Raw genomic sequence first — 56,871 nt, forward strand, 5'->3', positions numbered from 1 at the left:
CGGCGCAACCGAAACCTTGAACGAGGTAACCATGGCCATCGAATGGATGTGCATGCACCACAGCGAGCTGGATGTGCACCAGCTGTACGAAATCCTGCGCCTGCGCAGCGAAGTCTTCGTGGTCGAGCAGCAATGCCCCTATCAGGATGTCGATGGGCAGGACCTGCACGCCGACACCTGTCACCTGCTGGCTTGGGACGAGGGCCGCCTGGTGGCCTACCTGCGCCTGCTAGACCCTTCCACCCAGGACGGTGACGTGGTGATCGGCCGGGTGATCACCGCCCCATCTGCCCGCGGTACCGGCCTGGGCCACGCGCTGCTGGCCAACGCTCTGGAGCACGCCGCGCGACGCTGGCCGCAGGTGCCGATAAAGCTATCGGCCCAGGCTCATCTGCAAGGCTATTACGGCCGCTACGGCTTCATTGCCCACGGCCAGGAATACCTGGAAGACAACATTGCGCACATCGCGATGTACCGGCGTGTCGAGGCTCAGGGGTAACCGAGTACCTGACGGATCTGCCCCAGGTTCTGACCGATCCATTCACGGTCGATCGCGCCCCACTGCCTGATCACGTAGCGACCGATGTGGTTGCGCTCGCCATCCTGCTGCTCGAACTCGCAGGCGATGTCCAGGTCGGCCAGCGCCGCAATGGTGTCCTGGGCCGTGCGCCGGGGCATCCCGGTGGCCTCGATGAGGGCAGGCACGGTGGCCGCCTGGCCACTGTCGATCAGCCAAGCCACGTAGAGCCGGCGATAGAAACTGCTGCGGGTCTTGCTGACTTGCATGGGAATATCCTTCACGGCGGCGGGGGCAGATCACGGTAGGTCAGGTAGACGCGCAGGTCGAATTCCAACTGCTGATAACCGGGCAGCATGTGTTCGCACAGCTGGTAGAACGCCTTGTTGTGGTCGCTCTCGCGGAAATGCGCCAGCTCATGCACCACGATCATCTGCAGAAACTGCGGCGCCGCGTCCTTGAACAGCGAAGCGATGCGGATCTCTTTCTTGGCCTTGAGCTTGCCGCCCTGAACCCGCGAAACCGCGGTGTGCAGGCCCAGTGCGCGATGCGTCAGGTCCAGGCGGTTGTCGAACAGCACCTTGTCGATGGCCGGCGCATTGCGCAGGTACTCCTGCTTCAGGGCCATGGCATAGTTGTACAGCGCCTTGTCGCTCTGCACGGCGTGGCGATCCGGATAGCGCTGGCTCAGGTAGTCCGCCAGCTGTCCGCGCGCGATCAGTTGCCGGACCTGCTCCTGCAGTGCGGGTGGGTAGGCTTGCAGGTACTTCAGCGCGGTCATGGTGCCTGTTTCGACTTGAGAAAGGTGTCCAGTGTAACGCCTGCGCGGCGCTGGCGTCACACCGCTGCCGGCTGCACGCCGGCGCTGACCAGCGGGAAGTCGCTGGCGGCCTGCGCCGTCAATGGCCGGGCAATCACGAAGCCCTGGATCCACTCGCAACCGGCGGCGCGCAGCCACTGGCATTGCTCGGCGGTTTCCACCCCCTCGGCGATCACTGTGATGTCGAACGCGTTGCAGGCCTGGATCACGCTGCGCGCGAACACACCATCGGGCTTGGAGTCGGGCAATCGAGCGATCAGGTGACGGTCCAGCTTGAGGGTGTCGATGGGCAGGTCGCGCAGCAATTTCAGCGAGCACGGGCCGGTGCCGAAATCATCCAGGGCGATGCGCACCCCCAGGTTGCGCAACTGCTGCAACTGCGCGGTGGCCTGGGCCAGGTTGTGCATCAACGAGCACTCCACCACCTCCACTTCGAGCTGATGCGGGCGCAACCCATGCAAGGCAATCGCGCGTTGCAGTTCGGCCACCAGGTTGGGCATGGCGAACTGGGCATTGCTCAGGCTGATACTCAGCACCAGCTCGGCAGGAAAACGGCTGGACCAGGCGCGGCGCTGGGCGGCGCCTTCAGTGTAGATCCAGCTCGACAGGCGACTGATCAATCGCGCCTGTTCGAGCAAGGGAATGAACAGCCCCGGCTGCACGTCGCCAACGCTGGGATGGCACCAGCGCAACAGCGCCTCGAAACCGCGCAGACGACCGTCGAGCAGGGACACCTGCGGCTGGTAGACCAAACTGAAATCACGGTTCTCGATGGCTTCGCCGACGCTGGTTTCGAGCAGCAGACGCGAGCGCGCGCGACCGTTCAAGTCCTGATCGTAATAGCGGTATTGCTGGCGACCGGCCTGCTTGGCGGCATACATGGCGATATCGGCAGCGCGCAGCAGGCTGTCCAGGTTGGCGCCACACTCGGGGTAGGTGGCAATGCCGATGCTGACGCCCAGGCTGATGTCCACGCCATCCACGGTCTGCTCCATGGCGATGCGCTCCATGAGCTTTTCGGCCACCTTGGCGGCTTGCTCGGGGTAATCGAGGTTGTCCAGCAGCGCGGTGAACTCGTCCCCGCCCATGCGCGCCACCACATCGAAGGGGCGCAACACTGCTTTGAGCTGCTCGGCCACCCAGCGCAAAGCCCGGTCCCCGGCATCGTGACCATGGCTGTCGTTGATGCGTTTGAAGCCGTCCAGATCCAGATACAGCAGCGCCTGGGCCTTTTCCGCACGCTCGTTGCGCACCAGCGCGCTCTCCACGGCCTGATAGAAACCGCGGCGGTTGAGCAGCCCGGTGAGGGGGTCGGTCACTGCCTGGTACTCCAGCTGCTGGTGCAGGCTGCGTACCACCGACATGTCGAGGATCGTCACCACCATTGCGCGCTGCTCGCCGGGCAACGGCGCGCACGACAGAGCCACCGGCAGCTGCTGGCCGTTGGCCGTGCGCAGCAGTGCATCGTGTACGCGGTAGGTACTGCGCGTGCTGTAGGCGCGGTAGAAGTCGGACTCGGACCATTCGGTAATCTGCGGCTTGTGCAGGTAATCCGCCAGCGCGCTGCGCTGCAGTTGCTCGACACTGGCGCCCAGCAGGCGCGAGATGGCCGGGTTGGCAAAGGTGATCAGACCGTGTTCGTTGACAACCAGAATGCCCTCACCGGCATTTTCCAGCACCGAGGCGTTGAAGGCCCGCGCGGCTTCCAGATCACGGCTCAAACGCTGCAGGTCACGCCGGTTGCGCTGCTGTTCGAGCAGCGCCTGGACCTTGGGCCGCAGGATCTGCGGGTCGAACGGTTTGAACAGATAGTCCACCGCCCCTGTGGCGTAGCCTTTGAGCACGGAGGCCTGCGACTGCTCGTTGGCAGTCAGGAAAATGATCGGGGTAAGACGGGTGCGCTGGCTGCCTCGCATCAGCCGAGCCACCTCGAAACCGTCCATGCCTGGCATCTGCACGTCGAGCAGAACCAGATCGACCTCATGTTCGAGCAGTTTGCCCAGCGCTTCGACGCCGGAAGCTGCGGTCACCACCTGCCAGTCCTGGCGCTCGAGCAGCGCTCTCATGCTCAGCAGGTTTTCCGGATAATCGTCGACCACCAACAACGTGGAACCACCGTCAATGGACGGATCAGGGGCGCATTCCATGCTAATACTCGTTCAGACATGCTGAATCCGGATTCGCCCGGAAACTTCTTGCGTTACTTTAGACGGGCTCGACGCAAAGCTGTAGGACAATTTCCCATGGTTTGCGTCACGAACGAGCACTCGCCGATGGACGGCGCGCCCTGCTCAAAAGGCAGTGTCATGTACCGAACACCGCGCCAGAACGAAAAAACCCGCCAACAGGCGGGTTTTTCGACAACGGTGAGGCTTAGTTGACCTTGGCGTTCAACTCGCCGCTGGCGTAGCGCTGGAACATGCCTTCCAGGGAGATCGGCTTGATCTTCGAGGCGTTGCCGGCAGTGCCGAACGCTTCGTAGCGCGCGATGCAGACGTCACGCATGGCTTTCACGGTTTCGGCGAAATACTTGCGTGGGTCGAACTCGGCCGGGTTCTGCGCCATGAAACGGCGGATCGCACCGGTGGAGGCCAGGCGCAGGTCAGTGTCGATGTTGACCTTGCGCACGCCGTACTTGATACCTTCGACGATTTCCTCGACCGGTACGCCGTAGGTTTCCTTGATGGCGCCGCCGTACTCGTTGATGATCGCCAGCCACTCCTGCGGTACCGAAGAAGAGCCGTGCATCACCAGGTGAGTGTTGGGAATGCGCGCATGGATCGCCTTGATGCGGTCGATCGCCAGAATGTCGCCGGTAGGCGGCTTGGTGAACTTGTAGGCGCCGTGGCTGGTGCCGATGGCGATGGCCAGGGCATCGACCTGGGTCTTGGCAACGAAATCGGCCGCCTCTTCCGGATCGGTGAGCATCTGGCTGTGATCCAGGATGCCTTCGGCGCCCACGCCGTCTTCTTCACCGGCCTGACCGGTTTCCAGCGAACCCAGGCAGCCCAGCTCACCCTCTACCGACACACCGCAGGCGTGGGCGAAGGAAACGGTCTGCGAAGTCACGCGCACGTTGTAGTCGTAGTCGGTCGGGGTCTTGCCGTCGACGCCCAGCGAGCCGTCCATCATCACCGAGCTGAAGCCCAGCTGGATCGAACGCTGGCAGATGTCGGGGCTGGTGCCGTGATCCTGGTGCATGCACACCGGGATGTGCGGAAATTCTTCGATCGCCGCCAGGATCAGGTGACGCAGGAACGGGGCACCGGCGTATTTGCGGGCGCCGGCCGAAGCCTGGACGATGACCGGGGAGTCGGTCTTGTCGGCCGCTTCCATGATGGCGCGCATCTGCTCGAGGTTGTTGACGTTGAAAGCTGGAACGCCGTAGCCGAATTCGGCGGCGTGGTCCAGCATCTGGCGCATGCTGATAAGTGCCATTGTAGTTGTATCTCCCGGTTCAGGGTCGTTGATCGTTGCGGCTCACCGCAGGCGGCCGCTATTGAAGTAATGCCTATCATCGGGCTGGCGCAATGGGCCCAGCCGTCACGGAGCCTTGCAGCCCCGGCCAATCAAATCGTCGGTGGCGACCCAGTACACCAGGCCTTCGTCACCTTTCTTGTGGAACGCCAGCACACCATCGCTGAACAGCTCGCCCTCGGCACCCGCCTGGGGCGTCAAGGCGTATTGCTTGTCGCTGCCGGCCAGGCGCACTTGCATCGCGCTTTTGTCGGCGGCACTGTAACGCCATTGCACCTCGACCTGGCTATCGCACTGCCAGCGTGTCCAGTCGGGCGACACCGGCATCGGTTTGTCCAGATAAGCGCAGCCGGAGAGCAGCGCCATTGCCATTATTGCCATACCGCCTTTCATTCATATACCTCTGAGCACGGGGCACTGCTGCCGCCATCAAGCATTGGCTTACGACCCGCAATCCTGCGCCGTGTTCTGGGCACCGGCCGGCGCACCCGTGGAGTTGGTCTGCACCCGTTGATCGTCCTGAGTCGTGGGCGTCACCACCGACACCGGGCTGAACACCTCACAGGCGCTGCCGGCGCCTGAACTCATGCAGCCGCTGGACAGCACCGCTGCCAGCAGGGTAGCCAAACCGAATGTCGCGGAACTGATCTTCATGGTGAACTCCTTTTGCGCGAAGCAATGATAAACGTGAGACTCACCACAGGAGACCCTTGGCGAGCACCATTGGTTGCCCTCACGGACAACCCGGTGCCTGCGCCTGCTGTTCCGGCTCGTAGCGTTCCAGTGCCTCAGGCCCCATGCGCTTGCCGACCACCGGGATGCTTTCAGCCTGCCACTGCGACTGTGAACAGCCGCCAGGGATAGCCGTCGGGCCGTCGTCGACCGAGGTTGCCGGCGCACCGGAACAACCGGCCAGCAGGCCGATCAGCAACGCCAGGGCAGGTGCCTTGAGCATCCGTTTCTCCTCCAGACTCACAGGGCGTCAGGCCTTGGCCCGCTGTTCCAGCATTTCAACGGCCGGCAGCACCTTGCCCTCGACGAACTCGAGAAACGCACCGCCACCGGTCGAGATGTAGGAGATGTCGCCAGCGACGCCGTACTTGTCGATGGCCGCCAGGGTATCGCCGCCACCGGCGATGGAAAAGGCCGGGCTCTGCGCAATCGCCTTGGCCAGCACTTGGGTGCCGTTGCTGAACTGATCGAACTCGAACACGCCGACCGGGCCATTCCACAGAATGGTCTTGGACGACTTGAGCAACTCGGCGAAGTGCTCGGCGGTCTGTGGACCGATGTCGAGGATCATGTCGTCATCGGCCACATCGGCAATCAGCTTGACCGTGGCTTCGGCGCTTTCGGCGAACTCCTTGGCCACCACCACATCGACCGGCAGCGGCACGCTGACCTTGGCCGCGATGGCGCGGGCGGTGTCCAGCAAGTCAGGCTCGTACAGCGATTTGCCGACCTTGTGCCCGGCAGCGGCCAGGAAGGTGTTGGCAATGCCACCGCCCACGATCAGCTGGTCGCAGATGCCGCTGAGGCTATTGAGCACGTCCAGCTTGGTCGAGACCTTGGAACCGGCAACGATGGCGGCCATCGGCTTGGCCGGGGCGCCCAGCGCCTTGCCCAGAGCTTCAAGCTCTGCGGACAGCAGCGGGCCGGCAGCGGCGACCTTGGCGAACTTGGCCACGCCGTGGGTCGAGCCTTCGGCGCGGTGCGCCGTGCCGAACGCGTCCATCACGAACACGTCGCACAGCGCCGCGTAGCGTTGGGCCAGCTCGTCGGCGTTCTTTTTCTCGCCCTTGTTGAAGCGCACGTTCTCGAACAGCACCACGTCACCGGCATTGACCTGGACGCCGTCCAGGTAGTCGGCCACCAGCGGCACGTCGCGGCCCAAGGCCTTGCTCAGGTACTCGGCCACTGGCTTGAGGCTGTTCTCGGCGGAGAATTCGCCTTCGGTGGGCCGGCCAAGGTGCGAGCAGACCATCACCGCCGCACCCTTCTCCAGGGCCAGCTTGATGGTGGGCAACGAGGCGAGGATGCGCGCGTCGCTGGTTACCTTGCCATCCTTGACGGGTACGTTGAGGTCTTCGCGAATCAATACGCGCTTACCTTGCAGGTCGAGGTCGGTCATCTTCAACACGGTCATTGCGTTCAGTCCTTTCAAGCTCGTTTGGAATTGTTCATGACGCGCAGGTAGTGCCCCGCGACGTCGAGCATTCGATTGGCAAAACCCCATTCGTTGTCGAACCAGGCCAGCAGGTTCACCAGTCGCGGGCCGGAAACGCGGGTCTGGCTGGCATCGACGATGGCCGAATGAGGGTCGTGGTTGAAATCACAACTGGCGTGCGGCAACTCAGTGTAGGCCAGCAGCCCCTGCAACGGGCCACTGCGCGCCGCGTCATGCAGGATTCGATTGACCTCCACCGCGCAGGTGTCGCGCGCCATCTGCAGGGTAATGTCCAGGCATGACACGTTGACGGTCGGCACGCGCACAGCTTTGGCCTGGATTCGACCGGCAAGTTCCGGCAACAGCCGTTCGATGCCACGGGCCAGGCCGGTGGAAACCGGAATGACCGACTGGAACGCCGAGCGCGTACGGCGCAGGTCTTCGTGATGGTAGGCGTCGATCACCGGCTGGTCGTTCATGGCCGAGTGAATGGTGGTGATGGACACGTATTCCAGGCCGATGGCCTGATCCAGCAGGCGCAACAGCGGCACGCCGCAATTGGTGGTGCAGGACGCGTTGGAAACCAGCCGTTCGCGTCCGGTGAGGCAATTCTGATTGATACCGAACACGATGGTGGCATCGACGTCGGCTTCGCTGGCCATGGGCTGGGAAAACAGCACGGCCGGTGCGCCGGCGGCCAGGAAACGCTGGCCGTCGCCGCGGGTGTTGTAGGCACCGGAGCATTCGAGCACCAGGTCGATGTCGAGCGCGGCCCAGTCGATCGCTTCGGGAGTGGCACTGCGGATGACGCGTATGCGTTGCCCGTTGATCAACAGGTGGTCGGCATCCACCGTGACTTCACCGGGAAAGCGGCCGTGGGTCGAATCGAAGCGCGTGAGGTATTCGATGCTGGCCATGTCGGCCAGGTCGTTGATCGCCACCACCTCGAACTCGGCCTGCGTACCGCGCTCGCACAATGCACGCAGTACGCAGCGACCGATGCGGCCGTAACCGTTGAGAGCGACTCTGTAGGGGCGTGAAGAAGACATGAGCAAGTACGCCTGGAATTGTTATGAGCATCCGAGGACCACCCGTAGGAGCGGCCCGTGGCCGCGAAAGCCGCACCGCGGTACATCTGACACACCGCAGCGCACCCTTCGCGGCCGATGACCGCTCCCACAGACTGTCCGCAATCCCCGTAGGAGCGGCCCGTGGCCGCGAAAGCCGCACCGCGGTGCACCTGACACACCGCAGCGCGCCCTTCGCGGCCGATGACCGCTCCCACAGACTGTCCGCAATCCCCGTAGGAGCGGTCAATGGCCGCGAAAGCCGCACCGCGGTGCACCTGACACACAGCAGCGCGCCCTTCGCGGCCGATGACCGCTCCTACAGACTGTCCGCAATCCCCGTAGGAGCGGTCCATGGCCGCGAAAGCCGCACCGCCGTACACCTGACACACCGCAGCGAGCCCTTCGCGGCCGATGACCGCTCCTACGAGAGTGTGGATCAGTCTTCCAGCAGCTCTTCGGCGGTGGCCAGGATGTTCTCCAGGGTGAAGCCGAACTCTTCGAACAAGGCCGGCGCCGGTGCCGACTCGCCAAAGCTGGTCATGCCGATCACGCGGCCTTCCAGGCCCACGTACTTGTACCAGTAGTCGGCATGCGCCGCCTCGATGGCGATGCGCGCGCTGACCTGCAGCGGCAACACCGACTGCTTGTAGCCTGCGTCCTGCGCGTCGAACACGCTGGTGCAGGGCATCGACACGACACGCACGTTGCGGCCCTGCTCGGTCAGCTTGTCGAAGGCTTTGACGGCCAAGCCAACTTCCGAACCTGTGGCAATCAGGATCAGGTCAGGCTCGCCGGTACAATCCTTGAGCACATAACCGCCACGGGTGATGTCGGCCAACTGGGCCTGGTCGCGGGTCTGGTGATCTAGGTTCTGACGGGAGAAGATCAGCGCCGATGGACCGTCGTTGCGCTCCAGGGCGAATTTCCATGCTACCGCCGACTCGACCGCATCGGCAGGACGCCAGGTGTCGAGGTTCGGGGTGCAGCGCAGGCTCGCCAGCTGTTCGATCGGCTGGTGGGTCGGGCCATCTTCGCCCAGACCGATGGAGTCGTGGGTAAATACGTAGATCACGCGCTTCTTCATCAGCGCCGACATGCGTACCGCGTTGCGGGCGTATTCCATGAAGATCAGAAAGGTCGCGCCGTACGGCACGAAGCCGCCATGCAGGGCGATGCCGTTCATGATCGCGCTCATGCCGAATTCGCGTACGCCATAATAGATGTAGTTGCCGGCGGCGTCATCTGCTTCGACACCCTTGCAGCCTTTCCACAGGGTGAGGTTGGAGCCGGCCAGGTCGGCCGAGCCACCGAGAATTTCCGGCAGCAACGGGCCGAAGGCGTTCAACGCGTTCTGGCTGGCCTTGCGGCTGGCGATGGTCTCGCCCTTGGCGGCCACTTCGGCGATGTAGGCGCTGGCTTTTTCGGAGAAATCGGCTGGCAGCTCACCGCTCATGCGTCGCACGAATTCGTTGGCCAGCTCCGGATAGGCAGCGGAATAGGCAGCGAAGCGCTGGTTCCACTCGGCTTCCACGGCAACGCCGGCTTCCTTGGCGTCCCATTCCTTGTAGATGTCGGCCGGGATTTCGAACGGGCCGTGGTTCCACTTCAGCGCGGCGCGGGTCAGGGCGATTTCTTCGGCACCCAGTGGCGCGCCGTGGCAGTCTTCCTTGCCCTGCTTGTTCGGCGAGCCAAAGCCGATGGTGGTCTTGCAGCAGATCAGGGTCGGCTGCTCGCTCTTGCGCGCGGTCTCGATGGCGGTCTTGATTTCGTCCGCATCGTGGCCGTCGACGTTGCGAATCACCTGCCAGCCGTAGGCTTCGAAGCGTTTCGGCGTGTCGTCGGTGAACCAGCCCTCGACTTCGCCGTCGATGGAGATGCCGTTGTCATCGTAGAAAGCGATCAGCTTGCCCAGACCCAGGGTGCCGGCCAGGGCACTGACCTCGTGGGAGATGCCTTCCATCATGCAGCCGTCGCCGAGGAACACGTAGGTGTTGTGATCGACGATCTTGTGGCCGTCGCGGTTGAACTGCGCTGCCAGCACCTTTTCCGCGAGCGCGAAGCCCACCGCGTTGGCCAGGCCCTGGCCCAGTGGGCCGGTGGTGGTTTCCACGCCTGGGGTGTAGCCGTACTCGGGGTGGCCCGGGGTGCGGCTGTGCAGCTGGCGGAAGTTCTTCAGGTCCTCGATGCCCAGGTCGTAGCCGGTGAGGTGCAACAGCGAATAGACCAGCATCGAGCCATGGCCGTTGGACATGACGAAACGGTCGCGGTTGGCGAACGCCGGGTTGGCCGGGTTGTGCTTGAGGAAGTCACGCCACAGCACTTCGGCGATATCCGCCATGCCCATAGGGGCACCCGGGTGGCCGCTGTTGGCTTTTTGCACGGCATCCATGCTCAGTGCACGAATGGCATTGGCGCGCTCACGACGGCTGGGCATCGCTTATCTCCTGGGGTCTGTGTAGGCAGGGATACAACAAAGAACGGCATTTTCCCCCACCGGCAGGGGGTTGGGCAATCGGACATTTGCCCCCGCTGGCAAATCCAAGGCCGCACCAGGCCCGAACCAATATCAAAACTTTTTGATATTGGTCTTGCGAGGCTGCGCATCGCTCACTAGACTGCCGAACCTATGAACCTGCGCGCCCCTGCTTTCGACCATCAGGCAAGTGACGATCTGGCGGCCCTGTGCAAGGCCGGCGGCGACCCACTGCGCCTCAACGTGCTGCGCGCGCTGGCCAGCGATTCGTTCGGCGTGCTCGAGCTGGCGCAGATCTTTGCAGTGGGTCAGTCGGGCATGAGCCATCACCTCAAGGTGCTTGCCCAGGCCGACCTGGTGGCTACCCGCCGCGAGGGCAACGCGATTTTCTACCGCCGCGCCCTGCCCAACGGTCGTGCGCTGGGCGGGCGCCTGCACAGCGCCTTGCTCGAAGAAGTCGACGCCTTGAGCCTGCCGGCCGAGGCCCAGGTGCGCATGGCCGTGGTGCAGCGCCAGCGCGCGGCGGCCAGCGAAGATTTCTTCTCGCGCACGGAAGAGAAATTCCGCGCCCAGCAGGACCTCATCGCCGGCTTGCCGCAGTACCGCGAAAGCCTGCTGGCCCTGCTCGACAAACTCAGCTTCGCCAGCCAGGCCAGCGCCCTGGAAGTGGGCCCTGGCGATGGCGGCTTCTTGCCCGAGCTGGCGCGGCGCTTTGCCCAGGTCACGGCGCAGGACAACAGCCCGGCCATGCTTGAGCTGGCCCGTCAGGTCTGCGCCCGCGAGCAGTTGGGCAACGTGCGCCTGGAGCTGGCCGATGCCTTGGCACCCACCAGCCTGCGCGCCGACTGCGTGGTGCTGAACATGGTCCTGCACCACTTCAGCGACCCGCAGCAGGCGCTCGGCCATCTGGCCCAGCGCGTGCAACCGGGTGGCAGTCTTTTGGTCACAGAATTGTGCAGCCACAACCAGAGTTGGGCCAAGGAGGCCTGCGGTGATCTCTGGTTGGGTTTCGAACAGGAAGATCTGGCCCGTTGGGCCACCGCTGCGGGGCTTGTACCCGGAGAGAGCCTCTACGTGGGCTTACGTAATGGTTTCCAGATTCAGGTCCGACATTTCTCGCGGCCGGCTGGCGACACTCACCATCGGTCAATTTAGGAAACCGTCGAGATGAGCGAATACTCCCTTTTTACCTCCGAGTCCGTCTCTGAAGGACACCCGGACAAGATCGCCGACCAGATTTCCGACGCAGTGCTGGACGCCATCATCACCCAGGACAAGTTCGCCCGCGTGGCCTGCGAAACCCTGGTCAAGACCGGCGTGGCGATCATCGCCGGCGAAGTCAGTACGTCGGCCTGGGTCGACCTGGAAGACATCGTGCGCAAGGTCATCGTCGACATCGGCTACAACAGCTCCGATGTCGGCTTCGACGGCGCCACCTGTGCGGTCATGAACATCATCGGCAAGCAGTCGGTGGACATCGCCCAGGGCGTGGACCGCAGCAGGCCGGAAGATCAGGGCGCGGGCGACCAGGGCCTGATGTTCGGCTATGCCAGCAACGAAACCGACGTGCTGATGCCGGCGCCGATATGCTTTTCGCATCGCCTGGTCGAGCGCCAGGCCGAAGCGCGCAAGTCCGGTCTGCTGCCGTGGCTGCGTCCCGATGCCAAGTCGCAGGTGACCTGCCAATACGAAGGCGGCAAGGTCGTGGGTATCGACGCGGTGGTGCTGTCGACCCAGCACAACCCGGACGTGTCCTACAGCGACCTGCGCGAAGGCGTGATGGAACTGATCGTCAAGCACGTGCTGCCGGCCGAACTGCTGCACAAGGACACCCAGTTCCACATCAACCCGACCGGCAACTTCATCATCGGTGGCCCGGTGGGTGACTGCGGCCTGACCGGACGCAAGATCATCGTCGACAGCTACGGCGGCATGGCCCGCCACGGCGGCGGTGCGTTCTCCGGCAAGGACCCGTCCAAGGTGGACCGCTCTGCGGCCTACGCCGGTCGCTACGTGGCCAAGAACATCGTCGCCGCCGGCCTGGCCGAGCGCTGCGAGATCCAGGTGTCCTACGCCATCGGCGTGGCCCAGCCCACGTCGATCTCGATCAACACCTTCGGCACCGGCAAGATCAGCGACGAGCAGATCGTCAAGCTGGTGCGTGCGCACTTCGACCTGCGCCCGTATGCCATCACCACCATGCTCGACCTGCTGCACCCGATGTACCAGGCCACCGCTGCCTACGGCCACTTCGGCCGGGCGCCGGTGGAAATGACCGTAGGCGACGACACCTTCACTGCGTTCACCTGGGAGCGCACTGACCGTGCCGCCGCCCTGCGCGACGCCGCCGGCCTCAAGTAAGCGCCTGGCAGCAGCGCACGAAAAGCCCCGGCCGGGTGACTGGCCGGGGCTTTTTTTTCGTGTCGTCGCCAACAGCGCTGGCCTGCCTGAGACGAGACAGCTTTGACCTGGCCGGCAAAAGGTCCTTCAATGGAGGGATCATGTCGTGGGCCACTGCAGCATCTCGATACGCGGTGCCACGAATAGGACGCGTCCTACAGACAGTTACTTCAATTCATCGTCAACTATTCAGAATCATATTCACGGAGTCACCATGAACAAGCTTTCTTCCCTGTGTGCATTGCTGGTCACCGGTATGCTGGCCGCCCCGGCAATGGCTGCTGCTCCTGCCCCCGCCGTGGCGGCAGTGGCCACCGGTTGCGCCGCCAAGCAGCAGAACGTGCAGGCCCAGATCGCCGTTGCCAAGGCCAACGGCAACCAGAATCAGGTCGATGGGCTGAGCACCGCACTGCGCGAGATCCAGACCAATTGCACCGATAACTCGCTACGCAAGGAGCGTGAAGGCAAAGTGCTGGATGCCAAGCGCGAAGTCAGCAAGCGTCAAAGCGACCTGGACAAAGCCATGAAGAAAGGCGATTCGGAGAAGATCAACAAGCGCAAGGACAAACTCGCAGAGTCGCGAAAGGAACTGCAGGAAGCGATGGATGAGCTGGACAAGTAACGAGTATTGCGCGGCGAGTCATCTCGATGATCCGCCGCCTGCACGCAAAGTGCCGCTACATGGAGACGAAGAAGTAACTGACGATGATCGCGAATCCGGTGAACCACACCAACGAGCGCAACGCAGCCCAATCGGCCAGATAGCAGATGATGTACAGCAGACGTGAAGTGACGAACACCACTGCCAGTACATCCAGGGTCACTTGTTGCGCATTGCCGACGATATCGGAAATGACCACTGCAGCGATGAAGCCGGGAAGAATCTCGAAACTGTTCAACTGCGCGGCGTGGGCCCGCTTGGGCAAGCCCTCCAACGAGTCGAGGTAGGCACGCGGATCATGGTTGTGGCGCAAGCCGAAGTTGCCGCCCGTGAACTTGGCGATATAGGCGCATGCGTAGGGCAATACCAAAGCGATCAAGACACACCAGAAGGCGACGGTCATACAGAGTTCCTTGTCCAAGTAGTCAACAGCGATGTGCCCATGCACGCCCCGCATAGAGTAAGAGGACGGGCACCGTGAAAGGTTCGCCACCCCAGAGTTCCATTGCAATTATCAATTTGGCCGCTTTTCCGGCATTCCCTATAATACGCGCCGCTGTATCGCTGCATCCTTTTGCGCTCCTATTCCAATAAATCGTGTTCTCTGCAGTTCATGCGGAGGCTGGCGCATGCCTTATCGGGCAACTCACCCTCCTACTCGAGAACATTCGCATGCCACTTGCATTGTTTGCATTGGCCGTCGCCGCATTCGGCATCGGCACTACCGAATTCGTCATCATGGGCCTGCTCACCGATGTCGCGCAGGACCTGTCCGTGAGCATCCCGGATGCGGGCCTGCTGATCACCGGCTATGCCCTGGGCGTGGTCTTCGGCGCGCCGGTGCTGGCGGTGCTCACCGCCAACCTGCCGCGCAAGGCTACCCTGCTGGGCATGACCTTGATGTTCATCCTTGGCAACGTGCTGTGCGCGCTGGCGCCCAATTACGCCACGCTGATGGGCGCCCGAATCATCACGGCCCTGTGCCATGGAGCGTTCTTCGGAATCGGCTCGGTAGTGGCCGCAGGCCTGGTGGCGCCGAACAAGCGCGCCCAGGCCATCGCCCTGATGTTCACCGGACTGACCCTGGCCAACGTGCTGGGGGTACCGCTGGGCACGGCGTTGGGCCAGTTCGCCGGCTGGCGCTCCACGTTCTGGGCCGTCTCGGTGATCGGCATCATTGCCCTGCTGGCGCAGATCGTCTGGCTGCCCAAGGCCATTCCCATGGAACGCGGCAACCTGGCCCGCGAGTTCCGCGTGCTGCGCAAGCCCAACGTTTTGCTGCCCCTGGCCATGAGCGCGATGGCCTCCTGCAGCCTGTTCAGTGTGTTCACTTACATTGCACCGATCCTGCAGGACGTTACCGGCGTCAGCGCCCACGGCATCACCGTGATGCTGCTGCTCTTCGGCGTCGGCCTGACCATCGGCAGCATGCTCGGTGGCCGTCTGGCCGACTCGCGCCTGCTGCCCTCGCTGGTGGGCATGGCCATTGCCGTGGTGTTGATCCTGGCCCTGTTCACTCAAACCAGCAGCTCGCTGATCCCGGCCGCGCTGACATTGCTGGCATGGGGCGTGTTCGCCTTCGCGCTGTGTCCGATCCTGCAATTGCTGATCATCGACCAGGCACATGAGGCACCGAATCTGGGCTCGACCCTCAACCAGAGCGCCTTCAACCTGGGCAACGCCGCGGGCGCCTGGGTCGGCGGCCTGGTGGTGGCCAGTGGTGCACCGCTGGTGGACTTGCCGTGGACCGGCGCCATCACCGGCATCGGTACCTTGGTGCTCGCCGCGGTGTTCATCCATTGGCAGCGCCGGCCGACAGCGGCAGTCAACGCCGCGGGATGAGTGATTGTGCCGTTCGGGCACATGGCAACATCCAACAACACTGCAGCGTTTGATAGACCTGATCTATCGAGAAATTTTCATCATTTGATCAAAGGAGCCCGGATGCTCGAGCTAGTTGCCACATTCATCTGCCTCACCACATTGCTGACCTATGTGAATTTCCGCTTCATCGGCCTGCCTCCGACCATCGGCGTGATGGTGACTGCCCTGCTGTTCTCGCTGATCCTGCAGGGCTTGAGCTTCATCGGCTACCCCGGCCTGGAGGAGCGAGTCGAAGCACTGATGAACCAGATCGACTTCGGCGATCTGCTGATGAACTGGATGCTGTCCTTCCTGCTGTTCGCCGGCGCCCTGCACGTTAACCTCGCCGACCTGCGTAACTACCGCTGGCCGATCGGGCTGCTGGCCACTTTCGGCGTGCTGATCGCCACCTTCGTCATCGGCGCTCTGGCCTTCTGGATCTTCGGCCTGTTCGGCTGGCACGTCAGCTTCCTGTATTGCCTGCTGTTCGGCGCCTTGATTTCACCCACCGACCCGATCGCGGTGCTGGGCGTGTTGCGCACGGCCAATGCTTCCAAACCGCTCAAGACCACCATCGTCGGCGAATCGCTGTTCAACGACGGCACGGCGGTGGTGGTGTTCACCGTGCTGCTGGGCATCGCCCAGCTGGGCGAGACACCGACGGCGGGCGCGACGGCCATGCTGTTCCTGCATGAAGCCGTGGGCGGCGCGCTGTTCGGCGGCCTGATCGGCTACATCGTTTATCGCATGATCAAGAGCATCGAGCAGTACCAGGTCGAGGTGATGCTGACCCTGGCACTGGTGATCGGCGGCTCGGCCATGGCCTACGAGCTGCATGTGTCGGCGCCGATCGCGATGGTGGTGGCCGGGCTGATCATCGGCAACCTGGGGCGCAACCTGGCGATGAACGACATGACCCGGCGCTATATGGACGGCTTCTGGGAGTTGCTCGACGACATCCTCAATGCGCTGCTGTTCGCCTTGATCGGCCTGGAGCTGTTGCTGCTGCCGTTCTCCTGGCTGCACCTGTTCGCAGCCTCCCTGCTGGCCGTGGCGATCCTGCTCTCGCGGTTGCTCACGGTGGCCCCGGCGATTCTGCTGCTGCGGCGCTTTCGCAGCGTCCCGCGCGGCACCATTCGCGTGCTTACCTGGGGTGGCCTGCGCGGCGGCGTCTCGGTCGCCCTGGCCCTGGCCCTGCCAATCGGCCCGGAACGCGACCTGCTGCTGAGCATCACCTACATCGTCGTGCTGTCCTCGATCCTGCTGCAGGGCCTGAGCATCGGCAAACTGGTCAAGGCCGTGACCCGCGAGCCGGATACACAGGCCGTGCGCGAGCATTGATCGTCGTGAGATAGAGAAGCGGACAGCCGTGTTAGCACGTGGCGTATCCCGAAGCTGCTGTCACGACCCGCAGATTCATGGCGTGAAGGTGGGAGCGGTGATTACCTTCAGGCTGCAACACCGATGAGTAGCCTGATACCAGAGGCATCAGGTGTCTTGCCGAGATGACACCCTTGTCAGCCAGGATGCACTGTGTAAAACGCCTTACGCTTCCCGTAGATAGCCACTTGCATCACAACGTCACGAGTGCTGGCTACCTGAGCGACCTTGATGAGCTTTGGCATGCTGTTGACCGTTATCGTTTTCGACTGGTATTTGAACCTTTCGATTTCACCCAGTGAACAGGCTCGGTAAGCGCTTTTGATAGCACCACACTTTTCCAACAGATCAATTTTCTCAGGTGAAACCCAGGCAATCAGTTGGGTAATCCTGTGAATTTTTTCATGGAGGTGAGTCACCGCTTGCTGTTCGTTGGTGACTCCAGAACGCTTCCATGCAGGCTCGTGATGAAAGACCCGATTCCTGAAGTTACGAACCAGCGAAACACGCTCCCGGCATTGCTTCAGCATGCTTGCAGCGGAAGTAGTGGGCCAAATCCCCTTGAATACCGTGCCCAGATGCTTGGGCCAAATCAAATTGTTACCCATGTATTCGCTGTCGAGAATGAATTCCCACGTTGAGAACTCTGTCTTCGAGACGACTTCCTGATGCTCTGGAGCGCCTTTGAACGTTCTGCCCATTCGCCTTGAACGCTCCTTTTGTGCCGCGTTGTAGGCTGATGAAAAGTTTCCAGCCAAATGACTTACCGGATAGGGCTGCGTCGCAGCCCCTGACGCATGACTTCTGTATTGCAATGTGCCTCGCTTCCACCAGAACTTCCCAAGATCCGCTGCAAGGGCCGCATCAATGGCATTTCTAAGCGTAATTTCCGTTGCATTCAGCAACGGATATAGCGCCGCGCAAGCGTGCGAGTTCCATAAGTATGCACCCACCAGCTCTGCATCTGTCCTCGTGGAAAACACCTTGCTGTAGCTGGCGATTCTGTGTGTGCTGATCAATTCATCAATCAGCACAGGTCGGTACTGGACGGTATGCGGCATGCTCAGCTTCCTTCTGGCGGCGCGTTTTTTCCTTGTATAGCGATGGGTTGACACGCGTGTCAACCGACCGTAGCATCGGCACACAGGTTGGCAATGAGTTCCAATTGGCGAAAGCCTACGACTCATTGCAAAGACCACGAAACACCCGCCCCGGCCTCGAGCCGGGGTTTTCGTTTCTGGCGCGTGCGTACTCACAAAACAAGAAACCCCGCGAATGCGGGGTTCTTTTTCAGTGCCGTATCGACATCAGAAGATGTTGATCGGGTACTCGACGAAAGCGCGTACTTCGTTGCCGTCATCGTTGTAGCCCGAAGCACGGACGTTGTCCGAGGTGCGCAACCACGAGCCGCGCAAGCGCAGGGTCAGGTCCTTGGCCGGGCCGTTCTGCACCACGTACTGGACCTGGTTGAAGATCTCGCGTTCCTGGCCATCGCCCGTCGGGGTACGGATGTTGTCGCCACGCACGTAGGCCACCTTGTAGGTCAGGCCCGGCACGCCGAATGTGCGGAAGTCGATGCCGTAGCCCAGTTGCCAGGAGACTTCGTCTTCGGCGTTGAAGTCCGACCAGTACGAGTTGGCCAGGAAAATGGTCGAGCCACCGTCGCCCACGCCACCGGCGTTCTGATAGAAACCGTAGTTGTAGCCGGTATCGCCCGTGCTGCGCTGGTGTGCCAGGGTCAGCGAGTGCGGACCGAAGGCCCAGGTCGCGGCCAGGCTCCAGATCTTGTTGTCCTGGCCGGTACCCAGCGTGCTGGCGTAGTCCTTGTCCAGGTGCGAGCGGTAGCCGTTGAAATCAAACGTCAGCGACTGTTCGCTCGGCAGGGCCAGCACGTAGTTGAGGTTGACGTACTGCCTCTTCAGCCGGTCTTCGACATCCGAGGCATACAAGGCACCGGTCAGGCTGTCGCTGAACTGATAGCTGCCGCCGTACACGTCGATCTTCTTCAGGCCACCGCTGTCGCGGGCTTCGGCGCTCTTGCGCGCTTCCTGGGTGAAGCGGCCGGCGTTGAGCACCAGGCCATCGATTTCCTTGGAGGTGATCAGGGTGCCGGTGAAGCTTTCCGGCAACAGGCGCGAATCGTCGAAGTTGAGCACAGGCAGCGCCGGCATCTGGTCGCCGTACTTGATCACCGTATTGGAGATGCGCACCTTCACCGCTGCGCCGGCGCGGGCCAGGTCGTGGGGCGCACTGCTCGGATCGTCCGAAGTACCGCCACGCTTGAAGAAGTCGATACCGCCGGCACCGGCGCGACCGGTGCCGCCGTCCAGGCGCAGGGCGTACAGGCCAAAGGCGTCGACGCCAACGCCGACCGTACCCTGGGTGAAACCGGAATTGAACTTGGCGATCACACCCTGGCCCCACTCGGCCTTGTCCTGCCCGCCATGCTTGTAGTCACGACTGATATAGGCGTTGCGCAGCAGTACGTCGAGGTGGCTGTCTTCGACGAAGCCCTTGGCATCGGCCTGCTCGCTGGCCATGGCCTGGGTCGCCGCCATCACGCCCAGCGCGAGGACAGCCAGTTTCTTGTTCAACATCTTGTTTTCCCTAATCACCAGTGAGGACGCAACACGGCCACCCGCTCGTTTCCCGCCGTCCGCATCGCCAGCGCAGGGCTCTGCAACAGGCGTTCGGAGGTCGGGGCAGGGTCTATGCGGACCAGTGCGCGGGGTCGGATCCTAGCGATGGGAGGATGCGAAAGTCAAAATTTCGTGAAACTTTGTCGCTATAAGCAGGTCGCTTTGCGGCATAACGCCCACAAAAAAGCCCGACATCACGTCGGGCTTCAAAGGCTGGTCAGCCTACCTCAGCCGCGCATCGGCGCCGGCTGCTGCTGGGTCAGGCAATGGATGTTGCCGCCACCGAGCAGCAATTCACGGCCCGGCACCATCACCACTTCGTGCTCGGGAAACAGCTGCTGCAACAAGGCCTGCGCCTGGCTGTCGAGCGGATCGTCGAAGCTGGGCGCGATGATGCCACCGTTGACGATCAGGAAGTTCACGTAGGAACCGGCCAGGCGCACGGACGGGTGACGCTCCTGGCTGCCGGCGACCAGATCGACGCCATCGCACTCCTCCTGAGTGGCATACAGAGGCCCGGGAATCGGCATCTTGTGCACCACCAGCGCCCGGCCCTTGGCATCGACGCTGTTTTCCAGCACCTGCAAGGCAGCCTGGCAACGGGCATAGTTCGGGTCACTTGCGTCGTCGGTCCAGGCCAGCAGCACTTCCCCAGGGCGCACGTAGCAGCAGAAGTTGTCGACGTGCCCGTCGGTCTCGTCGTTGAACAGGCCGTCGGGAAGCCAGATGATCTTGTCCACTGCCAGATGATCAGCCAGGATCCGTTCGATCTGCTCGCGGTCCAGGTGCGGGTTGCGATTGCGGTTGAGCAGGCATTCCTCGGTGGTGATCAGCGTACCTTCGCCGTCCACGTGGATCGAGCCGCCTTCAAGCACGAAACCTTGCGTGTGGTAACCCTGGCAGCGCTCCATGTCCAGCACCTTGCTCGCCACCTGCTCGTCACGGTTCCAGGGCGCGTAGAGGCCGCCGGCAAAACCGCCCCACGCATTGAACGCCCAGTCCACACCGCGCACCTGGCCGCTCTGGTCGATCACGAAGGTCGGCCCGGTATCACGCATCCAGGCATCGTCGCTGCTCATTTCGACCACGCGAATGTTCGGCACGTCCAGGCGCGCGCGCGCGTTGTCGTACTGCCCGGCAGACACCCCGACGGTGACCGGCTCGAAACGCGCGATGGCCTTGGCCAGGGCGACATGCGCCGCCTGCACCGGCTTGCCGCCCAGGCGCCAGTTGTCCGGGCGCTCGGGCCACAGCATCCAGGTCTGGGTATGGGGCGCCCATTCGGCCGGCATGTGGAAACCGTCGGCGCGAGGGGTACTGTCGAGCGTGGTCATGGGTCAGGGCTCCGGTGGTCCATGAAAAGGTATGGGCGCACTCTACAGGTTGTCGAGGGGATCGTGAAACACGCCCGGCGCAGGGCTCGCCAAGGGGACTTCAACAGGCCAGTTCGTCCAGCACCTGCGCCACGCAGTCGACGAAGAAATCCACGCTCTGCCGGGTGGTCACCATCGGCGGCTTGATCTTGAGGATGTTCAGGTGGTCACCGGTGGGCTGCATGAAGATGCCCAGTTCCCGCAACCGCTCGCACAGCAGCGCCGTCTCCTGCGTCGCCGGCGCCAGGCTATGGCGATCGCGCACCAGCTCCAGGCCCAGATAGAACCCGGACCCGTGCACGGCGCCCACCAGCGGATGCTGGTCGAGCAACCCTTGCAAGCGCGCCTTGAAGTGCCCGCCGACCACCTTTGCGTTCTCCCACAGCCCTTCTTCGGCCATCACATCGAGCACTGCCAGGCCGATGCGGCAACTGACCGGGCTGCCACCGGACGATGAGAAGAAATACCCCTCGGCCTCCAGCGCCTCGGCAATTTCGCGACGGGTAATCACCGCGCCCAGCGGGTGACCATTGCCCATGCCCTTGGCCATGGTGATGATGTCCGGCACCACGCCTTGCTGTTCGAACCCCCAGAAGTACTCGCCCAGACGCCCGTAGCCGACCTGCACTTCGTCGGCGATGCACAGCCCGCCCCGCGCGCGAACACGGTCATAGACCTGTTGCAGGTAGCCCTCGGGCAACGCTATGCCGCCGGCGTTGCCGTACACCGGCTCGCAGATGAAACCGGCCAGCCGGCGGTCCTGCGCATCCAGCTGACGCAAGGTGTCGTCGACACTGCAGACGTAGCCTGCAGTGCATTCGGCGCCACGGAAGGTACCGCGGTAGCTGTTGGCCGCCATGACCGGATGGACCCAGTCCGGTCGCGTGCTCAACGCCTGCGGGTTGTCGGCGATGGAGGTGGAAATGGCATCGGTGGCCACCGACCAGCCATGGTAGGCCTCGAGCATGCTGAGCATGTCGCGCCCGCCGCTGGCTGCCCAGGCCAGGCGGATCGCCAGATCGTTGGCCTCGGTGCCGCTGTTGACCAGGAACACGCGATCGAAACCTGGCGGCGCGAGTGCCAGCAGGCGCTCGGAAAACTCGGCGATCGCTGCATAGTGAAAGCGTGAGTTGGTATTGAGCAGTGACCATTGCCGCGCCGCCACCTGGGCCATGCGCGGGTGCCCATGGCCGAGCACCGCGACGTTGTTGAGCATGTCCAGGTACGACTGGCCGTGCATGTCGATCAGATGGTTGCGCCAGCCGCGCTCGATCTGCGGCGGCGCCTGGTAATAATGCTTCTGCGAGCGGGCGAAACTGGCGTCGCGCCGCTGCAGCAGCAGACCCGCGTCGGGCGGTAGCGGCGCGTTGCAATCCATGCCCAGTACATCTGCCGGCGACGGGCACAGAAACTGCCAGGCCGCCGCCCGCGCCGGCGTGCAGAACAGTGGCGGGCTCACGTCGGGGCTGCGGCACAACTGCACCAGCAGCGCACCGTCGACCTTGCCCAACGGTGCGCCCGCAGCCAGCACGGTCCCCGCCGGGCTTGGGCAGTCGAGCCCCCATAGGTGCAGGCTCAAGGAAGGACCTTCGAGCACCACGCTGGCATCTGCCAACCGCTTCAGCGTGCCAGCCCAGGGCGCCTGCAGGTTGGTGCCAGGCGGCGCCTGAACCTGCACGTGCAGCGCGCAGGTCGCCGACGCCGCGCTGGTATCGATGCGAGTGCGCGAGAGGCGATACTCACCATACCCCGTGCAGGCCCAGCCGCTGCCCGCTGCGGCATCGCTCAGCAGCCGTTCGTCGATATTCGCTTGCTCCCAATTGCCGTCCGCGAAATGCTCGCCCAGCACGCTCAAGTCCACTCGACAAACTGTCGAATGCGTCACGCCGGCAAACAAAGGCAATATGCCATCTCCGGCTGATTCGGGTATGCTCTGCCCCACACTGCTGAAAATTGCCGCTTCCATCAATTCGAATGGTTCTGCGGTAGCTATGTCGAAGATTTCCCACTCATGCTCGACATTGGCCCGGATATAGTCGTTGTCCGGCGCCACGCTCAGCTGCCGGGCGCTGCTCGACACCAGCACCGCTGCCCGCAGCACCACCAATGGCCATAAGGCACGCAGCTCCGCTTGCTCGAGCGGATTGACCCGATGATAGGCTGCCACTGCCGGCAACACCGCGAACGGATCGCCATGGCCATGATGCAGCAGCGCAGCGCAGGTCGCCGCCAGGTCCGCCACCCGCCAGGTGTGCACCAGATCACCGAAGTCGATCAGGCCCGCAAGCTGCCAGCGCAGGTCGGCATCACGCTGCCAGACACTGTTGTCATCGGTGATGTCCAGATGCACCGCCTGCAGCGGCAGATCGGCACTGACCGCACCCAGTCGACGCTGCGCCTGGAACGCCATGTCGACCACCCGGCCGCGCTGCCCCGGATCGCCAAGCGCCGGCAACAGATGATCAAGCAACTTATGCGCATGTCGCGGGTCCCATTGCAGCGTGCGCGCAAGGCCAGGGTGTTGAAAGTCGAGCAAGGCACGGTCTACCTCGCCGCACAGCTGACCGATGCGCGCGATCGCCACCGGCCCCAGATGCTTGAGGCGAGTCAGCGGCTGACCGTCCAGATAGCTCAACACGCGCATCTGCAGGCGCTGCTGGCCCAGGTGTACGGCAAGGGTATCGCGACCGTCGAGGGCAGCCAGTGCCTGTGGTACTGCAAGGCCGTGGCCAGCCAGATGCCGCATCGCCTCATGCTGGGCCGCGATCGCCTGAGGGGCCGCGTCGTCGTGACAGAACTTCAGCACCCAGCGATGCTGGGCGCTTTCCACGCGAAAGTTGAGGTCTTGCTGGCTGCCCAGGCTGTGCAGCTGACCTTGCAGGCCGTAATGCTCGAACAACAATGCCTGCGCCTGTTCGATACTCACCACGGGGTTGGGACGACTGGCGCGATGCACGAGCGTGTCGAGCAGCATGAATGAAACCTCGATGGGCTGATTTGCAAGTACTGTAGCGGTTCGCCGCGCAGGATTTCCACCGTCGGCAACGCTACCGCTCGCGACACCATCGCGCAGCCAGGCTGCCGTTGAACCACGTCGCGCCAGGCCTGTATCGTCCATGAACAGGCCTGGCGCGGAACACCGTTGCACATTCGTTTGACAAACCGGGCTTGCACCGCCGCGCCCATCCACACAAGCTAGGCTGCAACGAATCATTGTCAGCTCAGGAAGAAGGCTTTCGACATGCGCATTCTCATCACCGGCGGCGCCGGTTTCATTGGCTCGGCACTGGTGCGTCACCTGATCGCCAACACCGAGCACGAAGTACTCAACCTCGACAAGCTGACCTACGCCGGCAACCTCGAGTCACTGGCTGAAATCGCCAGCGACAGCCGCTACGAATTCGTCCAGGCCGACATTGCCGACCAGGCCGCGGTCAGCGCCGTGCTGGCGCGCTTCCAGCCCCACGCGATCATGCACCTGGCGGCCGAATCCCACGTCGACCGCTCCATCGACGGGCCGGGCGAGTTCATCCAGACCAACGTGGTCGGCACCTACGCCTTGCTCGAAGCCACCCGTGGCTACTGGCAGCACCTGCCGGCGGCCGAACGCGAAGCCTTTCGCTTCCACCATATTTCCACCGACGAGGTCTATGGCGACCTGCATGGCGTGGACGACCTGTTCACCGAAACCACACCGTACGCGCCAAGCTCGCCGTACTCGGCCAGCAAGGCGGCCTCCGACCACCTGGTACGCGCCTGGCAGCGCACCTACGGCCTGCCTGTGCTGATCACCAACTGCTCGAACAACTACGGCCCGTATCACTTCCCGGAGAAACTCATTCCGCTGGTGATTCTCAACGCCTTGGCCGGCAAGCCACTGCCGGTGTATGGCAACGGCATGCAAGTGCGTGACTGGCTGTACGTCGAAGACCATGCCCGCGCCCTGTTCAAGGTCGTCACCGAAGGCGTGGTCGGCGAGACCTACAACATCGGCGGCCACAACGAACAGAAGAACATCGACGTGGTGCGCAGCATCTGCGGCCTGCTCGACGAACTGGCGCCACAGCGTCCGGACGGCGTGGCGCACTATGCCGACCTGATCACCTTCGTCAAGGACCGCCCGGGGCACGATGTGCGCTATGCCATCGACGCCAGCAAGATCGAGCGCGAACTGGGCTGGGTGCCGCAGGAAACCTTCCAGACCGGCCTGCGCAAGACCGTGCAGTGGTACCTGGACAATCTTCAATGGTGCCGTCGCGTACAGGACGGCAGTTATCAAGGTGAACGCCTGGGCTTCACCGAACCTAAGGATTTGATCGCATGATGAAAGGTATCGTTCTGGCCGGGGGCTCCGGCACCCGCCTGCACCCCATTACCCTGGGTGTTTCCAAGCAACTGCTGCCCATCTACGACAAGCCGATGATCTACTACCCGATCTCGGTACTGATGCTGGCCGGCATTCGCGAGATCCTGCTGATCTCCACCCCCCAGGACCTGCCGCAATACCGCCAGTTGCTGGGCGACGGCAGCCAGTTCGGGATCAACATCCAGTTCGCCGAACAGCCCGCGCCGGACGGCCTGGCGCAGGCGTTCCTGATCGGTGAGGAATTCATCGGCGAAGACCCGGTGTGCCTGATCCTGGGCGACAACATCTTCCACGGCCAGCACTTCAGCGACCAGCTCAAGCGTGCTTCGGCGCACCCGACCGGCGCCACCGTGTTCGGCTACTGGGTCAAGGATCCGGAACGTTTCGGCGTGGTCGAGTTCGACCAGGACGGGCGCGCACTGTCCATCGAAGAGAAGCCGACCGAGCCCAAGTCCAGCTATGCGGTCACCGGCCTGTACTTCTACGACAACGACGTGGTGCGCATCGCCAAGGATGTCCAGCCATCGCCCCGTGGCGAACTGGAAATCACCGACGTCAACAACGCCTACCTGGAACGCGGCGACCTGCGCGTGGAACGCTTCGGTCGCGGCTTTGCCTGGCTCGACACCGGTACCCACGACAGCCTGCTCGATGCTTCGCAATACGTGCAGACCATCGAACACCGTCAGGGCCTGAAAGTGGCTTGCCTGGAAGAGATCGCCTACCAGAACCACTGGATCGACCGCGAGCAGCTGCTGGTACGTGCCAAGTACTTCGGCAAGACCGGCTATGGTCAGTACCTGTACTCGCTGGCCGGAGAAACCCGATGAAAGTGATCGCTACCGACCTGCCCGATGTGTTGATCATCGAGCCGAAGGTTTTCGGTGACGAGCGCGGCTTCTTCTACGAAAGCTTCAACGCCAAGGCCTTCCAGGAGGCCACCGGCGTGACGCTGCCGTTCGTCCAGGACAACCATTCGCGCTCCGCTCGCGGCGTGCTGCGCGGGCTGCACTATCAGGTGCAGCATGCCCAGGGCAAGCTGGTTCGCGTGGTCACCGGGCAAGTGCTCGACGTGGCGGTGGACATCCGCCGCAGCTCGCCCAACTTCGGCAAGTGGGTGGCCGTCGAGCTGTCCGCGCAGAACAGCCGCCAGTTGTGGATTCCGCCGGGCTTCGCCCACGGTTTCGTGGTGCAGAGCGAGTACGCCGAGTTCCTCTACAAGACCACCGACTACTACGACCCGTCGTCCGAGCGCAGCATTGCCTGGGATGACGAGCAGTTGGCGATCGACTGGCAACTGGACACAGCGCCGTCGCTGTCGGCCAAGGACTTGGCCGGCAAGCGCCTGGAAGAGGCCGACGTGTTCCCGTGATCGGCCTGCGGTAACGTCGCGATGCATGTCGACCGTGCTTCGCGGCGTTTACGTGGCGCATAATACGCCGGTCAATCCCGGCGTGTTGTCCTATGACCTCCAGACCTTCCATCACTCGCAGACCCCGCTGGCGCAGCCTGGCGATCCTGGCCCTGTGCCTGGCGCCGCTGTTGTGGCCACTGGAGCATCTGGCCGAGCGCTATTACAAAAGCGAACTGGTCAGCCAGAATCGGCAGACGCTGGACCTCTACGTCGCCAACCTGCTGGGCACCCTGCACCGCTACGAAACCCTGCCGCAGATCCTCGGTGACCTGCCGGCGCTGCGCGCCTTGCTGGCCGCTCCCCGCGACGCCCAGGCGATCCTCGACGCCAACCACCTGCTCAAGGACATCCGCGAACAGACCGGCGCCGAAGTCATGTACCTGCTGGACGCCGACGGCAATACCCTGGCCGCCTCCAACTGGGAACAGCGCGACAGCTTCGTCGGCCGCAACTTCGCTTTCCGCCCCTATTACAGCGATGCCGTGGCCGGGCGCCTGGGGCGCTTCTTCGGGCTCGGCACCACCTCGGCCAAGCGCGGCTACTTCTTTGCCGCCGCCGTGCATGACCAGGACAAGGTCATTGGCGTTCTGGTGGTGAAGGTCGACCTTGACCACACCGAAACCCTGTGGGGCAAGACGCCTGAACAGCTGCTGCTCACCGACCACAACGGCGTGGTCATCCTGACCTCGCGCCCTGAATGGCGCTTTCGTGCCACGCGTCCGCTCAGCGACAGCGAGCGCCAGGCCATCGTCTCGATCCTGCCCTACCCCACCCGCGACCCACAGCCGCTGAACCTGGACCCCGACGCCTGGCTCACGCAAACGCGCACCATCGCCGAAACCGGCTGGAACGTCAGCATCCTCGCTCCCAAGACCTTGCTGGATCGGCCGGTGCGCACCGTCGTCGCCGTGGGCGGAGCCTTGCTCCTGGCCTTGATGCTGCTGCTCGGCCTGATGATGCAGCGCCGCCGCCACTACCTCGAGCGCATCGAGTTCGAAGGGCGTACCCGCCACGAACTGGAAACCCGGGTGGTGGAACGCACCAGCGCGCTCGAAGGGCTCAACAGCAAGCTGCGCCAGGAAGTGCTCGAACGCGAACAGGCCCAGCAGGAACTGGTGCGTGCCCAGGACGAGCTGGTGCAGGCGGGCAAGCTGTCGGCGCTGGGCACCATGTCGGCCAGCATCAGCCACGAGCTCAACCAGCCCCTGGCGGCCATTCGCAGCTACGCCGAGAACACCGAGGTGCTGCTCAATCACGAGCGCATCGAGGATGCACGAGGCAACCTCAAGCTGATCAGCGAACTTACCGGGCGCATGGCCTCGATCATCGCCCACCTGCGCGCCTTTGCCCGGCGCGACCGTCACGCCCTGGAAAGTGTCGCTTTGCAGCCGGCACTCGACGATGCCCTGGCGCTGCTCGCCAAACGCCGCCGGGCCATGGCCGTCGAGCTTATCCGCGACCTGCCCGATGCGCCGCTCTGGGTGCAGGCCGGCGAAACCCGACTGCGCCAGGTGCTGGGCAACCTGCTGGCCAATGCCCTCGATGCCCTGACCGAAAAGGCCAACCCACGCTGCCTGTGGCTGAGCGCCGAACAAACGGCCGATGGCGTCGAACTGCGCATCCGCGACAACGGCCCGGGCTTCACCAGCGAAGCCATGGCCCGCGCCCGTGAACCCTTCTTCACCACCAAGACGCGCACGCAGGGACTTGGCCTGGGCCTGGCGATCTGCGATACGCTGATGCGCGCGCTGGGCGGCGAACTGCTGCTGTCCAACCATCCCCAAGGCGGTGCCCTGCTGATCCTGCGTTTGCGCGCCGGAGAGCCCGGCGTCAGCCTGCAAGCTCCCGAGGACCCATCGGCATGACCAGCGACAGCGCCATCGACAGCAAGATCCAGGTCGTGCTGATCGACGACGATCCCCATCTGCGCCAGGCCTTGAGCCAGACCCTGGACCTGGCTGGGCTGAAAGTGCTGGCCCTGGCCGATGCCCAGGGCCTGTCCGCGCGCATCGAGCGCGACTGGCCGGGTGTAGTGGTCAGCGACATCCGCATGCCGGGTATCGATGGCCTGCAATTGCTCGAACAACTACACGCCCGCGACACCGAACTGCCGGTTCTGCTCATCACCGGACATGGCGACGTGCCGCTGGCCGTGCAGGCCATGCGCGCCGGTGCCTACGATTTCCTCGAAAAACCCTTCGCCAGCGATGCACTGCTCGACAGCGTGCGTCGCGGCCTGGCCGTGCGCCGACTGGTGCTGGACAACCGCAGCCTGCGCATGGCCCTCAGCGATCGCCAGCAGCTGAGCACGCGCCTGGTGGGCCAGTCGGCGCCCATGGCGCGTTTGCGCGAGCAGATCGGCGCCCTGGCCGGCACCAAGGCCGACGTGCTGATCCTGGGCGAAACCGGCGCCGGCAAGGAAGTGGTGGCGCGCGCCCTGCACGACCTGTCCAGCCGCCGCAGCGGTCCCTTCGTGGCGATCAACGCCGGCGCCCTCGCCGAATCAGTGGTGGAAAGCGAGTTGTTCGGCCATGAACCCGGCGCCTTCACCGGCGCGCAGAAACGCCGTATCGGCAAGTTCGAGTTCGCCAACGGCGGCACCTTGTTTCTCGACGAAATCGAAAGCATGAGCCTGGATGTCCAGGTCAAGCTGCTGCGTCTGCTGCAGGAGCGCGTCGTCGTACGCCTGGGTGGCAACCAGCAGATCCGCCTGGACATCCGGGTGATTGCCGCCACCAAGGAAGATCTGCGCCAGGCCGCCGATCAGGGACGCTTCCGCGCCGACCTGTATTACCGCCTCAATGTCGCCTCGCTGCGCATTCCGCCGTTGCGCGAGCGCGGCGAAGACGTGCTGGCGCTGTTCCAGTACTACGCCGACGCCGCCGCCGAGCGCCACGGGGTACTGGCCAACGAACTGTCTGCCGCCCAGCGTGCGTTGTTGTTGCGGCACAGCTGGCCAGGCAATGTGCGCGAGCTGCAGAACGCCGCCGAGCGCTTCGCCCTGGGGCTCGAGCTGGCACTGGACAACAGCGAGCCGGGCCCGGTGGACATGGCGCGAACGGTCGCCGGCGGGCTCAGCGAACAGGTCGAGCATTTCGAACGCGCCTTGATCGCGGCCGAGATGAGCCGCTCGCACACCTCTGTGCGCAGCCTGGCCGAAGCCCTGGGCATTCCACGCAAGACCTTGCACGACAAGCTGCGCAAGCATGGCCTGAGCTTTGGCGGGGGCGATGAACCTGAGTGAATCCCAGGTTCTGCAGCGACCGTCTAGCGCCCACTCCCGGCCTGCGCCAGCGCCACCAGCGACTGGCGCCATGGCACATCCCTGGGCAGCGCCAGGAACGACGGATTGAGCAACGACTGGCGGGCAGGATAGACGAACGGCTGCCCGTCGATCTGCAGCACCTCGCCGCCAGCACCTTCGAGCACACCCTGGGCGGCAGCCGTGTCCCATTGCGAAGTCGGCGCCAGCCGTGGATAGCAATCGGCGGCGCCTTCGGCCAACAGGCAGAACTTCAGCGAACTGCCGACACTGACCAGATCCAGGGGGCCCGCAACGGCGCCCAACCCGGCAAGCAAGTGCTCCTGCCCAGGGCTGGAATGCCGACGGCTGGCGACTACCCTGAACGCGCTGCCCGGCGCCGGCGCTCGGCGCACGCTGATCGGTTGCGCCGGCCGCTCGCCCACGGCGTGCCAGGCACCGAGCCCCGCACCGCCATAGTAGGCACTGCCCGTGGTTGGCACGGTGACCACGCCGAACACCACCTGGCCACGTTCGATCAAGGCAATGTTGACGGTGAATTCCTCGCTGCCGTTGATGAATTCCTTGGTGCCGTCCAGTGGATCGACCAGCCACCAGCGGGTCCATTGCTCGCGCACGTCGAGCGCGATGTCCGCATCTTCTTCGGAGAGGATCGGGATATCCGGTGCCAACGCCTTCAACCCATCGACGATGACGTGATGCGCGGCGAGATCGGCCGCAGTGACCGGCGACTGGTCGACCTTGGCCATGACCTGCACATCGGCCCGCCAGAACGGCAGGATCGCCGCGCCAGCCCGATGGGCCAGCGCTACCACTTCTGGCAACAGACGTTCGAGATCGCTCACAGGCTGAACACTCCACGCTGGATCAGCAGGTCGCGCGCCAGGTACAGGGCAGCCAGTGCGCGGCCTTCGGAGAACTGCGGATGCTGGGCCAAACTGGCCAGCTCGCGCAGGTTCACCCGCTCGACCCGCATCGGCTCCGGCTCGTCGCCCTCGAGCTGCTCCTCGTACAGCCCTTGGGCCAGAACCACCTGGATTTTCTGGCTCATGTAGCCGGGCGACAACGACAGCTCGGTCAGGTGCTCGAGTTGGCGGGCGCCGAATCCGGCCTCTTCCTTGAGCTCGCGATCGGCTGCGGCCAGCACGTCCTCGCCCGGCTCGATCAAACCCTTGGGCAGCGACAGCTCATAGGCGTCGGTACCTCCGCAATACTCTTCGACCAGCAGCGCATGCTCGGCATCGGCCATCGCCACGATCATCACCGCGCCATAGCCATTGCCGCGCCCCACCAGACGCTCGTAGGTACGCTCGACGCCATTGGAGAAGCGCAGCTGCACTTCTTCGACACGGAACAGGCGACTACTGGCGACGATTTCGCGGGCAAGGACTTCGGGTTTCTGGCGCATCGGGCAGCTCCTGGACGTGAACGGGTTACTATACCGTGGCTTGGCCTGCGGCAGGCCACCCTTGATCCACCACTGCCCGAGAATCTTCGCTATGCCACGCCTCGCCTGGAGCACCATCGACACTGTCCTGCTGGACATGGACGGCACCTTGCTCGACCTGCATTACGACAACCATTTCTGGCTCGAACATCTGCCGCACCGCTATGCCCAACTGCACGGGGTCAGCCTGGCCATGGCAAAGCTGGAGCTGCAACCGCTGTTCGCCGACAACGCCGGCAAGCTGAACTGGTACTGCCTGGATTTCTGGACCCGCGAGCTGAACATCCCGGTGCGCGAGCTGAAACTGGAGACGGCCGACCTGATCGCCCTGCGCGCCGATGCCGATACATTTCTGGCAGCGATCAAGCGCGCTGGCAAGCGGGTGATCATGATCACCAACGCCCACCGCGACTCGCTGTCGCTGAAGCTGGAGCGCATCGAGCTGGCGCCTTATTTCGAACGGCTGATCAGTTCCCACGACTACGGCTACCCCAAGGAAAACGCGCAGTTCTGGGACGCCCTGCAGGCCGACATCGGCTTCGACCCGGCGCGCAGCCTGTTCATCGACGACACCCTGCCGGTGCTGCGCAGCGCCCAGGCCTACGGGGTCAAGCATCTGCTGGCGGTGTGCGAGCCGGACAGCCGCAAGGGCGCCAAGGACACCGAAGAATTCGAGGCGGTGGGTGATTACCGCGAGCTCATCGCAGGCCTGTGATCCACCCTGCTGCCCACGGACCCACCGCCCGCGCGTGCCGCTATACTGCGCATCGCCTACCAGGAGCGAGCATGGACATCAAGCAACTCAAATTCCTTATCGCGTTGGATGAAACCCGTCATTTCGGCCAGGCCGCAGCGCGTTGCCATATCACCCAGCCGACCTTGTCGATGCGCCTGCGCAACCTTGAAGAAGAGCTCGAGTTGCCCTTGGTAAAGCGCGGCCAGCGCTTCGAAGGGTTCACCGCACCCGGCGAGCGCGTGCTGGCCTGGGCGCGTACCGTACTGGCCGCCTACGACGGCCTGCAGGCGGAAGCCGCGGCCTGTCGCGGGCATCTGGTAGGCACCCTGCGCCTGGGGGTGGTGCCGCTGTCCAGCTTCGACCCGGTGCCACTGCTGCACACCCTGCACGGCGAGCATCCCAACCTGCGCTTCGAGCTCAGCTCGCTGAGTTCCGAACAGATCCTCGAGCAACTGGCGAGCAACCGCATCGACCTGGGTGTCTCGTTTCTGGAGCGGCTGGACCAGGAGCGCTTCGAATCGCGGGCACTGGGCGAAACGCGCATGGGCCTGCTGTTCGATCAACGCCACTATGATTTCGGCGAGCAGGCCCTGAGCTGGGAAGCCCTGACCGAACTGCCGCTGGGCATGCTCACCACCGGCATGCACTTTCGCCAGTCCATCGACCACAATTTCCACTCCCGCGGGCTGGCCCCACAACCGCTCTTGCAAACCGACGCCGTCCACCAGTTGATCCAGGCCGTACACGGTGGCCTGTGCTGCGCCATCATGCCCCTGGCCGGCGGGCTGGAAGGGCTGACCGAGCACTTGCGCCTGCAACCCATCGCCGACGCCCACACGCTGGCACCGCTGGGGCTGATCATGCGCCGCGCCGCACCGCGTTCGGCACTGGCCGAAGCGTGCTTCAAGCTGTATGACGCGCCATGATCAATGCGGTCTATCGTCGCATCGGCAATAGCAATTAGACGCTGGCTCATCCTGCGCCTAGGCTGAAGACTGAATTCACTGCCGGTCCATTCCCATGAACGCCAAGCACCCGGCCAGCGCGGTGCCCGTTTCTTCCTCGGTTGCACCCCTCGCCAGCCCCATCGCCAGCCAGACCTACAGTTATTGCAGCTTGAGCCTGGACGAGCCCGGCAGTACGCCGCTGGCCGAAGAAGTGGCGCTGGCGATCGCCTACAACGGCATCAGCCAGGCAGTGATGCTGGTCACGCCCACCGATCTCGAAGATTTCGTCACCGGCTTCAGCATCGGCAGCGGCATCGTGGCCGACGCCGATGAAATCTACGACATCAAGCTCAGCGGCAACGGGTCGGCACGCCACGCCGAGGTACAGATCGCCAACCGCGCCTTCTGGAACCTCAAGACCCAGCGTCGGCAACTGGCCGGCAGCAGCGGTTGCGGGCTGTGCGGGGTCGAAGCCGTGGAGCAGGCACTGCCCGAACTGGCCGTGCTGGCCGGCGCCGACTTGCCGCCGGTGCAGTGGCTCGAGGGCCTGCGCCAGCGCATCGGTGCTTTCCAGCCGCTGGGGCAGCGCAGCGGTGCAGTGCATGCGGCGCTGTTCATGGACGCCAGCGGCACGTTGCTGCTGGGCCGTGAAGACATCGGCCGGCACAACGCGCTCGACAAGGTGATCGGCGCCCTGGTGCGGCAGAACATCGACAGCAGCGGTGGCCTGGCCATCGTCACCAGCCGTTGCAGCCTCGAACTCATCCAGAAAGTATTACGCGCCGGCATCCAGACCCTGGTCAGTCTGTCGTCGCCTACCGGCCTGGCCCTGCAATGGGCACGCCGGCATAACCTGAACCTCATTCACCTGCCGCAGCACAGCGCGCCGCGGGTCTATAGCCCTGCGTTGGAGAATCAAGCGTGAGCATTCACAATCAAGCCGACAAGACCCCTGTTCCCCGCTACAAGCCCTACAAGGGTGCAGCGGGTGGCTGGGGCGCACTGATCAGCGTGACGCAGTTCTGGCTGAGCAGCGACAACGCGCTGAAGAACATCCGCACCATGCTCAAGACCAACCAGAACGGCGGCTTCGACTGCCCGGGCTGCGCGTGGGGCGATTCGCCGGAAAGCGGCATGGTGAAATTCTGCGAAAACGGCGCCAAGGCGGTGAACTGGGAGGCGACCAAGCGGCGTGTCGACCCGGCCTTCTTCGCCAAGCACAGCGTCACTTCCCTGCTCGAGCAGAGTGACTACTGGCTCGAGTACCAGGGCCGTCTCACCGAGCCGATGGTCTACGACCCTGCCAGCGACCGCTACGTGCCGATTGCCTGGGACGATGCGTACGCGCTGGTCGCCAAGCATTTGCTCAACCTCGAAAGCCCCGACCAGGCCGAGTTCTACACCTCGGGGCGGGCCAGCAACGAAGCGGCCTACCTGTACCAGTTGTTCGTGCGCGCGTTCGGCACCAACAACTTTCCCGATTGCTCGAACATGTGCCACGAAGCCAGCGGCGTTGCATTGTCGCAGAGCATCGGGGTGGGCAAGGGCACGGTGACGTTCGACGACTTCGAGCACGCCGACGCCATCTTCGTCTGGGGGCAGAACCCCGGCACCAACCATCCGCGCATGCTCGAACCCCTGCGCGAAGCGGTCCAGCGCGGCGCCCAGGTGGTCTGCATCAACCCGCTCAAGGAGCGGGGCCTGGAGCGCTTCCAGCACCCCCAGCATCCGCTCGAGATGCTCACCAACGGTGACCGTCCGACCAACACCGCCTACTTCCGTCCGGCACTGGGCGGCGACATGGCGATGATGCGCGGCATGGCCAAGTTCCTGCTGCAATGGGAGCGCGAGGCCCAGGCCAACAACGCGCCGTCGGTGTTCGACCACGACTTCCTCAACGAGCACACCGCCACCGTGCTGGAATACCTCGCCGCTATCGATGACACGCCTTGGGCGCACATCGTCGAGCAGTCCGGCCTGCCGCTGGAGGACATCGAGCTTGCCGCGCGCATGTACCTCAAGGGCAAGAACGTCATCATGTGCTGGGCCATGGGCATCACACAGCATCGCCACTCGGTACCGACCATTCAGGAAATCTCCAACCTGATGCTGCTGCGCGGCAACATCGGTCGTCCCGGTGCCGGCCTGTGTCCGGTACGGGGTCACAGCAACGTGCAGGGCGACCGCACCATGGGCATCAACGAGCGCCCACCGGCGTTCCTGCTCGACGCCCTGGAAAAACGCTTCGGCTTCGATGTGCCGCGCACCAATGGCCATAACGTGGTGGAAGCCATCCATGCGATGGCCGAAGGCAGGGCCAAGGTCTTCATCGCCCTGGGCGGCAACTTCGCCCAGGCCACGCCGGACAGCCCGCGCACGGCGCAGGCGCTGCGCAACTGCGAGCTGACGGTGCAGATCAGCACCAAGCTCAACCGCAGCCATCTGATGCACGGCAAGCAGGCATTGATTCTGCCCTGCCTGGGGCGTACCGACATCGACCACCAGAGCGAAGGCCCACAAGCGGTCACTGTGGAAGACTCGTTCAGCATGGTGCACGCCTCCAATGGCCAACTGCAGCCGCTGTCGAAGCACATGCGCTCGGAGCCGGCCATCGTTGCCGGCATCGCCGCCGCCACGCTTGGTGCGCAGCCGGTGGACTGGAACTGGCTGATCGGCGATTACGATCGCATTCGCGATCTGATCGCCGACACCCTGCCCGGCTTCAAGGACTTCAACCAACGGCTCAAGCATCCGGGCGGTTTCTACCTGGGCAACAGCGCCGGTGCACGCCGCTGGAACACCCCCAGCGGACGCGCCAACTTCAAGCCCAACCGCCTGCCGCTGGACCTGATCGATGAGCGCGTACGTGCGACCGGGCAAGTGCCGGACCTGATCATGCAGTCGATGCGTTCCCACGACCAGTACAACACCACCATCTACGGCCTGGACGACCGCTATCGCGGCGTGCGTGGCCAGCGTGACGTGTTGTTCGCCAATGAGGCCGACATCATCCGCCTGGGCTTCCGTCCGGGGCAGAAAGCCGATCTGGTGTCGATCTGGGAAGACGGCCGCGAACGGCGCGTCAAGGGCTTCACACTGCTGGCGTTCGACATTCCAGCCGGCCAGGCTGCGGCGTACTACCCTGAAGTGAACCCGCTGGTGCCGCTGGAAAGCGTGGGCGAAGGCAGCAGCACGCCGACCTCGAAGTTCGTTGCCATCCGCCTGGAGCAGCCTGCTCCGAGCGCCCGCATCGCCTGATGCTGAGCGCAGCCCCTTGTCGCGGCGCGTGGGCCGCCAACGCGGCTTGCGCCGCTTCTACAGGGTAAATCGAACGCCTTGTAGCAGCGGCGCGAGCCGCGTCACTTTTGATCTTGATCTCACCAAAAAAGACGCCACTCCGGAAGTACGTGCGACCACCCTCTCTGCTCAAAGTTTCCCCATGAAACTTCCGAATCTCGGAACTGCGTACCCATCGTGCTTTCCATCACATCGTGCTTGTCGGCTGACCGATCGCACTGCAAAGTCGCGCCGTCATCCCTCTGAGATCTGATCGATGAAATTTCCCTCGATACTTTTGTTGACCCTTGGCCTGGTGACAGGCGCTGCCTCTGCTGGCAGCAACACCGAAGCCGGTGTAGGGGGCGCATTGGGTGGGGTACTGGGCGCGGTGGTCGGCCAACAACTGGGCGGCAGCACCGGCTCGACCATTGGCGCAGGCCTGGGCGGTGCGGCCGGCAGTGCGGTCGGTGCCGACAAACGCAGCCGCGGCCAGGCCGCCATCGGTGGCGCGCTGGGTGCTGCAGGCGGCAACGTCGTAGGCCGCAACGTGGGCGGCAGCACCGGCGGCCTGGTAGGCGCTGCGACCGGCGGCGGCGCAGGTGGTGCGCTGGGCAACTACATGGGCACTTCGAACGATCGCGACGATCGTGACGGGCGCCATTACCGCGGCCACGACAACCGCGGCAAATGGAAACACCGCGACCGCGGCCGCCATGTCGGCCACAACAAGCACTGGCGCGATCGCTGAGCCGAGCTCTCTGGAAGCGCGGCGGCCTGCAAGGCCTCCAGCCACAAGTCTTTAACCCTCCGCTTTTCCAGAGCCATAAAAAAACCGCCCACAAGGGGCGGTTTTTTATTTCAGCAGACGCTTACAACTGCGGACCGGCAGCCTTGATCGAATCGCTCACGTCGAACTTCTTGAAGTTCTCGATGAACAGCGAAGCCAGGCCTTTGGCGGCTTCGTCGTAGGCGGCTGGATCAGCCCAGGTGTTGCGCGGGTTGAGCAGGTTGGTGTCGACGCCAGGGACGGTCTTCGGTACGTCCAGGTTGACGATGTCCAGGTGCTCGGTCTCGGTGCCGATCAGGGCGCCGCTCTGGATCGCTGCAATCACGCCACGGGTGGTGGGGATGTTGAAGCGCTTGCCAACGCCGTAGCCACCACCGGTCCAGCCGGTATTGACCAGGTAGACCTTGGAACCGAAGCCGCGGATACGCTTGATCAGCAGCTCGGCGTACTCGCCCGCCGGACGCGGGAAGAACGGTGCGCCAAAGCAGGTCGAGAAGGTCGACTTGATGCCGCTGCCTGAGCCCATTTCGGTCGAGCCTACCAGTGCGGTGTAGCCCGACAGGAAGTGATAGGCAGCCTGCTCTTCGCTGAGGATGGACACAGGCGGCAGCACGCCGGTCAGGTCGCAGGTCAGGAAGATCACCGCATTGGGCTCGCCGCCCAGGTTCTTCGGCGCGCGCTTTTCGATCAGCTCGCGCGGGTACGCGGCACGGCTGTTCTGGGTCAGGCTGTCATCGGCGTAGTCGGCCTTCTTGTCGGCATCGAGCACGACGTTTTCCAGTACGGCGCCATGCTGGATGGCTTTCCAGATGACCGGCTCGTTCTTCTCGGACAGGTCGATGCACTTGGCGTAGCAACCGCCTTCGATGTTGAACACCACGCCCACGCCCCAGCCGTGCTCGTCGTCACCGATCAGGTAACGGCTTTCGTCGGCCGAAAGCGTGGTCTTGCCGGTGCCCGACAGACCGAAGAACAGGGTGACGTCGCCGTCTTCGCCCATGTTCGCGGCACAGTGCATCGGCAGCACGTCGGCAGCCGGCAGCAGGAAGTTCTGCACCGAGAACATTGCTTTCTTCATTTCGCCGGCATAGCGCATGCCTGCGATCAGCACCTTGCGAGCCGCGAAATTGATGATCACGGTGCCGTCGGAGTTGGTGCCGTCGCGCTCGGGAACGCACTCGAACTCAGGCGCGTTGAGCACCTGCCATTCGTCCTTGCTACCGCCGTTGTACTGCTCGGGGTTGATGAACAGGCAACGTCCGAACAGGTTGTGCCAGGCGGTCTGGGTAGTCATCTTGACCGGCAGGTAGTGCGCCGGATCGGACCCTACATGGACATGGGAAACGAACCGCTCACGCTCGCCCAGGTAGGCTTCGACACGATCCCACAGGGCATCGAACTTGTCGGCCGGGAATTTGCGGTTGATCGGGCCCCAGGCAATGGCGTCCTGCGTGGTGGGCTCTTCAACGATGAAGCGGTCGACTGGCGAACGACCGGTGCGATGACCGGTACGCACTACCAGAGCACCGGTATCGGCAAGCTCGCCTTCACCACGGTTCAGGGCTTCTTTAACCAGATCGTCTACAGTCAGATCGGCGTACACGGCGTTCTTGGCTTGCGTCATGAGGTTCCCCGTCGGCTCTGGGCCGAGTGTTCCAAACATTTTGTAGTAAGTTTACAACAACCACTACAGCTAAAAAGTGGGCCGGATTATGCCAGAAACGCTCGAAAAGAATAGCGTCCTCCGGTCGGTAACGGCGTTATTCCGGCGTGTTTTTCTTCATTTAGCGAGACTAAATCGCTTCAGTGACGGGTATCTGACGGAGCGTCGACACCAGCACCACTGAAGAGTTGATCGACGTCGGTGGCGTCAAACAAGTAGCGCTGGTTGCAGAACTGGCAGTCGATTTCCACCGTACCACCATGCTCCTTGAGCAACTCGCGTGCATCGTCGTGCCCCAGGCTGACGAGCGCTCGTGCCGAACGCTCCCTGGAACAACTGCAGCGGAACCGAATCGGCTGGGCATCGAAAAGCCGCAGTGCCTGCTCGTGATACAGGCGGTACAGCACGGTTTCGTTGTCCAGACCCAACAGCTCTTCGGCATTGAGGGTATCGGCCAGGGTGATGGCGGTCTTCCAGCTCTCGGCGCGGTCGTCCTCGTCCTTGATCACAGCGGCAGGCAATTGCTGCAACAGCAGGCCACGGGCACGCTGGCCATCGGCCTTGAGCCAGAAGCGCGTGCCGAGCTGTTCGGAGAGGGCGAAATAATTCGAGAAGCTTGCCGACAGATCGGCACCTTCCAACTCCACGATGCCTTGATAGCGCTGACCTTCGGTAGGGTCGATGGTCATCGCCAGGGTTCCGGCGGGCATCAACTCAGGCAGGCCGTCGGTGTCGCTGATCTGCTCGGCGTGGAAGCGAGCCAGGCCGCGAATCTCGCGTTCGCTGGAGCATTCGATCATCAACAGTGGCACTGGCCCTTCGGAACGGGCCTGCAGGATCAGCAAACCGTCGAACTTGAGCGTACCTACCAGCAGGGCCGCGGCAGCCATGAACTCGCCCAGCAGCAACTGCACCGGCAACGGATAGTCGTGCTTGGCCAGGACCTCGGCATAGCTGCGTTCCAATGCTACCGCCTCACCGCGTACATCGGCGTCATCGAAAATAAAGCGTTGGGTGAAATCGGCTTCAGGAAGATCGTGCATAATTCCAGTATCTGAGAATGGTGACAAAATGTGTAGCGGCTTTTATAAAGCCCGCTTCAGAGCGTTCGCTTGACCGCTCACTGCCCTGTAGATGTAGAGGTATCTTATGAACAAAGCCCCGCTGTTCCAAGCCAGGTGGAACGTTAGCGGCTTGCTGCTGTGCAATACAATCCCGATCGTGCTGTTGTGCTTCTGGTTATGGCCTATTGGCCATCATTTGTGTACAGCATTCGACGAATGGCTGTTTCGCCTGCTCAACGCGCCCTTGGCCAGCAATCCGGCCTGGCGTTATACCTGGACCCTGGGCAGCCTGCGCCCCTTCGATATCGTGGTCGGGGTGATCATGCTGGCGCTGCTGATTCGCGGCAATTGGGTGTTCAAGGTGCACCAGGTTCGCCAGGCCTTTTTCGGTTTCATGGCCGTGCTGTTGCTCTTAGTGGTGGTGCGCGCGCTGTTTTCCAAGTGGATACACGCAATGGGCTGGGACCATGACAGCCCGAGCATGGTATTGGCCGACCCGGTATTGCTCAGCGACTGGTACCCGAACCTGGAACGTCACTGGGAGCTCAAGGACCGCTCCAGTCAGAGCTTTCCGGGCGACCACGCCTCGGTGCTGCTGATCTGGGCGCTGTTCATGAGCGCCTGTACCCGCAGGCTTGGGCAGTGGCTGTGCATCTGGGCCCTGGCCGTGCTGTTCATGCTGCCGCGTTTGGTGGCTGGCGCCCACTGGGGGCAGGACGACTACATCGGTGGCGTGTTGATGGCCGTCTGGGCGCTGGGATGGGGTTATTACACACCCTTCGCGGCCCACACTTCACAGTGGCTGGTACGTATCACCGAGCCACTGTTCAGGCTGCTGGCGAAGCTGCCGGTGCTGTGCCGGTTGAGTATCGTCGCAGGGTGATGCGGTGTCTGTGCTGGCCTCTTCGCGGGCAGAGCCCGCTCCCACCCGCCCCGCTCCCACAGTTTTTTCCTTGTGGGAGCGGGCTCTGCCCGCGAAGAGGCCAGCACTGCGCTGCATCAATCCACTGAGCGAAAACTGAACAACTGCCGACGCTGCTTCTTCGAAGGCTTGCCATCGGTGGTAACGCCCAGGGCTCCGGCCTTGCGCATGGCCGCCGCTGCCTCGCGTCTGGCCTGGCTCTGTTCGGTCTCGCGGTAGAGCGTCTGCGCTTCCGGCGCCCCACGGCGCACGATTGACAGCGCCTCGATGATCACGCTGCGCTCATCGAAACCGGTGCGTATCTGCAACTCATCGCCCACGTGCGGCTCCTTGCCCGGCTTGCAGCGCTCGCCACGGTAATGCACCTTGCCGCTCTCGATCGCTTCCTTGGCCAGGGCACGCGTCTTGTAGAAACGCGCAGCCCACAACCATTTGTCCAGACGGACCTTTTCCTCTTCTTCCTGCTTGTGCTTCTGTGCCACAGGCTCACCTCGCGAAATGCCGTCATCAAACTGTACTACCGTGCCTGTCGGATGCAAGCGGCGGTCTTTGCGATTACAGTGCACGCATGCTTGCCAAGCGGCGTCGGGCTGGGTTGAATTGATCCAGTTCGCGCCGGTCTGAAGCTTGTGTATACGGGTCCATCCCTACCTCTTGCGGTTTGCCGATTTGAAGACATTTGACCATCTGACCGTTATCGGTCTGCGCGAGTGGGTGGCGCTGCCCGATCTGGGTGTCGCCGGCCTGCGCGCCAAGATCGATACCGGCGCCAGCACCTCCAGCCTGCACGCCACGGACATCGAGCCGTTCACCCGTGCCGGCGAAAAATGGGTGCGCTTCACCGCTCATCTGGGCACCGTGGTACAGCTGCGCCACCGGCGTTGCGAAGCGCCGCTGGTGGCCATGAAAACCATCAAGAGCTCCAATGGCCACGCGCAGACGCGCTACGTGATCAAGACCACCCTGGCCCTGGGCGACCGGGTCTGGACGGTCGAATTCACCCTGGCCTGCCGTAAATCCATGCGTTACCGCCTGCTGCTTGGGTCCAAGGCGCTGGTCCATGGCCAACTGGTCGTGAACCCGGGCGTCACCTACGTTCAAGACAAGCCGGTGTTCCCGGCCTCTACTACCTCTGCCACAGGTGTTGCATGAAGATCGCTGTGCTGTCGCGCAATCCGCGTCTGTATTCCACTCGTCGTCTGGTCGAAGCCGGTACTGCCCGTGGCCATGAAATGGTGGTGATCGACACGCTGCGCGCGTATATGAACATCGCCAGTCACAAACCGCAGATCCACTACCGGGGCAAACCGCTGCAGGGCTTCGATGCGGTCATTCCGCGCATCGGCGCGTCGGTAACGTTCTATGGCTGTGCGGTGCTGCGTCAGTTCGAAATGATGGACGTCTTTCCGCTGAACGAATCGGTGGCCATCGCCCGCTCGCGAGACAAGCTACGCTCGCTGCAGCTGCTGTCGCGGCGCGGCATCGGCCTGCCCGTCACCGGCTTCGCCCACTCGCCGGACGACATCCCCGACCTGATCAGCATGGTCAACGGCGCGCCCCTGGTGATCAAGGTGCTCGAAGGCACCCAGGGCATCGGCGTGGTCCTGTGTGAAACCACCAACGCGGCCGAATCGGTGATCGAAGCGTTCATGGGCCTCAAGCAGAACATCATGGTTCAGGAGTACATCAAGGAGGCTGGCGGTGCCGACATTCGCTGCTTCGTGGTGGGTGACAAAGTCATCGCCGCGATGAAGCGCCAGGCCAGGCCCGGCGAGTTTCGCTCCAACCTGCACCGCGGTGGCTGTGCCAGCCTGATCAAGATCACCCCCGAAGAGCGCATGACCGCGATCCGCGCCGCCAAGGTGATGGGGCTCAGTGTTGCCGGCGTGGATATCCTGCGTTCCAACCACGGCCCGCTGGTGATGGAGGTGAATTCATCACCCGGCCTGGAAGGCATCGAGGTGACCACCGGCAAGGACGTGGCCGGGATGATCATCGAACACATCGAAAAGAACAGCGGCCCGAACATGACCCGTACCAAGGGCAAGGGCTAGAACCGCGACCCCGCCGTTCGGCCAGCGTCGGCGAACGGCATCCCCTGCGCAGCGGCTGTCCTACACGGCATCCCTGGGCAGCATCAGGCCCAGCGGCAGCCTCACGCGCGCCTCCAGCCCACCCGTCGAACGATTGCGCAGCTCTACGTTGCCGCCATGCATGGCGGCGATGCGCTTGACGATCGCCAGGCCCAGTCCGGTGCCCTTGCCACTGCGCGCGCGATCTCCGCGGATGAACGGGTCGAAGATGCCGGCCAGTTCGCCCGGATCGATACCTGCTCCCCGGTCCACCACACTGAGCACCACATAGGGCGCGTTGTCGTCTCCTGAAACATGGACGGCCACTTCCACACCGCTGCCGGCATGGTAGAGGGCGTTGCCGATCAGGTTGTTCAGCAGGCGCTTCATCGATACCCGGCGCAGCGGGAACGGCGGGATCGGTTCCAGGCGAAGCAGTACCTGTTCTTCTGCCTGGTTATAGGGCGCGACCACTTCCTGCACCAGGCTCCCCAGATCGACGACCTCGACGCTTTCGTCACGGCCGTCGCGAATGAAAGCCAGGAATTGATCGAGAATCGCGTCCATGTCCTCGATGTCGCGGACCATGTCGGGGGTGAATTCGTTGTCCGAGGTCATCAGTTCCAGTGACAGCCGCAAGCGTGTCAGTGGCGTGCGCAGGTCGTGGGATACCCCGGCAAGCATCAACTCGCGCTCGCGGCCGGCCTGTTCGACGTCCTCGGCCATCTGGTTGAACGCACGGTACACCTCGGTCATTTCGCTGGGCGTGTCGCTCACCGGCAGGCGCACGCTGCGGCCCTGCCCCAATTGCCGGGCGGCGAACACCAGGCGCTTGAGCGGCTGATTCAGCTGACGCACGAAGATCCAGGCCGATGCGGTCGACAGCAGGCCGATTGCCAGGAACCAGCCCAGCACGCTCCAGATCTTCTGCCCGCGCAACGGATGTGGGTACAGGGGTACTTTCAACCAGCCCGCGCCCAGGCTCGGCGCACGCACCCACAACGCAGGCGGGGCATGGACACGCAAGCGCACTTCAGTGTCCTCGCCCAGTTCGGCCTGCATCTGGCGCTGGTAGATTTCACTGTACGGCCAGTGCTGCTCGCCTTCCGGCACACCGCCGCCGACGACCCGGATCAGACCTGCCGCATCGGCGATCTGGTCACGGTTGTTCTCGTCCGCTGCCCAGTAGGCGCGCAGGGTCAAAGCCACGCCGTGACTGTACTGGCGGTCGACCAGCACGTCTTCGTTCATCAACAGGTAGACCAGGGTGAGGGCCTTCGAAAACAGGACGACGACCAGCACCAGCCAGAGGGTTCGGGCGAAGAAGCTTTGGGGGAACCAGACAGGGGTTTTCATTGCGCGGCGATCACATACGTTGCAGGAGCGAGCAGGCTCGCAGACATTGTGGATGACGAACATCCCGAATCAACGAGTGATTCAGGATATCGCTCCTACAAAAACCCCGGCAGTCTACCGGGCAGCGTTGCCATCGGGTACGAACACGTAGCCCACACCCCAGACCGTTTGAATGTAGCGAGGCTTGGAGGGGTCGGGCTCGATCATGCGGCGCAGCCGCGAAATCTGTACGTCGATGGAGCGCTCTAGGGCATCCCATTCACGTCCGCGGGCCAGGTTCATCAGCTTGTCGCGGGTCAATGGCTGGCGCGCGTTCATCACCAGCGCCTTGAGCACGGCAAATTCGCCGGTGGTCAGCATGTGCACTTCGTCGCCGCGCTTGAGCTCGCGGGTGGCCAGGGAAAGCTCGTAGTCGCCGAAGGAGACCGACTCGTCCTCGCTGCCCGGAGCACCCGGAACCGGCGCCGACTGGCGACGCAGCACGGCTTTCACGCGCGCCATCAGTTCATCCGGGTTGAAGGGCTTGGCCAGGTAGTCATCTGCGCCCAGCTCCAGACCCTTGATCCGGCTGAGTTCGTCACCTTTGGCGGTCAACATGATGATCGGGACCTGGTTGTTGCTGGCACGCAGGCGGCGGCAGGCAGACAGGCCGTCTTCACCGGGCAGCATCAAGTCCAAGACAACCAGATGGAACACTTCGCGAGCCAGCAGGCGATCCATTTGCTCGACATTGGGCACGGCGCGCGCACGGTAGCCTTTGCTGGTGAAGAATCGCTCCAGCAGGCTGCTCAGCCCCGGATCGTCGTCAACGATGAGGATCTTTTCACCTTCGGCTGCTTGTGCGGTACTGCTCATGGGTTGCTCCTCTGATCTCGGCGCGCATTATGGCGTAGCTGCCGACGCTCGTGCCGTGTGCATTGTTAGCAGATTTTTCCTGGGCCGCCAGTCACAATCCTCCATCGTCCAGGCGTCGGGTTCGCGCCGCAGCGATGTCGCTGGGTATACTGCGCGGCTCGTCAGCCGGGCTCGGCGGGGATTGCACCTTGTACCCAACATTTTTCAGGTGGTTATCATGATCAGCATAAACAGCCGCATCGCCGAGGAACTCGGCGTCCGCCCTCAACAGGTCGAAGCGGCCGTCGCACTGCTGGATGAAGGTTCGACCGTGCCTTTCATCGCTCGTTACCGCAAGGAAGTGACCGGCAGCCTGGACGACACCCAGCTGCGTCACCTCGAAGAGCGCCTGCGCTATCTGCGCGAACTCGACGAGCGCCGGGCGAGTATCCTCGCCAGCATTGAGGAGCAGGGCAAGCTGACCCCCGAGCTGGCTCGCGAGATCAAGCAGGCCGACACCAAGACACGTCTGGAAGACCTTTACCTGCCGTACAAGCAGAAGCGCCGCACCAAGGGCCAGATCGCCCTGGAAGCCGGCCTCGGCGAGCTGGCCGACCGCCTGTTCGGCGACCCTGAGCTGACCCCGGAAGCGGAGGCGGCACGGTTCGTCGACAGCGACAAAGGGGTGCTCGATACCAAGGCTGCGCTGGAAGGCGCCAAGTACATCCTGATGGAGCGCTTCGCCGAGGACGCCACGCTATTGGCCAAGCTGCGCGGGTTCCTCAAGCAGGAAGCCGTGCTCAGCGCGCGGGTGCTGGCCGGCAAGGAAGAGGAAGGCGCCAAGTTCCGCGACTACTTCGAGCATGACGAACCGCTCAAGAGCATGCCTTCGCACCGCGCCCTGGCGATCTTCCGCGGGCGCAACGAGGGCATCCTCGGTTCTTCGCTGAAGGTAGGCGACGAATTGCCGGGTACCCTGCACCCATGCGAGATGATGATCGCCGAGCGTTTCGGCGTGAAAAACCAGCAGCGGGCCGCCGACAAATGGCTCGGCGAAGTGGTGCGCTGGACCTGGAAGGTCAAGCTCTACACACACCTGGAAACCGACCTGCTGAGCGAGCTGCGCGAGAACGCCGAAAGCGAGGCCATCAACGTTTTCGCACACAACCTGCATGACCTGCTGCTGGCCGCCCCGGCGGGGCCGCGCGCCACCCTGGGTCTGGACCCGGGCCTGCGCACGGGCTGCAAGGTCGCGGTGGTGGATGCCACCGGCAAGCTGCTCGATCACGCCACGGTGTATCCGCACGTGCCGCACAACAAGTGGGACCAGACCCTCGCCACGCTGGCCGCGCTGTGCGCCAAGCATGCCGTGGACCTGATTGCCATCGGCAATGGCACTGCCAGCCGCGAGACCGACAAGCTGGCGGCCGAGCTGATCAAGAAATACCCAGGTCTGAAAATGACCAAGGTCATGGTGTCCGAAGCCGGTGCGTCGGTGTATTCGGCCTCGGAGCTGGCGGCGCGCGAGTTTCCCGATCTGGACGTGTCTATCCGCGGTGCGGTCTCCATCGCCCGCCGCCTGCAGGATCCGCTGGCCGAACTGGTCAAGATCGATCCGAAATCCATCGGCGTCGGCCAGTATCAGCATGATGTCTCGCAGCTCAAGCTGGCGCGGGGCCTGGACGCCGTGGTCGAGGACTGCGTGAACGCCGTGGGCGTGGACGTCAACACCGCGTCCGTGGCGCTGCTCGCGCGCATTTCCGGGCTCAACGCCACATTGGCACAGAACATCGTCGCCCACCGCGACGAGCATGGTGCTTTCAGAACCCGTGCGGCGCTGAAGAAAGTCTCGCGCCTGGGCGAAAAAACCTTCGAACAGGCAGCCGGCTTCCTGCGTGTGATGAACGGCGACAACCCGCTGGACGCCTCGGCCGTGCACCCCGAGGCCTACCTGCTGGTGCAGCGCATTGCCGCGGGCACCGACCGCGACATTCGCTCGCTGATCGGTGACAGCGGCTTCCTCAAGCGCCTCGATCCGAAAAAATTCACCGACGAAACCTTTGGCCTGCCCACCGTCACCGACATCCTGCAGGAATTGGACAAGCCCGGCCGCGATCCTCGCCCCGGGTTCAAGACCGCCGAATTCCAGGACGGTGTCGAAGACCTCAAGGACCTGCAACTGGGCATGGTGCTCGAAGGCGTGGTCACCAACGTGACCAACTTCGGCGCGTTCGTCGATATCGGCGTCCACCAGGACGGCCTGGTGCACATCTCTGCACTGTCGGAAAAATTCATCAAGGACCCGCGTGAAGCGGTGAAGGCTGGCGACGTGGTCAAGGTCAAGGTGATGGAAGTGGACATTCCGCGCAAACGCGTAGGGCTGTCGATGCGCATGGGCGATACACCGGGCGAGAAGATCGACGGTGCGCGCGGCAGCCGTCCCGGTGCCGCCGCCCGCCAGCAGGCTGCTCCGGCACGCGCCAAGGAGCCCGCCGCCCCGGCCAATGGTGCCATGGCGTCGTTGTTCGCCAATGCCAAGCAACTGAAGAAACGCTGATGCAGGTCGACGACGAGTTGACCCAGAGCGCCTACTTTCGCAACCTCGGCTGCGAGGTGCGGCGCCTGGACGCCGGCGTGGCCGAGGTGGCGCTGCCGCTGGCCGCGCACCTGCGCAACCGCGGGCAGGTGATGCACGGTGGCGCCATCTTCAGCCTGGTCGACATTGCCATGGGCCTGGCGTGCTCCACTGCACACGGTTTCGATAATCGAAGTGTCACGCTCGAATGCAAGATCAATTACCTTCGCGCGGTGTCAGAAGGTGAGGTGATCTGCAAGGCCCAGGTATTGCACGCCGGTCGGCGCACGATGGTGGTCGAGGCCGACGTGCTCCAGGGCGAAAAACTGATGGCAAAAGCACAAGGTACCTTCGTGGTTCTCTAGCCCGAAGGGGCCGTTATGCGGTAATTTCGGCACGGCGCAGGCCATGTCGAGCGCAGTACGGCCTGTACCCTGCCCGATCGAGACCAGGCGACAACGCCGGTTCCTTTTTGTCTTCACCCTTGCAGACCGTCCGCTCCACCCCCATATCGGGGCGACTGACGCGTGAAGGAATCCAACTTGAGCGAATTTCTCAACCGCCGCCTGACTTTGCTCGGCGAGCCTGCCACCCTTTCCCTGCTCGCGCAGTGCCTGCATGGCATCGAGCGCGAGTGCCTGCGCGTCAACCACGAGGGTCGCCTGGCACAGACGCCACACCCCGAGGCGTTGGGCGCGGCGCTGACCAATGAACAGGTCACTACGGACTATTCCGAATCGCTGCTGGAATTCATCACGCCCGCGCTCCAGGATCCCGCACAGACCCTGCACAGCCTCGAGCAGATCCACCGTTTCGTGTACAGCAAGCTGGGCAGCGAGTACCTGTGGAGCCCTTCCATGCCCTGCCCGCTGCCAGCCGAGGAAGACATCCCGCTGGCCTACTATGGCACCTCGAACATCGGGCGCCTCAAGTACGTCTATCGCCAGGGACTGTCCCTGCGCTATGGCCGCACCATGCAGTGCATCGCCGGCATCCACTACAATTTTTCGCTGCCCGAGCAGCTGTGGCCGGTGCTCAAGCAGGCCGAGGGTTATGTCGGCACCGATCGCGATTATCAGTCGGCGGCCTATATCGCACTGATCCGCAACTTTCGCCGCTACAGCTGGTTGCTGATGTACCTGTTCGGCGCCTCGCCGGCGCTGGATGCAGGCTTTCTGCGCGGGCGTGCCCATCAGCTCGAGCAGCTGGATGCGCAGACCCTGTACCTGCCTTACGCTACCAGCCTGCGCATGAGCGACCTGGGCTACCAGAGCAACGCCCAGGCGGGCCTCACGCCGTGCTACAACGATCTGGCCAGCTACACCGACAGCCTGCGCAAGGCGGTTGCCACGCCCTACCCGCCTTATGTCCAGGTCGGTACGCACAAGGATGGCGAATGGGTGCAGTTGAACACCAACATCCTGCAGATCGAAAACGAGTACTACTCCAACATTCGTCCCAAACGCGTGACGTACAGCGGCGAGCGGCCGATCCAGGCCTTGATGGCGCGCGGCGTGCAGTACATCGAAGTGCGCTGCCTGGACATCAACCCGTTCCTGCCTACCGGCGTTGACTTGCCGGAGTCGCGTTTTCTCGATGCGTTCCTGCTGTTCTGCGCGCTGGAAAGCAGCCCGCAGATCGACAGCGCCGAGTGCTCGGCGTGTACCGACAATTTCCTCAGCGTGGTCAAGGAGGGCCGTCGCCCTGGCCTGCAGTTGCAGCGCAATGGGGAAGCGGTCGAGCTCAAGGACTGGGCCAATGATCTGCTGGAGCGTATCGATGCCGTCGCCGCACTGCTCGATCGCAGCACCGGTACCGATGAGCATGTGCAGGCGATGACGGCGCAGCGCGCCAAGGTTGGCGATGCTTCGCTGACGCCGTCGGCGCAGGTACTGGCGAAGATGGCCGAGCAGAAGCAGAGCTTTGCCGAGTTTTCCTTCAGCCAGAGCCAGGCTCACGCCAACTACTTCCGCGAGCAACCGTTGAGCGCCCAGGACCAGGCGCGCTTCGAACAGCAAGCCCGCGACTCGCTGGTAGCCCAGGCGACGCTGGAGGCCGAGGAAGTCGGCGATTTCGACCTGTTCGTCGGTTCCTATCAGGCAAGCATCCTGGCCATCAGCAACTGACCAAGCAGTTGATCCCCTGAAAGACCGCGGCGCCTGCTTCGCGGCCACGGACCGCTCCTACAGATGGCCTCGACCTCACGTAGGAGCGGTCACCGGCCGCGAAAAGGGCGCCGCGTAGCATCAGATAAACCGCGGCACGCCTTTCGCGGCCACGGACCGCTCCTACGGATGGCCTCGACCTTGCGTAGGAGCGGTCATCGGCCGCGAAAAGGGCGCCGCGTAGCATCAGATAAACCGCAGCGCGCCCTTCGCGGCCACAGACCGCTCCTACGGATGGCCTCGACCTCACGTAGGAGCGGTCTTCGGCCGCGAAGGGGGCGCCGCCGATCCAGCGGATGCCCCGCTACAGCGCTTTTTCGAAGATCTTCGAATTGCGCTGGTAGTTGTACAGCGAGGCACGCGCCGAGGGCAGGCGTTCGACGCCGCTGGGCACGAAGCCACGCTCGCGAAACCAGTGCGCCGTGCGGGTGGTCAGCACGAACAGGGTGTTGAGCCCCAGCGCGCGCGCGCGCTCCTCGATGCGCTCGAGCAGCTCGTCGCCACGGCCGCCGTGACGGTATTCCGGATTCACCGCCAGGCAGGCCAGCTCACCGGTCTGCGAATCGGCGATCGGGTACAACGCCGCGCAGGCGATGATCATGCCTTCACGCTCGACCACGCTGAACTGGGTGATCTCACGCTCCAACACCTCCCGCGAGCGGCGCACCAGAATGCCCTGCTCTTCCAGCGGGCTGATCAAGTCCAGCAGCCCACCGACGTCTTCGATGTTGGCTTCGCGCACCTGTTCGAACTGCTCTTGCGCCACCAGTGTTCCGCCGCCGTTGCGCGTGAACAGTTCGGTCAGCAGTGCACCGTCTTCGGCATAGCTGACGATATGCGCGCGGCTGACGCCACCCTTGCACGCCTGGGCGGCGGCATCGAGCAACTCGCCCTGGTAGTCGTTGCCCAGACGCAGCAAGTGCGCCGGTACCTGCTGCGGACGCAGCTCGCGCACCAGATGACCGGTTTCGTCGAGCAAGCCCGGCTCGGCGCCGAACAGCAGCAACTTGTCGGCTTCCAGGTCGATGGCCGCTCGCGTGGCCACGTCTTCGCAGGCAATGTTGAAGATCTCGCCAGTGGGCGAATAGCCCAGGGGCGACAGCAGCACGATCGAGCGTTCGTCGAGCAGGCGGTTGATGCCTTTGCGATCGACCCGCCGCACTTCACCGGTATGGTGGTAATCGACGCCCTCGACCACGCCGATCGGCCGCGCCGTGACCAGGTTGCCGCCCGCCACGCGCAACCGCGAGCCCTGCATCGGCGAGGACGCCATGTCCATGGACAGGCGCGCCTCGATGGCGATCCGCAGTTGACCTACCGCATCGATCACGCATTCGAGCGTGGCCGCGTCGGTGACCCTCAGGTTGCGATGGTAATGCGGACTCAGGCCGCGCGCGGCCAGGCGGCTCTCGATCTGCGGGCGCGACCCGTGGACCAGCACCAGGCGCACGCCCATGCTGTGCAGCAGCACCAGGTCGTGGACGATATTGCCGAAGTTGGGGTGGGCAACGCCTTCGCCGGGAAGCATCACCACGAAGGTGCAGTCACGGTGGGCATTGATGTAGGGGGAAGCGTGGCGAAGCCAATTCACGTAGTCGGGCATGACAGCAAAAGCCTGTAGAAAAGTGGGACGAAAAGCATCACTCGGCGCACAGCGGTATGAGGGTTATCGTCGTGACAGGCTTGGCAACACGCGTGCACTCCTTGCATGGATGGTGGCCTGGGTAGAGGTCAGATTCAGGTGATCACCGATTCGAGGCAGTAATGTCCGATCAGTTCACGCAATAGACGCACGGTAGGCTGCAAACGTGACATTTCGAGGTATTCGCCGGGCTGGTGTGCGCAGGCGATGTTGCCCGGACCCAGCACCAGGGTTTCGCACCCCATGCTCTGCAGGTATGGCGCCTCGGTGCCGAAGCCCACGGCGGCTGCAGTGTGCCCGGTGAGGCGTTCGGCGACCCGGACCAGCTCGGCGTCGGCACGCTGCTCGAACGGCGGTACCTCGGCGAACAGCGGAGCGTAATCGATCTTTACCTGATGCCGCTCGGCCAATGGCGCCAGCTTGCCGAGAATCGCGGCACGCAGGACCTGCGGGTCCATGCCCGGCAACGGCCGCAGGTCGAACTCCAGCGAGCATTGCCCGCAGATGCGGTTGGGGTTGTCACCGCCGTGGATACAACCCAGGTTCAAGGTCGGCTGGGGCACACTGAACTGCGCGTTGTTGTACTCGCGCTGCCACTCTCGACGCAGGCTCAGCAACTCGCCGATCGCCCCGTGCATCGCTTCCAGGGCGCTGTGGCCCAGGCTTGGGTCCGAGGAATGGCCACTGCGACCGAGGATGTCGATGCGCTCCATCATCACCCCCTTGTGCAGACGGATCGGCCTGAGCCCGGTCGGCTCGCCGATGATCGCGGCACGGCCCAGCGGGCGACCGGCCGCGGCCAGCGCCTTGGCGCCGGACATCGAGCTTTCCTCGTCACAGGTGGCAAGGATGATCAGCGGCTGCTTGAACGGCTGGTCGATCAGGCCGCGCACCGCCTCGATCGCCAGCGCGAAAAAGCCCTTCATGTCGCAACTGCCCAGTCCGACCCAGCGTCCGTCGACCTCGGTGAGCTTGAGCGGATCAGTGCTCCACAGCGCCTCGTCGTAGGGCACCGTGTCGCTGTGCCCGGCCAGCACCAAGCCGCCGGGGCCACTGCCGAACGTGGCGATCAGGTTGAACTTGCCGGGCTCGACCTGCTGGATCTCGCAGGCGAAGCCCAACTCGGTCAGCCAGTTGGCCAGCAGATCAATTACCGGACCGTTCGACTGGTCCAGGCTTGGCTGGGTGCAACTCACCGAAGGCGCCGCGATGAGGGCGGCGAACTGTTCCTGCATGGACGGCAATGGCATGGCGAACCTCCCGGGGCGAGCCCCATCATAGAGCCATCGGGCGCCAAGAATAAACCGCCGTGGCGCGACTGCTGTACACTGCACGGCCTTATCTAGTCATCAGCGCGTTGTTGTCCGCCAGCGCTTGGATTGCCTCCTCATGCACAAAGAAACCGAAATCAAACTGCGCGTCAGCCGCGAAACGCTCGCTGCCTTGCGTGAGCACCCTCTGCTGAAGAAGCGCAACAAAAGTGGCTGGGAGCGCCGAGAGCTGTTCAACCAGTACTTCGACACGCCTGAGCGCGAACTGGCAGCGGCCAAGGTTGCCCTGCGCCTGCGTCGCGACGGCGATGAAGTCATCCAGACCCTCAAGACCCGCGGCAGCAGCGTGGCCGGGCTGTCGCAGCGCAACGAGTACGACTGGACCTTGCCCAAGGCCAAGCTCGACCTGAAGAAGCTCGATGGCGAATGCTGGCCCGAGCAGTTGGCCGAGCTGGACAAGAAGACCATCAAACCGGTGTTCACTACCGACTTCGTGCGCGAGCGGGCAGAGATCGCCTGGGGCCGCGGCAAGGCTCGGGTAGTGATCGAAGCGGCCCTGGACCTGGGCAAGGTCATTGTCGGCAAGCAGTCCGAGGAGATCTGCGAACTGGAGCTGGAGCTGCGTGAAGGTGAGCCATCGGCATTGCTCGAGCTGGCCGCCGAACTGGCCGAGAAACTGCCGCTGATGCCCTGTGACATCAGCAAGGCCGAGCGCGGCTATCGTCTCAGCGATCCGGACAGCTATGCCCTGAGCCTGCCGGCGCCAGAGCTGAACGCCGAAACCACGCTCGACGACGCCTTCACCGCTCTTGCCTGGCACCTGTTGGCGAACAGCCAGCGCCTGGCCGAGCAGTACCGTTTCAATGGCCACTGGCGTCTGCTGCAGGACTGGGTGCAACAACTCGTCGAGTTGCGCGGGTTGGTTGGCAGTCTGGGCCAGGCCGCTCCGCGCACCAGCAGCAACGAGCTGCGCACTTCTCTCGATGCGCTGCTCGAAGACTGGCGCCCGCTGGTGCAGGCCGGGCAGGACGACGAAGACGTGCGCAAGGCCGCGCCCGAGCAGTTCGCCGAAGAACTGCTCGACGTGCGTTGGGGCCAGTTCTCGCTGAACACCTCGCGCTGGCTGCTGGGCCGTCTGTGGACGGTCGAGCGCAACAACCGCGGCAACCGCCAGGGCTCCGCCCAGCTGCAAAGCTGGCTGGGCCACCTGCTGGCCGAAGAAGGCACGGCGCTGCAACTGTCGCGCTACCAGCAGCAACCCGAGGACCTGGCCGAGCAGTTGCCACGCATCGAGCGCATCCAGAGCTGGCTGCATCTGGCCCGCAGTGTGCTGGACGTGCCTGAAGTGGACCGCCTGTTCGGCGAACTGAACAAGCTGCACGCATTGGCCAGCCTGGATATCAGCGACGAAGTGCTGGACGCGCGGATGCAGCAAGCCATTGCCGTGAGCCAGAATCGCGCCTGGAAACTGCTGCTGCGCAAGTAAGCTTTGCGGTGTTTTTCCGATCTCTTCGCGGCTGCCAGCCGCTCCTACAGGGTATTGTGAACCTGTAGGAGCGGCTGACATCGCGATTCACCGATTCACCGATTCACCGATTCACCGGCAGACTGGTGGTCGACTTGATTTCGGACAGCGCCACCGTCGAATTCACTTCTTGAATGCCCGGCACCATCGACAGTTTCTCGAAGAAGAAACGCTCGTAGGCCTCGATGTCCGGCGTGACGATGCGCAGCAGGAAATCGACGTTGCCCATCAGCACATAGCACTCCAGCACCTCTGGAAAGCCGCGTATCGCTTCGGTGAACTCGGTGAAGTTCGAGCGGCCGTGGGCGTTGAGTTTCACCTCGGCGAATATCTGCGTGTTCAAGCCGATCTTCTTGCGGTCCAGCAGCGTCACCTGTGCCCTGATCACCCCCTCTTCCTTGAGCCGCTGGATGCGTCGCCAGCAGGGCGACTGCGACAAGCCCACCTGCTCGGCGATCTGCGCGCTGGAAAGCGTGGCGTCGTCTTGCAGCAACGCCAGGATGCGCCGGTCATAGGCATCCAAAGAATTTTGCATAGAAATGCCCCTGATCTGGTGCTTCTGGAATTGCACAATTCAAGATAGCTCAATAACTCGCCAACTCAGGCAAGAAATACCCGTGTTAGCGTGGGAAACTTTCTCCCATCGACCACGGAGATCACCCAATGTCCGCCTTTGAACTGCTGACCTCGCCACGCCCCGATGTCTGGGCCGCAGGCAACCTGACCACGACCGTGCAGTTCAGCCTGAGTGCCGAGATCGAGGCCGACGTGCTGTGCCGGGTGCTCAATCTGTTTGCCATGCAGTACCTGATCCCCCGGCAGCTCGCTGCATCCCAGGTAGCGGACAGCCTGCAGATCCAGGTGCAGGTGGGCGAGTTGACCTGGCACCGCGCACAGGTGATCGCGGAAAAGATGCGCAACCTGATCAGCGTGTTCGATGTGCAACTGGTCGATGCCCAGCACCCGGCCGAGGTGCAGGCGTACGCCTGAGCGGTAGACAAATGCGGCAACGGTTGCCATGACGGCGACTTCCGGCACGGGCGCTAGGCTGTGTAGCACGACAGATCGCGCACCGCCAAGGAGGCCCCCGCATGACGCTCGTCGCCACCCCCCGCCGACATCGCCACGAAGGCGGCCTGAGCCTCGATGACCTGATCGACGACCTGCTCGTCGAAGGCCTCCTCGAACCGAACACCGCCAGGACACTGCGCGACGACTTCAAACAGGGGTGCGCACGCCCGGCCCACCCCCTGCAACGGCTCGCCGACTGCCACTTGCCCGACCCGCGCCAACCGGGGCAACTGCTGACGCTCGACGCCCTGAGCCGGTGGCTGGCGGACCACGCCGGACAACCCTATCTGCGCATCGACCCGCTGTGCATCGACGTTGCCACCGTGGTCGCCCTGATGCCCCAGGCCTTTGCAATACGCCACAACATTCTCGCCGTGGCCGTGGACGAACACAGCGTCACCATCGCCAGCGCGCAGCCCTGGCAGCGCCAGTGGGAAGCCGACCTGGCCCAGGTGCTCAAGCGCTCGATCAAACGCGTGGTCGCCAACCCCGTGGACATCCAGCGTTTCACCGAACAATTCTTTCAGCTGGCGCGCTCGGTCAGCGGCGCCAGGGTCCAGGGCCAGCCCGGCGCCGCTGGTAATCTGGAACAACTGCTGCAGCTGGGCGACATGGCCACGGTACCTGCCGCCAGCGACCAGCATGTGATCAATATCGTCGACTGGCTGTTTCAGTACGCGTTCGAGCAACGCGCCAGTGACATTCATATCGAGCCGCGGCGCGACTTCGGTGCGCTGCGCTTTCGCATCGATGGCTTGCTGCATGGCGTGTACCGTTTCCCCGAGCAGGTCACCCTGGCCATCGTCAGCCGCCTGAAAAGCCTGGGGCGTATGAACGTCGCCGAGAAGCGCAAACCTCAGGATGGCCGGATCAAGACCCGTCTGCCACAGGGCCAGGAAATCGAACTGCGCCTGTCCACCCTGCCCACCGCCTTCGGCGAAAAGCTGGTGATGCGCATCTTCGACCCTCAGGTGTTGCTCAAGGATTTTGCCCAGCTCGGCCTGGTGGCTGAAGACCTGCGGCGCTGGCAGCAGATGACCTCCCAGGCGCACGGCATCGTGCTGGTCACCGGACCCACGGGGTCGGGCAAGACCACCACGCTGTACACCACCCTCAAGCAGCTGGCGACCCCGCAGATCAACCTGTGCACCATCGAAGATCCGATCGAGATGGTCGAACCGGCGTTCAACCAGCTGCAGGTGCAGCACAACATCGACCTGGACTTTGCCAGTGGCCTGCGCGCACTGATGCGGCAGGACCCGGACATCATCATGATCGGCGAAATCCGCGACCTGGAGACGGCCGAGATGGCGATCCAGGCGGCCCTGACCGGCCACCTGGTGGTGTCGACCCTGCACACCAACGATGCCGTGGGCGCGATCACTCGCCTGCTCGAGCTGGGTGTCGCACACTACCTGATCAAAGCCACGGTGCTGGGCGTCATGGCGCAGCGCCTGGTACGCACGCTGTGCCAAGACTGCAAGGCGCCGGTGCGCATCGATCCGAAGAGCTGGCAGGCGCTCATCGAGCCCTGGCGCATGGCCGTGCCCGAGGGTGCGCGGCGGGCCGTCGGCTGTCCGCGCTGTCGCGACACCGGTTACTGCGGGCGTGCCGGGGTCTATGAAGTGCTGCT

Annotated in this window: 50 protein-coding genes (1 of these 50 cut by a window edge); 25 read left to right on the forward strand and 25 right to left on the reverse strand. The window is 63.5% G+C overall.

Features of this window, described 5'->3' with window-relative positions:
• The first annotated feature begins 31 nt into the window (after nucleotides 1–31).
• Complete coding sequence (locus IFT57_RS20180; protein ID WP_122796245.1) at nucleotides 32–499, forward strand: GNAT family N-acetyltransferase; 468 nt, start codon at nucleotides 32–34, stop codon at nucleotides 497–499.
• Here IFT57_RS20180 and IFT57_RS20185 read toward each other — a convergent pair.
• The 10 genes from IFT57_RS20185 to tkt all read right to left on the reverse strand — a co-directional run bounded on the left by IFT57_RS20185 (nucleotide 490) and on the right by tkt (nucleotide 10,485).
• Nucleotides 490–786, reverse strand: a complete 297-nt coding sequence (locus tag IFT57_RS20185; protein ID WP_049861413.1) for a winged helix-turn-helix domain-containing protein — start codon at nucleotides 784–786, stop codon at nucleotides 490–492. The two genes, IFT57_RS20180 and IFT57_RS20185, sit on opposite strands and share 10 nt — an antisense overlap.
• 11 nt (nucleotides 787–797) lie before the next feature.
• On the reverse strand, nucleotides 798–1,298 hold the full coding sequence (locus tag IFT57_RS20190; protein WP_185794749.1) for a M48 metallopeptidase family protein: 501 nt from the start codon (nucleotides 1,296–1,298) through the stop codon (nucleotides 798–800).
• Between the two features lie 56 nt (nucleotides 1,299–1,354).
• Nucleotides 1,355–3,484, reverse strand: coding sequence for a putative bifunctional diguanylate cyclase/phosphodiesterase (locus IFT57_RS20195; protein ID WP_192152472.1), 2,130 nt, complete (start codon nucleotides 3,482–3,484; stop codon nucleotides 1,355–1,357).
• Between the two features lie 226 nt (nucleotides 3,485–3,710).
• Nucleotides 3,711–4,775, reverse strand: a complete 1,065-nt coding sequence (gene fba / locus IFT57_RS20200; protein WP_043192347.1) for a class II fructose-bisphosphate aldolase — start codon at nucleotides 4,773–4,775, stop codon at nucleotides 3,711–3,713.
• Nucleotides 4,776–4,880: 105 nt separating this feature from the next.
• Complete coding sequence (locus IFT57_RS20205) at nucleotides 4,881–5,207, reverse strand: MliC family protein (RefSeq protein ID WP_122715912.1); 327 nt, start codon at nucleotides 5,205–5,207, stop codon at nucleotides 4,881–4,883.
• Between the two features lie 48 nt (nucleotides 5,208–5,255).
• On the reverse strand, nucleotides 5,256–5,468 hold the full coding sequence (locus IFT57_RS20210) for a hypothetical protein (protein ID WP_192152473.1): 213 nt from the start codon (nucleotides 5,466–5,468) through the stop codon (nucleotides 5,256–5,258).
• 79 nt (nucleotides 5,469–5,547) lie between these two features.
• Nucleotides 5,548–5,769 carry a hypothetical protein gene (locus IFT57_RS20215; RefSeq protein WP_192152474.1) on the reverse strand — a complete coding sequence of 74 codons (222 nt, stop codon included), beginning with the start codon at nucleotides 5,767–5,769 and terminating at the stop codon, nucleotides 5,548–5,550.
• A 27-nt stretch (nucleotides 5,770–5,796) separates the two neighbouring features.
• Nucleotides 5,797–6,960 carry a phosphoglycerate kinase gene (locus IFT57_RS20220; protein WP_122796239.1) on the reverse strand — a complete coding sequence of 388 codons (1,164 nt, stop codon included), beginning with the start codon at nucleotides 6,958–6,960 and terminating at the stop codon, nucleotides 5,797–5,799.
• 14 nt (nucleotides 6,961–6,974) lie between these two features.
• Entirely contained in the window at nucleotides 6,975–8,030 is a 1,056-nt protein-coding gene (gene epd, locus IFT57_RS20225) for an erythrose-4-phosphate dehydrogenase (protein WP_192152475.1), read from the reverse strand.
• A 457-nt stretch (nucleotides 8,031–8,487) separates the two neighbouring features.
• On the reverse strand, nucleotides 8,488–10,485 hold the full coding sequence (gene tkt / locus IFT57_RS20230; protein ID WP_192152476.1) for a transketolase: 1,998 nt from the start codon (nucleotides 10,483–10,485) through the stop codon (nucleotides 8,488–8,490).
• A 192-nt stretch (nucleotides 10,486–10,677) separates the two neighbouring features.
• Between tkt and IFT57_RS20235 the strand changes: the two genes are divergently transcribed.
• The 3 genes from IFT57_RS20235 (at nucleotide 10,678) to IFT57_RS20245 (ending at nucleotide 13,546) form a co-directional block, all read left to right on the forward strand.
• The gene (locus IFT57_RS20235; protein WP_122796236.1) at nucleotides 10,678–11,679 is read left to right on the forward strand and encodes an ArsR/SmtB family transcription factor; all 1,002 of its coding nucleotides are present in this window, start codon (nucleotides 10,678–10,680) and stop codon (nucleotides 11,677–11,679) included.
• A 12-nt stretch (nucleotides 11,680–11,691) separates the two neighbouring features.
• The gene (gene metK / locus IFT57_RS20240; RefSeq protein WP_122796235.1) at nucleotides 11,692–12,885 is read left to right on the forward strand and encodes a methionine adenosyltransferase; all 1,194 of its coding nucleotides are present in this window, start codon (nucleotides 11,692–11,694) and stop codon (nucleotides 12,883–12,885) included.
• A gap of 253 nt (nucleotides 12,886–13,138) precedes the next feature.
• Nucleotides 13,139–13,546 carry a DUF1090 domain-containing protein gene (locus IFT57_RS20245; RefSeq protein ID WP_122715920.1) on the forward strand — a complete coding sequence of 136 codons (408 nt, stop codon included), beginning with the start codon at nucleotides 13,139–13,141 and terminating at the stop codon, nucleotides 13,544–13,546.
• Between the two features lie 55 nt (nucleotides 13,547–13,601).
• On the opposite strand, the gene IFT57_RS20250 is transcribed toward IFT57_RS20245, so the two are convergent.
• Complete coding sequence (locus IFT57_RS20250) at nucleotides 13,602–13,988, reverse strand: MAPEG family protein (protein WP_192152477.1); 387 nt, start codon at nucleotides 13,986–13,988, stop codon at nucleotides 13,602–13,604.
• 269 nt (nucleotides 13,989–14,257) lie between these two features.
• On the opposite strand from IFT57_RS20250, the gene IFT57_RS20255 reads away from it, so the two are divergent.
• Nucleotides 14,258–15,427, forward strand: a complete 1,170-nt coding sequence (locus IFT57_RS20255; protein WP_192152478.1) for an MFS transporter — start codon at nucleotides 14,258–14,260, stop codon at nucleotides 15,425–15,427.
• Between the two features lie 102 nt (nucleotides 15,428–15,529).
• Nucleotides 15,530–16,789 (forward strand): cation:proton antiporter, encoded by a 1,260-nt coding sequence (locus IFT57_RS20260; protein ID WP_122479824.1) that lies wholly within the window; start codon nucleotides 15,530–15,532, stop codon nucleotides 16,787–16,789.
• A 176-nt stretch (nucleotides 16,790–16,965) separates the two neighbouring features.
• Here IFT57_RS20260 and IFT57_RS20265 read toward each other — a convergent pair whose 3' ends face one another.
• The 4 genes from IFT57_RS20265 to IFT57_RS20280 all read right to left on the reverse strand — a co-directional run bounded on the left by IFT57_RS20265 (nucleotide 16,966) and on the right by IFT57_RS20280 (nucleotide 23,814).
• Nucleotides 16,966–17,889, reverse strand: coding sequence for a CAAX protease (locus IFT57_RS20265; protein ID WP_192152479.1), 924 nt, complete (start codon nucleotides 17,887–17,889; stop codon nucleotides 16,966–16,968).
• Between the two features lie 246 nt (nucleotides 17,890–18,135).
• Nucleotides 18,136–19,425 carry an OprD family porin gene (locus IFT57_RS20270; RefSeq protein WP_192152480.1) on the reverse strand — a complete coding sequence of 430 codons (1,290 nt, stop codon included), beginning with the start codon at nucleotides 19,423–19,425 and terminating at the stop codon, nucleotides 18,136–18,138.
• 269 nt (nucleotides 19,426–19,694) lie between these two features.
• Nucleotides 19,695–20,801: an agmatine deiminase gene (gene aguA / locus IFT57_RS20275; RefSeq protein WP_192152481.1), complete on the reverse strand. Its 1,107-nt coding sequence runs from the start codon at nucleotides 20,799–20,801 to the stop codon at nucleotides 19,695–19,697.
• Between the two features lie 100 nt (nucleotides 20,802–20,901).
• Nucleotides 20,902–23,814 carry an aminotransferase gene (locus IFT57_RS20280; RefSeq protein WP_192152482.1) on the reverse strand — a complete coding sequence of 971 codons (2,913 nt, stop codon included), beginning with the start codon at nucleotides 23,812–23,814 and terminating at the stop codon, nucleotides 20,902–20,904.
• A 267-nt stretch (nucleotides 23,815–24,081) separates the two neighbouring features.
• On the opposite strand from IFT57_RS20280, the gene rfbB reads away from it, so the two are divergent.
• The 5 genes from rfbB to IFT57_RS20305 all read left to right on the forward strand — a co-directional run bounded on the left by rfbB (nucleotide 24,082) and on the right by IFT57_RS20305 (nucleotide 29,864).
• Nucleotides 24,082–25,164, forward strand: coding sequence for a dTDP-glucose 4,6-dehydratase (gene rfbB, locus IFT57_RS20285; RefSeq protein WP_122479828.1), 1,083 nt, complete (start codon nucleotides 24,082–24,084; stop codon nucleotides 25,162–25,164).
• On the forward strand, nucleotides 25,161–26,036 hold the full coding sequence (rfbA, locus tag IFT57_RS20290) for a glucose-1-phosphate thymidylyltransferase RfbA (RefSeq protein WP_122479829.1): 876 nt from the start codon (nucleotides 25,161–25,163) through the stop codon (nucleotides 26,034–26,036). The genes rfbB and rfbA overlap by 4 nt, the downstream gene beginning before the upstream one ends.
• The gene (rfbC, locus tag IFT57_RS20295; RefSeq protein ID WP_122796228.1) at nucleotides 26,033–26,578 is read left to right on the forward strand and encodes a dTDP-4-dehydrorhamnose 3,5-epimerase; all 546 of its coding nucleotides are present in this window, start codon (nucleotides 26,033–26,035) and stop codon (nucleotides 26,576–26,578) included. Before rfbA ends, rfbC begins: the two co-directional genes overlap by 4 nt.
• 92 nt (nucleotides 26,579–26,670) lie before the next feature.
• Complete coding sequence (locus IFT57_RS20300) at nucleotides 26,671–28,485, forward strand: sensor histidine kinase (RefSeq protein WP_122796227.1); 1,815 nt, start codon at nucleotides 26,671–26,673, stop codon at nucleotides 28,483–28,485.
• Nucleotides 28,482–29,864 (forward strand): sigma-54-dependent transcriptional regulator, encoded by a 1,383-nt coding sequence (locus tag IFT57_RS20305; RefSeq protein ID WP_192152483.1) that lies wholly within the window; start codon nucleotides 28,482–28,484, stop codon nucleotides 29,862–29,864. The genes IFT57_RS20300 and IFT57_RS20305 overlap by 4 nt, the downstream gene beginning before the upstream one ends.
• A 23-nt stretch (nucleotides 29,865–29,887) precedes the next feature.
• On the opposite strand, the gene cysQ is transcribed toward IFT57_RS20305, so the two are convergent.
• The gene (gene cysQ, locus IFT57_RS20310) at nucleotides 29,888–30,727 is read right to left on the reverse strand and encodes a 3'(2'),5'-bisphosphate nucleotidase CysQ (RefSeq protein ID WP_192152484.1); all 840 of its coding nucleotides are present in this window, start codon (nucleotides 30,725–30,727) and stop codon (nucleotides 29,888–29,890) included.
• Nucleotides 30,724–31,290: an ADP compounds hydrolase NudE gene (gene nudE, locus IFT57_RS20315; protein ID WP_122479834.1), complete on the reverse strand. Its 567-nt coding sequence runs from the start codon at nucleotides 31,288–31,290 to the stop codon at nucleotides 30,724–30,726. The genes cysQ and nudE overlap by 4 nt, the downstream gene beginning before the upstream one ends.
• Before the next feature lie 91 nt (nucleotides 31,291–31,381).
• Here nudE and yrfG point away from each other — a divergent pair, with 91 nt between their 5' ends.
• From yrfG to IFT57_RS20340, 5 genes are all read left to right on the forward strand, one after another.
• A complete protein-coding gene (gene yrfG, locus IFT57_RS20320; protein ID WP_192152485.1) occupies nucleotides 31,382–32,044 on the forward strand; it encodes a GMP/IMP nucleotidase in 663 nt (220 codons plus the stop codon).
• 71 nt (nucleotides 32,045–32,115) lie between these two features.
• Nucleotides 32,116–32,991 (forward strand): LysR family transcriptional regulator, encoded by an 876-nt coding sequence (locus IFT57_RS20325; RefSeq protein WP_122715930.1) that lies wholly within the window; start codon nucleotides 32,116–32,118, stop codon nucleotides 32,989–32,991.
• Between the two features lie 94 nt (nucleotides 32,992–33,085).
• Nucleotides 33,086–33,937, forward strand: coding sequence for a formate dehydrogenase accessory sulfurtransferase FdhD (fdhD, locus tag IFT57_RS20330; RefSeq protein WP_192152486.1), 852 nt, complete (start codon nucleotides 33,086–33,088; stop codon nucleotides 33,935–33,937).
• Entirely contained in the window at nucleotides 33,934–36,270 is a 2,337-nt protein-coding gene (locus IFT57_RS20335; protein ID WP_192050014.1) for an FdhF/YdeP family oxidoreductase, read from the forward strand. Before fdhD ends, IFT57_RS20335 begins: the two co-directional genes overlap by 4 nt.
• A gap of 295 nt (nucleotides 36,271–36,565) precedes the next feature.
• Nucleotides 36,566–37,039 (forward strand): glycine zipper 2TM domain-containing protein, encoded by a 474-nt coding sequence (locus tag IFT57_RS20340; protein ID WP_122796220.1) that lies wholly within the window; start codon nucleotides 36,566–36,568, stop codon nucleotides 37,037–37,039.
• Nucleotides 37,040–37,160: 121 nt separating this feature from the next.
• Here the strand turns inward: IFT57_RS20340 and IFT57_RS20345 are convergent, their stop codons facing one another.
• Together IFT57_RS20345 and hslO are read right to left on the reverse strand one after the other, a co-directional pair.
• Complete coding sequence (locus IFT57_RS20345) at nucleotides 37,161–38,702, reverse strand: phosphoenolpyruvate carboxykinase (RefSeq protein ID WP_192152487.1); 1,542 nt, start codon at nucleotides 38,700–38,702, stop codon at nucleotides 37,161–37,163.
• Between the two features lie 179 nt (nucleotides 38,703–38,881).
• Nucleotides 38,882–39,784 (reverse strand): Hsp33 family molecular chaperone HslO, encoded by a 903-nt coding sequence (hslO, locus tag IFT57_RS20350; protein WP_192152488.1) that lies wholly within the window; start codon nucleotides 39,782–39,784, stop codon nucleotides 38,882–38,884.
• A gap of 106 nt (nucleotides 39,785–39,890) precedes the next feature.
• Here hslO and IFT57_RS20355 point away from each other — a divergent pair, with 106 nt between their 5' ends.
• Nucleotides 39,891–40,688 (forward strand): phosphatase PAP2 family protein, encoded by a 798-nt coding sequence (locus IFT57_RS20355; protein ID WP_192152489.1) that lies wholly within the window; start codon nucleotides 39,891–39,893, stop codon nucleotides 40,686–40,688.
• Between the two features lie 116 nt (nucleotides 40,689–40,804).
• Here the strand turns inward: IFT57_RS20355 and IFT57_RS20360 are convergent, their stop codons facing one another.
• Nucleotides 40,805–41,209 (reverse strand): RNA-binding S4 domain-containing protein, encoded by a 405-nt coding sequence (locus IFT57_RS20360; protein ID WP_122479843.1) that lies wholly within the window; start codon nucleotides 41,207–41,209, stop codon nucleotides 40,805–40,807.
• Nucleotides 41,210–41,396: 187 nt separating this feature from the next.
• Between IFT57_RS20360 and rimB the strand changes: the two genes are divergently transcribed.
• A complete protein-coding gene (rimB, locus tag IFT57_RS20365; RefSeq protein ID WP_043192313.1) occupies nucleotides 41,397–41,879 on the forward strand; it encodes a retropepsin-like aspartic endopeptidase RimB in 483 nt (160 codons plus the stop codon).
• The gene (gene rimK / locus IFT57_RS20370; RefSeq protein ID WP_122479844.1) at nucleotides 41,876–42,781 is read left to right on the forward strand and encodes a 30S ribosomal protein S6--L-glutamate ligase; all 906 of its coding nucleotides are present in this window, start codon (nucleotides 41,876–41,878) and stop codon (nucleotides 42,779–42,781) included. The genes rimB and rimK overlap by 4 nt, the downstream gene beginning before the upstream one ends.
• Before the next feature lie 60 nt (nucleotides 42,782–42,841).
• Here rimK and IFT57_RS20375 read toward each other — a convergent pair whose 3' ends face one another.
• Entirely contained in the window at nucleotides 42,842–44,155 is a 1,314-nt protein-coding gene (locus tag IFT57_RS20375) for an ATP-binding protein (RefSeq protein ID WP_122716139.1), read from the reverse strand.
• 114 nt (nucleotides 44,156–44,269) lie between these two features.
• The gene (gene ompR / locus IFT57_RS20380; protein WP_122479845.1) at nucleotides 44,270–45,010 is read right to left on the reverse strand and encodes an osmolarity response regulator transcription factor OmpR; all 741 of its coding nucleotides are present in this window, start codon (nucleotides 45,008–45,010) and stop codon (nucleotides 44,270–44,272) included.
• 217 nt (nucleotides 45,011–45,227) lie between these two features.
• On the opposite strand from ompR, the gene IFT57_RS20385 reads away from it, so the two are divergent.
• The 3 genes from IFT57_RS20385 (at nucleotide 45,228) to gshA (ending at nucleotide 49,690) form a co-directional block, all read left to right on the forward strand.
• Entirely contained in the window at nucleotides 45,228–47,546 is a 2,319-nt protein-coding gene (locus IFT57_RS20385) for a Tex family protein (RefSeq protein WP_122796215.1), read from the forward strand.
• On the forward strand, nucleotides 47,546–47,929 hold the full coding sequence (locus IFT57_RS20390) for a PaaI family thioesterase (RefSeq protein WP_122715939.1): 384 nt from the start codon (nucleotides 47,546–47,548) through the stop codon (nucleotides 47,927–47,929). The genes IFT57_RS20385 and IFT57_RS20390 overlap by 1 nt, the downstream gene beginning before the upstream one ends.
• A gap of 177 nt (nucleotides 47,930–48,106) precedes the next feature.
• On the forward strand, nucleotides 48,107–49,690 hold the full coding sequence (gene gshA, locus IFT57_RS20395; RefSeq protein ID WP_122796214.1) for a glutamate--cysteine ligase: 1,584 nt from the start codon (nucleotides 48,107–48,109) through the stop codon (nucleotides 49,688–49,690).
• Nucleotides 49,691–50,033: 343 nt separating this feature from the next.
• Here the strand turns inward: gshA and argA are convergent, their stop codons facing one another.
• Together argA and argE are read right to left on the reverse strand one after the other, a co-directional pair.
• Complete coding sequence (gene argA, locus IFT57_RS20400) at nucleotides 50,034–51,332, reverse strand: amino-acid N-acetyltransferase (RefSeq protein WP_122715941.1); 1,299 nt, start codon at nucleotides 51,330–51,332, stop codon at nucleotides 50,034–50,036.
• A 134-nt stretch (nucleotides 51,333–51,466) separates the two neighbouring features.
• Nucleotides 51,467–52,621 (reverse strand): acetylornithine deacetylase, encoded by a 1,155-nt coding sequence (argE, locus tag IFT57_RS20405; RefSeq protein ID WP_192152490.1) that lies wholly within the window; start codon nucleotides 52,619–52,621, stop codon nucleotides 51,467–51,469.
• Between the two features lie 139 nt (nucleotides 52,622–52,760).
• On the opposite strand from argE, the gene IFT57_RS20410 reads away from it, so the two are divergent.
• A complete protein-coding gene (locus tag IFT57_RS20410) occupies nucleotides 52,761–54,128 on the forward strand; it encodes a CYTH domain-containing protein (RefSeq protein WP_192152492.1) in 1,368 nt (455 codons plus the stop codon).
• A gap of 103 nt (nucleotides 54,129–54,231) precedes the next feature.
• On the opposite strand, the gene IFT57_RS20415 is transcribed toward IFT57_RS20410, so the two are convergent.
• A complete protein-coding gene (locus IFT57_RS20415) occupies nucleotides 54,232–54,702 on the reverse strand; it encodes an Lrp/AsnC family transcriptional regulator (protein ID WP_192050034.1) in 471 nt (156 codons plus the stop codon).
• 128 nt (nucleotides 54,703–54,830) lie between these two features.
• Here IFT57_RS20415 and IFT57_RS20420 point away from each other — a divergent pair, with 128 nt between their 5' ends.
• A complete protein-coding gene (locus tag IFT57_RS20420) occupies nucleotides 54,831–55,157 on the forward strand; it encodes a hypothetical protein (protein WP_244657390.1) in 327 nt (108 codons plus the stop codon).
• Between the two features lie 101 nt (nucleotides 55,158–55,258).
• Nucleotides 55,259–56,871 carry the 5' portion of a GspE/PulE family protein gene (locus IFT57_RS20425; protein ID WP_192152493.1) on the forward strand. Its footprint extends 178 nt past the window's final position, so only the first 1,613 of its 1,791 coding nucleotides appear in the window; it begins with the start codon at nucleotides 55,259–55,261; its stop codon lies off the right edge, out of view.

This window comes from Pseudomonas sp. CFBP 13719, assembly GCF_014842095.1.
In the GTDB taxonomy this organism is placed as follows: domain Bacteria; phylum Pseudomonadota; class Gammaproteobacteria; order Pseudomonadales; family Pseudomonadaceae; genus Aquipseudomonas.

Excerpts from the sequence above, each read along its gene's own strand:
- IFT57_RS20180 (WP_122796245.1), top strand. The coding sequence starts at position 32 with ATGGCCATCGAATGGATGTGCATGCACCACAGCGAGCTGGATGTGCAC.
- IFT57_RS20185 (WP_049861413.1), bottom strand. The coding sequence starts at position 786 with ATGCAAGTCAGCAAGACCCGCAGCAGTTTCTATCGCCGGCTCTACGTG.
- IFT57_RS20190 (WP_185794749.1), bottom strand. The coding sequence starts at position 1,298 with ATGACCGCGCTGAAGTACCTGCAAGCCTACCCACCCGCACTGCAGGAG.
- IFT57_RS20195 (WP_192152472.1), bottom strand. The coding sequence starts at position 3,484 with ATGGAATGCGCCCCTGATCCGTCCATTGACGGTGGTTCCACGTTGTTG.
- fba (WP_043192347.1), bottom strand. The coding sequence starts at position 4,775 with ATGGCACTTATCAGCATGCGCCAGATGCTGGACCACGCCGCCGAATTC.
- IFT57_RS20205 (WP_122715912.1), bottom strand. The coding sequence starts at position 5,207 with ATGAAAGGCGGTATGGCAATAATGGCAATGGCGCTGCTCTCCGGCTGC.
- IFT57_RS20210 (WP_192152473.1), bottom strand. The coding sequence starts at position 5,468 with ATGAAGATCAGTTCCGCGACATTCGGTTTGGCTACCCTGCTGGCAGCG.
- IFT57_RS20215 (WP_192152474.1), bottom strand. The coding sequence starts at position 5,769 with ATGCTCAAGGCACCTGCCCTGGCGTTGCTGATCGGCCTGCTGGCCGGT.
- IFT57_RS20220 (WP_122796239.1), bottom strand. The coding sequence starts at position 6,960 with ATGACCGTGTTGAAGATGACCGACCTCGACCTGCAAGGTAAGCGCGTA.
- epd (WP_192152475.1), bottom strand. The coding sequence starts at position 8,030 with ATGTCTTCTTCACGCCCCTACAGAGTCGCTCTCAACGGTTACGGCCGC.
- tkt (WP_192152476.1), bottom strand. The coding sequence starts at position 10,485 with ATGCCCAGCCGTCGTGAGCGCGCCAATGCCATTCGTGCACTGAGCATG.
- IFT57_RS20235 (WP_122796236.1), top strand. The coding sequence starts at position 10,678 with ATGAACCTGCGCGCCCCTGCTTTCGACCATCAGGCAAGTGACGATCTG.
- metK (WP_122796235.1), top strand. The coding sequence starts at position 11,692 with ATGAGCGAATACTCCCTTTTTACCTCCGAGTCCGTCTCTGAAGGACAC.
- IFT57_RS20245 (WP_122715920.1), top strand. The coding sequence starts at position 13,139 with ATGAACAAGCTTTCTTCCCTGTGTGCATTGCTGGTCACCGGTATGCTG.
- IFT57_RS20250 (WP_192152477.1), bottom strand. The coding sequence starts at position 13,988 with ATGACCGTCGCCTTCTGGTGTGTCTTGATCGCTTTGGTATTGCCCTAC.
- IFT57_RS20255 (WP_192152478.1), top strand. The coding sequence starts at position 14,258 with ATGCCACTTGCATTGTTTGCATTGGCCGTCGCCGCATTCGGCATCGGC.
- IFT57_RS20260 (WP_122479824.1), top strand. The coding sequence starts at position 15,530 with ATGCTCGAGCTAGTTGCCACATTCATCTGCCTCACCACATTGCTGACC.
- IFT57_RS20265 (WP_192152479.1), bottom strand. The coding sequence starts at position 17,889 with ATGCCGCATACCGTCCAGTACCGACCTGTGCTGATTGATGAATTGATC.
- IFT57_RS20270 (WP_192152480.1), bottom strand. The coding sequence starts at position 19,425 with ATGTTGAACAAGAAACTGGCTGTCCTCGCGCTGGGCGTGATGGCGGCG.
- aguA (WP_192152481.1), bottom strand. The coding sequence starts at position 20,801 with ATGACCACGCTCGACAGTACCCCTCGCGCCGACGGTTTCCACATGCCG.
- IFT57_RS20280 (WP_192152482.1), bottom strand. The coding sequence starts at position 23,814 with ATGCTGCTCGACACGCTCGTGCATCGCGCCAGTCGTCCCAACCCCGTG.
- rfbB (WP_122479828.1), top strand. The coding sequence starts at position 24,082 with ATGCGCATTCTCATCACCGGCGGCGCCGGTTTCATTGGCTCGGCACTG.
- rfbA (WP_122479829.1), top strand. The coding sequence starts at position 25,161 with ATGATGAAAGGTATCGTTCTGGCCGGGGGCTCCGGCACCCGCCTGCAC.
- rfbC (WP_122796228.1), top strand. The coding sequence starts at position 26,033 with ATGAAAGTGATCGCTACCGACCTGCCCGATGTGTTGATCATCGAGCCG.
- IFT57_RS20300 (WP_122796227.1), top strand. The coding sequence starts at position 26,671 with ATGACCTCCAGACCTTCCATCACTCGCAGACCCCGCTGGCGCAGCCTG.
- IFT57_RS20305 (WP_192152483.1), top strand. The coding sequence starts at position 28,482 with ATGACCAGCGACAGCGCCATCGACAGCAAGATCCAGGTCGTGCTGATC.
- nudE (WP_122479834.1), bottom strand. The coding sequence starts at position 31,290 with ATGCGCCAGAAACCCGAAGTCCTTGCCCGCGAAATCGTCGCCAGTAGT.
- yrfG (WP_192152485.1), top strand. The coding sequence starts at position 31,382 with ATGCCACGCCTCGCCTGGAGCACCATCGACACTGTCCTGCTGGACATG.
- IFT57_RS20325 (WP_122715930.1), top strand. The coding sequence starts at position 32,116 with ATGGACATCAAGCAACTCAAATTCCTTATCGCGTTGGATGAAACCCGT.
- fdhD (WP_192152486.1), top strand. The coding sequence starts at position 33,086 with ATGAACGCCAAGCACCCGGCCAGCGCGGTGCCCGTTTCTTCCTCGGTT.
- IFT57_RS20340 (WP_122796220.1), top strand. The coding sequence starts at position 36,566 with ATGAAATTTCCCTCGATACTTTTGTTGACCCTTGGCCTGGTGACAGGC.
- IFT57_RS20345 (WP_192152487.1), bottom strand. The coding sequence starts at position 38,702 with ATGACGCAAGCCAAGAACGCCGTGTACGCCGATCTGACTGTAGACGAT.
- hslO (WP_192152488.1), bottom strand. The coding sequence starts at position 39,784 with ATGCACGATCTTCCTGAAGCCGATTTCACCCAACGCTTTATTTTCGAT.
- IFT57_RS20355 (WP_192152489.1), top strand. The coding sequence starts at position 39,891 with ATGAACAAAGCCCCGCTGTTCCAAGCCAGGTGGAACGTTAGCGGCTTG.
- rimK (WP_122479844.1), top strand. The coding sequence starts at position 41,876 with ATGAAGATCGCTGTGCTGTCGCGCAATCCGCGTCTGTATTCCACTCGT.
- IFT57_RS20375 (WP_122716139.1), bottom strand. The coding sequence starts at position 44,155 with ATGAAAACCCCTGTCTGGTTCCCCCAAAGCTTCTTCGCCCGAACCCTC.
- ompR (WP_122479845.1), bottom strand. The coding sequence starts at position 45,010 with ATGAGCAGTACCGCACAAGCAGCCGAAGGTGAAAAGATCCTCATCGTT.
- IFT57_RS20385 (WP_122796215.1), top strand. The coding sequence starts at position 45,228 with ATGATCAGCATAAACAGCCGCATCGCCGAGGAACTCGGCGTCCGCCCT.
- IFT57_RS20390 (WP_122715939.1), top strand. The coding sequence starts at position 47,546 with ATGCAGGTCGACGACGAGTTGACCCAGAGCGCCTACTTTCGCAACCTC.
- argA (WP_122715941.1), bottom strand. The coding sequence starts at position 51,332 with ATGCCCGACTACGTGAATTGGCTTCGCCACGCTTCCCCCTACATCAAT.
- argE (WP_192152490.1), bottom strand. The coding sequence starts at position 52,621 with ATGCCATTGCCGTCCATGCAGGAACAGTTCGCCGCCCTCATCGCGGCG.
- IFT57_RS20410 (WP_192152492.1), top strand. The coding sequence starts at position 52,761 with ATGCACAAAGAAACCGAAATCAAACTGCGCGTCAGCCGCGAAACGCTC.
- IFT57_RS20415 (WP_192050034.1), bottom strand. The coding sequence starts at position 54,702 with ATGCAAAATTCTTTGGATGCCTATGACCGGCGCATCCTGGCGTTGCTG.
- IFT57_RS20420 (WP_244657390.1), top strand. The coding sequence starts at position 54,831 with ATGTCCGCCTTTGAACTGCTGACCTCGCCACGCCCCGATGTCTGGGCC.